The sequence below is a fragment of the Halodesulfurarchaeum sp. genome, from assembly GCF_036626455.1.
Lineage (GTDB): Archaea > Halobacteriota > Halobacteria > Halobacteriales > Halobacteriaceae > Halodesulfurarchaeum.
This window is the reverse complement of record NZ_JAZKRK010000003.1, coordinates 1-56,885: the sequence shown is the minus strand read 5'-3', so window position 1 is coordinate 56,885 and position 56,885 is coordinate 1. Positions and strand designations below refer to the sequence as shown.

At 56.7% G+C, this 56,885-nt stretch carries 54 protein-coding genes, 1 tRNA gene and 1 pseudogene (1 of these 56 running past the window's edge); 28 read left to right on the top strand and 28 right to left on the bottom strand.

Translation table 11 applies throughout. The features are described 5' to 3' along the window. From V5A26_RS01795 to V5A26_RS01765, 7 genes are all read left to right on the top strand, one after another. Positions 1-153: the end of a right-handed parallel beta-helix repeat-containing protein gene (locus tag V5A26_RS01795; RefSeq protein WP_332320333.1), read on the top strand. 2,295 nt of this gene lie to the left of the window's left edge; the window shows 153 of its 2,448 coding nt (coding positions 2,296-2,448); its start codon lies beyond the left edge, outside the window; its stop codon occupies positions 151-153. A 418-nt stretch (positions 154-571) separates the two neighbouring features. Continuing rightward, positions 572-3,517, top strand: a complete 2,946-nt coding sequence (locus V5A26_RS01790) for a molybdopterin oxidoreductase family protein (RefSeq protein ID WP_332320332.1) — start codon at positions 572-574, stop codon at positions 3,515-3,517. Next, entirely contained in the window at positions 3,517-4,071 is a 555-nt protein-coding gene (locus V5A26_RS01785) for a 4Fe-4S dicluster domain-containing protein (RefSeq protein WP_332320331.1), read from the top strand. The genes V5A26_RS01790 and V5A26_RS01785 overlap by 1 nt, the downstream gene beginning before the upstream one ends. A 14-nt stretch (positions 4,072-4,085) precedes the next feature. Continuing rightward, positions 4,086-4,370 carry a hypothetical protein gene (locus V5A26_RS01780; RefSeq protein WP_332320330.1) on the top strand — a complete coding sequence of 95 codons (285 nt, stop codon included), beginning with the start codon at positions 4,086-4,088 and terminating at the stop codon, positions 4,368-4,370. Next, on the top strand, positions 4,367-5,296 hold the full coding sequence (locus tag V5A26_RS01775; RefSeq protein ID WP_332322183.1) for a cytochrome b/b6 domain-containing protein: 930 nt from the start codon (positions 4,367-4,369) through the stop codon (positions 5,294-5,296). Before V5A26_RS01780 ends, V5A26_RS01775 begins: the two co-directional genes overlap by 4 nt. A 31-nt stretch (positions 5,297-5,327) precedes the next feature. Then, positions 5,328-5,927: a TorD/DmsD family molecular chaperone gene (locus tag V5A26_RS01770; protein WP_332320328.1), complete on the top strand. Its 600-nt coding sequence runs from the start codon at positions 5,328-5,330 to the stop codon at positions 5,925-5,927. Then, positions 5,924-7,909, top strand: a complete 1,986-nt coding sequence (locus V5A26_RS01765; RefSeq protein WP_332320327.1) for a 4Fe-4S binding protein — start codon at positions 5,924-5,926, stop codon at positions 7,907-7,909. Before V5A26_RS01770 ends, V5A26_RS01765 begins: the two co-directional genes overlap by 4 nt. A gap of 30 nt (positions 7,910-7,939) precedes the next feature. Here the strand turns inward: V5A26_RS01765 and V5A26_RS01760 are convergent, their stop codons facing one another. Further along, positions 7,940-8,137: a DUF7511 domain-containing protein gene (locus V5A26_RS01760; RefSeq protein ID WP_332320326.1), complete on the bottom strand. Its 198-nt coding sequence runs from the start codon at positions 8,135-8,137 to the stop codon at positions 7,940-7,942. A gap of 103 nt (positions 8,138-8,240) precedes the next feature. Beyond that, entirely contained in the window at positions 8,241-9,461 is a 1,221-nt protein-coding gene (locus V5A26_RS01755) for a CBS domain-containing protein (protein ID WP_332320325.1), read from the bottom strand. A gap of 156 nt (positions 9,462-9,617) precedes the next feature. On the opposite strand from V5A26_RS01755, the gene V5A26_RS01750 reads away from it, so the two are divergent. From V5A26_RS01750 to V5A26_RS01735, 4 genes are all read left to right on the top strand, one after another. Continuing rightward, complete coding sequence (locus V5A26_RS01750; RefSeq protein WP_332320324.1) at positions 9,618-10,358, top strand: hypothetical protein; 741 nt, start codon at positions 9,618-9,620, stop codon at positions 10,356-10,358. Between the two features lie 202 nt (positions 10,359-10,560). Beyond that, on the top strand, positions 10,561-10,842 hold the full coding sequence (locus V5A26_RS01745) for a hypothetical protein (protein WP_332320323.1): 282 nt from the start codon (positions 10,561-10,563) through the stop codon (positions 10,840-10,842). Beyond that, positions 10,839-11,747 (top strand): MBL fold metallo-hydrolase, encoded by a 909-nt coding sequence (locus V5A26_RS01740; protein WP_332320322.1) that lies wholly within the window; start codon positions 10,839-10,841, stop codon positions 11,745-11,747. Before V5A26_RS01745 ends, V5A26_RS01740 begins: the two co-directional genes overlap by 4 nt. A gap of 287 nt (positions 11,748-12,034) precedes the next feature. Beyond that, a complete protein-coding gene (locus V5A26_RS01735) occupies positions 12,035-12,613 on the top strand; it encodes a hypothetical protein (protein ID WP_332320321.1) in 579 nt (192 codons plus the stop codon). Between the two features lie 23 nt (positions 12,614-12,636). On the opposite strand, the gene V5A26_RS01730 is transcribed toward V5A26_RS01735, so the two are convergent. Next, positions 12,637-12,945, bottom strand: coding sequence for an ArsR/SmtB family transcription factor (locus V5A26_RS01730; RefSeq protein WP_332320320.1), 309 nt, complete (start codon positions 12,943-12,945; stop codon positions 12,637-12,639). A 153-nt stretch (positions 12,946-13,098) separates the two neighbouring features. On the opposite strand from V5A26_RS01730, the gene V5A26_RS01725 reads away from it, so the two are divergent. Continuing rightward, positions 13,099-13,929, top strand: coding sequence for a DUF1109 domain-containing protein (locus V5A26_RS01725; RefSeq protein WP_332320319.1), 831 nt, complete (start codon positions 13,099-13,101; stop codon positions 13,927-13,929). Positions 13,930-13,991: 62 nt separating this feature from the next. Here the strand turns inward: V5A26_RS01725 and V5A26_RS01720 are convergent, their stop codons facing one another. Further along, complete coding sequence (locus tag V5A26_RS01720; protein WP_332320318.1) at positions 13,992-14,699, bottom strand: hypothetical protein; 708 nt, start codon at positions 14,697-14,699, stop codon at positions 13,992-13,994. Positions 14,700-15,159: 460 nt separating this feature from the next. On the opposite strand from V5A26_RS01720, the gene V5A26_RS01715 reads away from it, so the two are divergent. Together V5A26_RS01715 and V5A26_RS01710 are read left to right on the top strand one after the other, a co-directional pair. Next, complete coding sequence (locus V5A26_RS01715) at positions 15,160-16,392, top strand: hypothetical protein (RefSeq protein WP_332322182.1); 1,233 nt, start codon at positions 15,160-15,162, stop codon at positions 16,390-16,392. Positions 16,393-16,484: 92 nt separating this feature from the next. Further along, positions 16,485-16,625 (top strand): annotated as a pseudogene (locus V5A26_RS01710) (hydroxymethylglutaryl-CoA synthase); the annotation flags it as partial. A 453-nt stretch (positions 16,626-17,078) separates the two neighbouring features. On the opposite strand, the gene nikR reads toward V5A26_RS01710, so the two are convergent. The 7 genes from nikR to hcp all read right to left on the bottom strand — a co-directional run bounded on the left by nikR (position 17,079) and on the right by hcp (position 24,158). Further along, positions 17,079-17,489 carry a nickel-responsive transcriptional regulator NikR gene (gene nikR / locus V5A26_RS01705; RefSeq protein ID WP_332320316.1) on the bottom strand — a complete coding sequence of 137 codons (411 nt, stop codon included), beginning with the start codon at positions 17,487-17,489 and terminating at the stop codon, positions 17,079-17,081. Between the two features lie 134 nt (positions 17,490-17,623). Then, a complete protein-coding gene (gene tsaA / locus V5A26_RS01700) occupies positions 17,624-18,733 on the bottom strand; it encodes a tRNA (N6-threonylcarbamoyladenosine(37)-N6)-methyltransferase TrmO (protein WP_332320315.1) in 1,110 nt (369 codons plus the stop codon). A gap of 6 nt (positions 18,734-18,739) precedes the next feature. After that, positions 18,740-19,561 (bottom strand): ABC transporter ATP-binding protein, encoded by an 822-nt coding sequence (locus V5A26_RS01695; RefSeq protein WP_332320314.1) that lies wholly within the window; start codon positions 19,559-19,561, stop codon positions 18,740-18,742. After that, on the bottom strand, positions 19,558-20,613 hold the full coding sequence (locus V5A26_RS01690; protein WP_332320313.1) for a FecCD family ABC transporter permease: 1,056 nt from the start codon (positions 20,611-20,613) through the stop codon (positions 19,558-19,560). The genes V5A26_RS01695 and V5A26_RS01690 overlap by 4 nt, the downstream gene beginning before the upstream one ends. A gap of 2 nt (positions 20,614-20,615) precedes the next feature. Then, positions 20,616-21,719, bottom strand: a complete 1,104-nt coding sequence (locus V5A26_RS01685) for an ABC transporter substrate-binding protein (RefSeq protein WP_332322181.1) — start codon at positions 21,717-21,719, stop codon at positions 20,616-20,618. A 378-nt stretch (positions 21,720-22,097) separates the two neighbouring features. Continuing rightward, positions 22,098-22,388, bottom strand: a complete 291-nt coding sequence (locus V5A26_RS01680; RefSeq protein ID WP_332322180.1) for a hypothetical protein — start codon at positions 22,386-22,388, stop codon at positions 22,098-22,100. A gap of 75 nt (positions 22,389-22,463) precedes the next feature. Then, complete coding sequence (gene hcp / locus V5A26_RS01675) at positions 22,464-24,158, bottom strand: hydroxylamine reductase (RefSeq protein ID WP_332320310.1); 1,695 nt, start codon at positions 24,156-24,158, stop codon at positions 22,464-22,466. A 390-nt stretch (positions 24,159-24,548) separates the two neighbouring features. Between hcp and V5A26_RS01670 the strand changes: the two genes are divergently transcribed. The 3 genes from V5A26_RS01670 (at position 24,549) to V5A26_RS01660 (ending at position 29,289) form a co-directional block, all read left to right on the top strand. Further along, entirely contained in the window at positions 24,549-24,776 is a 228-nt protein-coding gene (locus V5A26_RS01670; protein ID WP_332320309.1) for a hypothetical protein, read from the top strand. A 488-nt stretch (positions 24,777-25,264) separates the two neighbouring features. Beyond that, positions 25,265-26,761, top strand: a complete 1,497-nt coding sequence (locus V5A26_RS01665; RefSeq protein ID WP_332322179.1) for an NAD-binding protein — start codon at positions 25,265-25,267, stop codon at positions 26,759-26,761. A gap of 305 nt (positions 26,762-27,066) precedes the next feature. Next, positions 27,067-29,289, top strand: a complete 2,223-nt coding sequence (locus tag V5A26_RS01660) for an amino acid permease (protein ID WP_332320307.1) — start codon at positions 27,067-27,069, stop codon at positions 29,287-29,289. 213 nt (positions 29,290-29,502) lie between these two features. Here the strand turns inward: V5A26_RS01660 and V5A26_RS01655 are convergent, their stop codons facing one another. Further along, on the bottom strand, positions 29,503-29,994 hold the full coding sequence (locus V5A26_RS01655) for a hypothetical protein (protein WP_332322178.1): 492 nt from the start codon (positions 29,992-29,994) through the stop codon (positions 29,503-29,505). Positions 29,995-30,556: 562 nt separating this feature from the next. Between V5A26_RS01655 and V5A26_RS01650 the strand changes: the two genes are divergently transcribed. Beyond that, on the top strand, positions 30,557-31,753 hold the full coding sequence (locus V5A26_RS01650; RefSeq protein ID WP_332322177.1) for an NAD(P)/FAD-dependent oxidoreductase: 1,197 nt from the start codon (positions 30,557-30,559) through the stop codon (positions 31,751-31,753). 313 nt (positions 31,754-32,066) lie between these two features. On the opposite strand, the gene V5A26_RS01645 is transcribed toward V5A26_RS01650, so the two are convergent. After that, positions 32,067-32,945: an NAD-dependent epimerase/dehydratase family protein gene (locus tag V5A26_RS01645; RefSeq protein ID WP_332322193.1), complete on the bottom strand. Its 879-nt coding sequence runs from the start codon at positions 32,943-32,945 to the stop codon at positions 32,067-32,069. Between the two features lie 609 nt (positions 32,946-33,554). Here V5A26_RS01645 and V5A26_RS01640 point away from each other — a divergent pair. The 3 genes from V5A26_RS01640 to V5A26_RS11400 all read left to right on the top strand — a co-directional run bounded on the left by V5A26_RS01640 (position 33,555) and on the right by V5A26_RS11400 (position 36,878). Then, positions 33,555-33,986, top strand: coding sequence for a universal stress protein (locus tag V5A26_RS01640; protein WP_332320304.1), 432 nt, complete (start codon positions 33,555-33,557; stop codon positions 33,984-33,986). Next, positions 33,983-36,310, top strand: a complete 2,328-nt coding sequence (locus tag V5A26_RS01635) for an amino acid permease (protein ID WP_332320303.1) — start codon at positions 33,983-33,985, stop codon at positions 36,308-36,310. The genes V5A26_RS01640 and V5A26_RS01635 overlap by 4 nt, the downstream gene beginning before the upstream one ends. Positions 36,311-36,668: 358 nt before the next feature. Further along, entirely contained in the window at positions 36,669-36,878 is a 210-nt protein-coding gene (locus tag V5A26_RS11400) for a type IV pilin (RefSeq protein WP_442908730.1), read from the top strand. 578 nt (positions 36,879-37,456) lie between these two features. Here V5A26_RS11400 and V5A26_RS01630 read toward each other — a convergent pair. The 5 genes from V5A26_RS01630 to V5A26_RS01610 form a co-directional block, all read right to left on the bottom strand. Then, positions 37,457-37,528 (bottom strand) — tRNA-Ala (locus V5A26_RS01630). Positions 37,529-37,606: 78 nt separating this feature from the next. Next, positions 37,607-37,918, bottom strand: a complete 312-nt coding sequence (gene rpsJ, locus V5A26_RS01625) for a 30S ribosomal protein S10 (RefSeq protein WP_332320403.1) — start codon at positions 37,916-37,918, stop codon at positions 37,607-37,609. Further along, positions 37,915-39,183 (bottom strand): translation elongation factor EF-1 subunit alpha, encoded by a 1,269-nt coding sequence (tuf, locus tag V5A26_RS01620; RefSeq protein WP_332320302.1) that lies wholly within the window; start codon positions 39,181-39,183, stop codon positions 37,915-37,917. Before tuf ends, rpsJ begins: the two co-directional genes overlap by 4 nt. Before the next feature lie 141 nt (positions 39,184-39,324). After that, complete coding sequence (locus V5A26_RS01615) at positions 39,325-40,302, bottom strand: homoserine dehydrogenase (RefSeq protein ID WP_332320301.1); 978 nt, start codon at positions 40,300-40,302, stop codon at positions 39,325-39,327. After that, entirely contained in the window at positions 40,299-40,832 is a 534-nt protein-coding gene (locus V5A26_RS01610) for an amino acid-binding protein (protein WP_332320300.1), read from the bottom strand. The genes V5A26_RS01615 and V5A26_RS01610 overlap by 4 nt, the downstream gene beginning before the upstream one ends. 279 nt (positions 40,833-41,111) lie before the next feature. On the opposite strand from V5A26_RS01610, the gene V5A26_RS01605 reads away from it, so the two are divergent. The 5 genes from V5A26_RS01605 (at position 41,112) to V5A26_RS01585 (ending at position 46,381) form a co-directional block, all read left to right on the top strand. Beyond that, positions 41,112-41,669: a response regulator gene (locus tag V5A26_RS01605; RefSeq protein WP_332320299.1), complete on the top strand. Its 558-nt coding sequence runs from the start codon at positions 41,112-41,114 to the stop codon at positions 41,667-41,669. Positions 41,670-41,770: 101 nt separating this feature from the next. Further along, the gene (locus V5A26_RS01600; protein WP_332320298.1) at positions 41,771-42,676 is read left to right on the top strand and encodes a 2Fe-2S iron-sulfur cluster-binding protein; all 906 of its coding nucleotides are present in this window, start codon (positions 41,771-41,773) and stop codon (positions 42,674-42,676) included. Positions 42,677-43,014: 338 nt separating this feature from the next. Beyond that, positions 43,015-44,010, top strand: a complete 996-nt coding sequence (nrfD, locus tag V5A26_RS01595; RefSeq protein ID WP_332320297.1) for an NrfD/PsrC family molybdoenzyme membrane anchor subunit — start codon at positions 43,015-43,017, stop codon at positions 44,008-44,010. A gap of 6 nt (positions 44,011-44,016) precedes the next feature. Continuing rightward, a complete protein-coding gene (locus V5A26_RS01590; protein WP_332320296.1) occupies positions 44,017-45,108 on the top strand; it encodes a 4Fe-4S ferredoxin N-terminal domain-containing protein in 1,092 nt (363 codons plus the stop codon). A gap of 232 nt (positions 45,109-45,340) precedes the next feature. Continuing rightward, entirely contained in the window at positions 45,341-46,381 is a 1,041-nt protein-coding gene (locus tag V5A26_RS01585; protein ID WP_332320295.1) for a twin-arginine translocation signal domain-containing protein, read from the top strand. Positions 46,382-46,409: 28 nt separating this feature from the next. Here V5A26_RS01585 and V5A26_RS01580 read toward each other — a convergent pair whose 3' ends face one another. The 10 genes from V5A26_RS01580 to V5A26_RS01535 form a co-directional block, all read right to left on the bottom strand. Continuing rightward, a complete protein-coding gene (locus V5A26_RS01580) occupies positions 46,410-46,895 on the bottom strand; it encodes a CoxG family protein (protein ID WP_332320294.1) in 486 nt (161 codons plus the stop codon). 37 nt (positions 46,896-46,932) lie between these two features. Continuing rightward, positions 46,933-47,697, bottom strand: a complete 765-nt coding sequence (locus V5A26_RS01575; protein ID WP_332320293.1) for an ABC transporter permease — start codon at positions 47,695-47,697, stop codon at positions 46,933-46,935. Continuing rightward, the gene (locus V5A26_RS01570; protein WP_332320292.1) at positions 47,694-48,533 is read right to left on the bottom strand and encodes an ABC transporter ATP-binding protein; all 840 of its coding nucleotides are present in this window, start codon (positions 48,531-48,533) and stop codon (positions 47,694-47,696) included. The genes V5A26_RS01575 and V5A26_RS01570 overlap by 4 nt, the downstream gene beginning before the upstream one ends. Positions 48,534-48,560: 27 nt before the next feature. Beyond that, positions 48,561-49,766 carry an ABC transporter substrate-binding protein gene (locus V5A26_RS01565; protein WP_332320291.1) on the bottom strand — a complete coding sequence of 402 codons (1,206 nt, stop codon included), beginning with the start codon at positions 49,764-49,766 and terminating at the stop codon, positions 48,561-48,563. Between the two features lie 126 nt (positions 49,767-49,892). Beyond that, a complete protein-coding gene (locus V5A26_RS01560; RefSeq protein WP_332320290.1) occupies positions 49,893-50,615 on the bottom strand; it encodes an O-methyltransferase in 723 nt (240 codons plus the stop codon). 2 nt (positions 50,616-50,617) lie between these two features. Then, complete coding sequence (locus tag V5A26_RS01555; RefSeq protein ID WP_332320289.1) at positions 50,618-51,394, bottom strand: ABC transporter permease; 777 nt, start codon at positions 51,392-51,394, stop codon at positions 50,618-50,620. 22 nt (positions 51,395-51,416) lie between these two features. Continuing rightward, positions 51,417-52,850 carry a hypothetical protein gene (locus V5A26_RS01550; protein ID WP_332320288.1) on the bottom strand — a complete coding sequence of 478 codons (1,434 nt, stop codon included), beginning with the start codon at positions 52,848-52,850 and terminating at the stop codon, positions 51,417-51,419. Between the two features lie 78 nt (positions 52,851-52,928). Beyond that, positions 52,929-53,297, bottom strand: a complete 369-nt coding sequence (locus V5A26_RS01545) for a helix-turn-helix domain-containing protein (RefSeq protein WP_332320287.1) — start codon at positions 53,295-53,297, stop codon at positions 52,929-52,931. Between the two features lie 214 nt (positions 53,298-53,511). Next, positions 53,512-54,192: a helix-turn-helix domain-containing protein gene (locus V5A26_RS01540; protein WP_332320286.1), complete on the bottom strand. Its 681-nt coding sequence runs from the start codon at positions 54,190-54,192 to the stop codon at positions 53,512-53,514. 95 nt (positions 54,193-54,287) lie between these two features. Then, positions 54,288-54,959 carry a helix-turn-helix domain-containing protein gene (locus tag V5A26_RS01535; protein ID WP_332320285.1) on the bottom strand — a complete coding sequence of 224 codons (672 nt, stop codon included), beginning with the start codon at positions 54,957-54,959 and terminating at the stop codon, positions 54,288-54,290. Positions 54,960-55,921: 962 nt separating this feature from the next. On the opposite strand from V5A26_RS01535, the gene V5A26_RS01530 reads away from it, so the two are divergent. Both V5A26_RS01530 and V5A26_RS01525 read left to right on the top strand, forming a co-directional pair. Further along, on the top strand, positions 55,922-56,320 hold the full coding sequence (locus tag V5A26_RS01530) for a type IV pilin N-terminal domain-containing protein (protein ID WP_332320283.1): 399 nt from the start codon (positions 55,922-55,924) through the stop codon (positions 56,318-56,320). Between the two features lie 46 nt (positions 56,321-56,366). Then, positions 56,367-56,723 carry a type IV pilin N-terminal domain-containing protein gene (locus V5A26_RS01525; protein ID WP_332322176.1) on the top strand — a complete coding sequence of 119 codons (357 nt, stop codon included), beginning with the start codon at positions 56,367-56,369 and terminating at the stop codon, positions 56,721-56,723. The last annotated feature ends 162 nt before the right edge of the window (positions 56,724-56,885 follow it).

Genomic DNA, 56,885 nt, shown 5'->3' with positions numbered 1-56,885 from the left:
CGTCGGATCCACGCCCTTGCCGGTATCGGTGTCGCGATTTGGGCGGTCAGTACGATTTTCGGACCTCCTGTCTTCGGTCTCGTGGCGGGTATCGGGTTGGGAGCCTGGATCGGGTTGACGGGACTCGCGTATCTGCTTGTCCGGTTCAGGTGACCACTTGTCGCCATTGAGAGTCCTGTATTTTTGCTATGAGATGATGTGGGGCCTAATTGATTCGTGTCGAGGTCGGTTTGAACGTCTGCGAGTTTGGTGGACGTGTTGGCGATGCGGTTTATAAACTATCTGCTACCAGGTGCCAGTCGATAAGTCCTAGCCCTCTTGGAACGGAGCGGAAACCAGCGGGACTAGATGCTGCAGCCATCAGCCCGTACAGGAGGTACGAGCCGGTTTTGGGTTTGACTCACAATCACCACAATTTATTGGAGCCCGTTGACACGTTCGAGTCTTCTGGATACATTGAGAACCGGAACGCGGGCCATTTTATGGCTGAGTGAGTATTGCACACGACTAAAACCCCCTCGCTATATTGGGTGGGGTACTACCGGGCTTCCTCCCGATATCTTGCTTGTTAATGTCCAGCATAAGTTTCGAGCGTCGGGACTTCCTCAAAGCGGCCGGCGGCACGGCCATCGTCACCGCCGCAGGAAGTTCTCGTGTACTCGCACAGTCGACTGAGGAAGAAACAGAATCGGGTGAGAACGAGTCACCGGAGACGGTCAAGACGATTTGCACCCACTGTGCCGTCGGGTGCGGGTTGAAGCTGGAAGTCGAAAACGACGCCGTCGTCGGGCTCCAGCGCTGGGAGGACAATCCAGTCAATCAGGGTGGACTCTGCTCGAAAGGCGCCAGTCTCACTGACACGGTCAACTCCGAGACTCGGCTCAAGGAGCCGATGAAAAAGGTCGACGGCGACTGGCAGGCGATCTCCTGGGACGAGGCTCTGTCCGAGATTGCCGAGGAACTCGATCGCATCCGCGAGGAGTACACTCCGGATTCGGTCATGTGGATGGGGTCGGCGAAGGTCAATAACGAAGAGGCCTACTTGCAACGGAAGTTCGCGGCCTTCTACGGGACGAACAACGTCGACCATCAGGCCCGGATCTGTCACTCGACGACTGTTTCCGGCCTGGCGAACACCTGGGGCTTTGGTGCCCAGACCAACCCGATCAACGACTATCGCAACCAGGACGCGAACCTCATCATCGGGCATAACCCTACCGAGTCGCACCCGGTGATGATGCAATACCCGCAGAAGATGCAGGACAACGGGGGGACCATCATCGTCGCGGAGCCGCGATTCACGAAGACCTCCGCGCAGGCGGACAAGGTTGTTCGGTTCCGCCCGGGGACGGATACGGCCTTCATCAACGGACTGCTGTATCACATCGTCTTCAACCTGGAGGCCCACGACGAACAGTTCATTCAGGACCGGGTGTACGGCTGGGCGGACGTTAAGGAGAACCTCCAGGACTACGACCTCGAGACGGTTTCGGACATCACGTGGGTCGACGTGGAGGAACTCAAGGAAGTCGCTGAGATCCTGGCCAAAGCCGAGGTCTCGACGGTCGACTGGGCGATGGGTGCGACCCAACACAACAACGGAACGCAGAACATCCGATCGTTTGCGACGCTCAATCTGGCATTGGGTCACTCCGCCCAACCTGGTGGGGGCCTCAACGTCGTTCGGGGCCACGACAATGTGCAAGGGGCGACGGACCTCGGAGTCCTTTCAAACACCCTTCCGGGCTACTACGGACTCGGCGAAGGGGCGTGGCGTCACTGGGCCTCGGTCTGGGACCAGACCCCATCGACCAGCGGGTCCACGTCGTATGACGACATGTTCGACCGGTTCCACTCCAAGGATATCATGGAGAAAAACGGCTTTACGGTCTCCCGCTGGTACGAGGGCGCCCACCCGGATACTACCGCCGGGGAGGACTTCTACCAGCCCGAGCCGATCAAGGCCGTGATGATCTGGGGGCACTCCTTGAACTCCGTTTCCGAGATGAACCGGATGAAGGAGGCGATGGAGGAACTCGAACTTATCGTCGGGATCGACCCGTACCCCGCGCTGACTTCCTCGTTGCCTGACAGAGACGACGGTATTATTCTGCTCCCCGCCGCGACCCAACTGGAGACGCGTGGGAGTGTGACGAACACCCACCGCTCGATCCAGTGGCGCAACAAGGTCGTGGACCCGCGCCACAACTCGAAGTCGGACTTCGAGATCGCACAGGATCTCGCCGAGCGGCTCGGGTTCGGCGAGCACTTCGATTACGACGAGATCGAGGACGTCACCCGGGAGTGGAACCTCGGGATGCGGACGATCGGGATGATCGGCCAGACTCCCGAGCGCATGAAGGCCCACCAGGAGAACGCCGGCGTGTTCAGTCCGAAGGACCTCAAGGCCGAGGTTACAGACGACCACGATCTCGCCGGGGATTACTACGGAATGCCCTGGCCGTCCTGGCACAAGGACCATCCGGGGACTCCGATCCTCTACGATGCTGGCAAACACCCGGCTGCTGGTGGGGCGGACTTCCGGACCAGATGGGGCACCGAGGGGCCGGACGGTGAGACGCTCATCCGCAATTCCTACGAACCGGACTGGTGGGACGGCACGCTCGAGGGTGTCCCGCAGTACCCGATGTGGCACACGGCGCTTCCGGATCCCGACGACCCGGCCGCGATGACTATCCCGATCGAATACGCCGAGCGTGAGGACATGTCCGTGTACGACGCCGCAAGGGCACTTGCCGACGAGGGCTACGACGTCGATCCGGCGGAGTACACCGACTTCGATCACGCACAGCCGGACCCACCGACAGGACGGGGCCGAGCTCGTGGGTCGGCCTGGAACCAATATGACGCGGTGCCGGTTCACCGCGAACCGATCGAGACGCCCCGACCTGACCTCGCCGAGGAGTTCCCCACCTACGAGGACATGGAGGACGTGTTCCGGGTCAACCTCAACAACCAGTCGAAGCAGCTCGATCGGTCGGATCTGTCGGATTCCCATCCGATGATCATGACGACCGGTCGGCAAGTCGAACACACTGGTGGCGGGGCCGAGACCCGGAACAATCCGTACACGGCCGAACGGGCTCCCTTCATGTACGCCGAGATCAACCCGAAAGTTGCCAACGAACTCGGCGTTGACACGGGTGGGTGGATCACCGTCGGCACTAAACGGGGCACGTTGGTCGTGCAGGCCCGTGTGACCGAGCGGGTGAATCAGGAAGAGATATTCCTCCCCTTCCACTGGGGCGGGATCTTCGAGGGCGAGTCGCTGCTTGATCGGTATCCTGACGGGTTCGAACCGGTCACGATCGGCGATTCGGCGAACATCGGGACTTCGGACGGGTACGACCCACATACGATGATGCAAGAGACGAAAGCCAACCTCGCGGTGCTGGACAAAGCGGATCCGGAGGAGATCCCGGAGCTCCCCGAGAAACAACTGGCCTACCAGGAAGAGAAAGGCCTCATTCGCCGCCCGCTGGGGGGTGATGACTGATGACGAAACGCGTGATCCCTGACGTCGATCGTTGCATCGACTGTGGCGGCTGTGAGGTCGCCTGTAAGGTCGAGTGGGACATCGGCCACTCGGAGGAACGGATCGAAATCGTGACCCATAACGAGGGCCGTGACGGGACCCGGTACACCGGCGGGGAATCTCACACGCCGATGCAGTGTTATAACTGCGCGGAGGCTCCCTGTATCGACGTCTGTCCGACTGATGCACTCCATCGGGACGAACACGATCTGGTGCAGGTCGACAAAGACCTCTGTATCGGATGTTCGTACTGCTCCTGGGCGTGTCCGTTCGGGGCTCCGCAGTACCCGACCGAAGAAGAAACGGCCGGTGGCGCCGGGATCATGGACAAGTGTACGACGTGCAAACCGCGGCTCGAGGAGGGCAAAGATCCTGCCTGCGTGGAAACCTGCCCGACCGATGCGCTGATCTACGGGACCGCAAGCGAGATTTCCGACGAGATGCGTCGCCGCGGTAGCGATACGATGTTCACCGAGGGCGAAGCGGGCGTCGTCTTCGGCACGGGAAGTGACTGAGCCATAGGACAAAGATGCATACCGATCACGTCCGACATATCATCGCCGCAGTCGCCGCAGTGCTGGTCGCGGCCGGAGTCCTGGTAGCGCTGAATGCTGCCTCACCCGGGCTCACGACTGGCGTGTGGATGCGGGAGACACTCGCCCTCGTCGGTGAGGGCGTCTCCCAGTACGAGTCCATGTCTGGTAACTGGCTGATTCTGCGCGGACTCTTGGGGGTCTATCTCACCGGCCTGGTCGCAATGGTGTCTCTGCTTCTCGTGTTATCGCTCCGGACACATCCGGGGGTGAATCGATGAGTGAGTCCACCACACAGGTCGATCGGTTCTCGGCCGTGCAGGTGTATGTCCACTTCTTGATGGCCTTGGCCATTCTCGTGTTGTTCCTGACCGGCACGGCGATTACCTTCAGCGGGCACGTCGGCTGGCTCGTCGCGGTGGTCGGCTACCAGAACATCGTGCTGATCCACATCGTTGCCGGCGTCACACTGTTCATCACATTGCTTTACTTCATCTTCTACCTGCTCACCGGGCTGGCGACTGGGGACGTGCCCACAGCGTGGATGCCAACTCCCGGGACCGTTCGTGAGGCGATCACCTACGCGAAGCATATTCTTGGGCGAGGCGAGGAGCCCCGACCTGGAAAGTACACGTGGATCCAGAAATCCGAGATGTTGATCATCGCGGTAGAACTGACAGTACTCACGCTGACGGGGCTCGTACTCATGTTCCCCGGCCTGTTGCTCCGCTATCGGCCATCGTTCCTCGTGGCGAGTGACCTCCACGCTGTCTTTGCCTTTACGCTCTTGATGGGGGTCACCTTCCACCTGTATGACACTCACGTTCTGGAGTTCCCTCTCGACACCTCGGTTTTCACCGGGACAGTCTCCCTCGAACGAGCACGCGAGGAGTGGGCTGGCTGGGTCGACGACGAGGGAACCCGGACGGACGGGGGCGAGACAGGGACGGATCGCCATATTCAAATCGCAGGGGTGGTCGTGGTACTGTTCACCTTTGCCGTGATCTATTCAGGCGTCATGATCGATCGCATCTTGGCCCCGGTTCCAGGGACCCAGGTAACACTCTATCTCTTGGACGCACCTGAGACCATTCTAGAAGGGTCATTTGGACTCTTTTGGGGGCTGGGACTCAACGTGGCGATGCTCGTGATTATTGCCGGGCTTGTTGGTCTACTGTACGGAATCACGATCCGGGTCACTGATTGACTCGGGGACACTACTCACCGGACTGAGACTCATGCATTCCGAGGACACATCACCCGAGGACGCGACGCTGGCACAGCTCTATGACTTGCTTTCGGGAGTGCTTTCGGACCCGCCGGACGCGGCGACCGTCGAGGCACTTTCCACCGGTCCGCTCCCCGAACCGGACATCGCCCCGAACGACCAGTTGCGAGCGGGTCTCGAAGCCCTCGCGGAGTGGGGCGAGACCGTCACGGACCCGGAAGCGGAAGCAGATCGGCTCGCTGCGGAATTCACCCGGCTGTTCGTCGGTCCACGGCCGAAACTCCAGATCCACGAATCCTACTACGAGGACGATTTCTTGGGCGAACCCCTGGCGGCGGTCACGCAGACGTTCAAACAATTGGGAATCGCTCCAGCCCCCGATCTCAAGGAGGAGGCCGATCACGCGGCAGTCGAACTCGCCGCGTTGCGTGAACTCACTCTTGAGAACGCCGATCGGAAGCGGGTTTTCCTTAGTGAACACGGCGAGTGGTTCGTCGAGTTGGCCGCGGACATCAAGGAGACGACTGACGAGCCGTTCTACGAGGCGGTCGCAGACATTGTCGCTGGACTCATTGTGTTCGACGCTCAACGTGAGGGCGTGCGCCAATGACGATCGCAATTATTAGCGACTGTCGGGGGACGGCGAATATCGATCGGGAAGCCGTTGCCGATTCCTTGACTGTCGACGAGACGGTCGTGACAGGGTCTATTGCCGACCACCAGGAGGAAATCGTCGACCGAATCGAGGCAGCCGGCACCGATCGCGTGGTTTTCGTGGCCGGAACTGGTCCGGCGGTTGCTGAACTGCAAGCGGGCCTCCGCGAAGCGGGATATCTCACGGATCGGGTCAGTCCGTTCATCGGCGCGGCCCAAGACGATGCCACGGCGACAGCAATCGTCGCCGGCTCGGCCAACGCCGCGCTCGGTGGGATGGCCGCCCAACGCGATTTTCCCGCCGACCCAGAGCCATCCCCGGAACACGTCCTCGTTGTTGGCGATCCACTCGCCGCTCGGGACCTGGCTGGAACGACCGATGTCACACTTCTCACCAACGGGACCGACCTCCACGATACGAGCCTTCCCGAAGCGGTTATGATCAGGTCCGGCGCTGCGGTGACCCTCGAACGGAACAATGGCGGCTACGAGGTCACCGTCGAGCGCCGGGTCACCGATGACTGTACGGAGTGTGGTCGCTGCCTTCGTCGGTATCCCGAGGCGACAACTTCGGTCCCAGTGCAAGTAACTGGCGAGGCCGTTCAACCGGCTGTGTGTCCGGCGAACGCGATTCGGCCGGCGGACGACCCGGCTGTCGAGACAGTACAGGCAACCCAGGTCGTCTGGCCGGAGTATTCCGGTCCACTGCTCGAGGATCGGTGGGTCCACGGAATTCGGACTGGTGTCACCGGGGCTGTCCGGCGGGCTGCTCGAATGCGGGCCAGGCCCGAGGTGACAGTCGATCACGGAACCTGCGCGGTCGGGACGGCCGGAAACGAGGGGTGTTCGCTGTGCGAGTCCGCCTGCCCGAACGACGCCATCTCGATTTCGCTGACCCACGGCGGCGGGGTATCGGTGGAACCTGACCGCTGTGTCGCCTGTGGGACCTGCGTGTCGGTCTGTCCGACGGCGTCCATCGAGCCGACACGGGTGTACGACGCCGAAACGACGGCCACGGTCGTCGACGCAGCGATGGAGCCAATGGCTGAGGCAACTGGTGGCTCAAGGTTCCCCTGGGGCGCAGATTCGACGCCCTTCGGTGTGGCCTTTGTCAGCGAGGAAATCGCTCCAGCCTTCCGAGCAACGCTTTCCTCTCGGGCAGTCCCAGCGATACTCCCGATTGAAGTACCAAACGTACTCTCGGTCCCCGACGTGGCCACGATTTACACGATCGCTCGGGGCGCCGACGGAGTCATCCTGGCGAGCGATCCAGATCGGGCGACAGAACCGGTCGAGGACGCCGCCCGCGAGGCGAATCAAGCCCTTTCGGATCTGGGGTTGGGTGAGCGAGTTCGTGTTACGGACACCACGGACCCAGACGCGTTGGCGGCGGCCATGGACGGGGTGCTCGGTGAGTTTATTGATGTGGTCTCGACAGCGGGCATCGAAACGGACACCAGGCATGCACTCGGGCTTGGAGCGAGTGTTTCGCTGGCTGCTGGACCCGGGACGAGTTCAGAGTCGGTGGCCGTTCCCGGGAGCGGCTCAGTAACTGTGGATGAAGCCGGCTGTACGCTTTGTTCGACCTGTCACGACGTCTGTCCGACCGAGGCCCTCGAGCAGACGGATGATACGTTGTATTTCGATCCCGGTGCCTGTGTGGGCTGTGGACACTGTGAGACCGCCTGTCCGGAAGACGTGATGACCGTGAGTGGAACAGTGGCGATCGGCGATGGAACGATCCCCGACCGGCGACCGATCGTCGAAAAAGAGATGGTCGAGTGCAAGGTCTGTGGGGAGCCGTTCGCGTCGAAAGACGGGCTCGATACCATGCGCGAGCAACTTGACGAATCGGCCCTCGAAACCCTCGACTTAGAGATCTGTCCGTCCTGTCGGACCGACCGGACCGCACAGATGGAGTATATGTCCTCGGAGTAATCCACACCGATTCACCGGGCCCACTCCCAGTTACCGTACGTCCTCGAGCGAGACGAACGAGTCCTCATCGGCCGAAATCCAGACGTCAAGAAGCTCGGTCTCCGTCTTTGGAACCGGTGAAATCGTGCATGTTCGTCCCCCTTCTCGAGGGTCGATCACGTTCGCGATAAATACGACACCCTCGTCCTGGGGGACTCCCTCGTGGGTGTCGGATTCGGTTGGGGGCATGGTTCGGTGGCTCGGTGATAGCTGTCTGAAACTATGGGGGACAGTTACATATGTATCGGTTGTAATTCCAAGAAATTGGGTCACGGACCGGGTAGGACCGCCGTCAATCCCCTTCGAGTAACCAGCCAAACCGGCGCTCCCAGAATTCTTCGTCGGGTGGCTTCTTGCTTTGTCCGTAGGTCTTCTGCTTCCGGATCTGGCGTTCTACGGTGTCTCTCGCGTTATTGATCGCGTGACTCGCACCGTAGCCTTCCCCGGATGCGATGAATAGGCCCGAATCGGTATGGAGCCGGATCCGAGCCAGGAGCAGCGGAGTCCCCCGGAGGCGTTCGGTGTGTTCCTGAAGGTGGACCTTCGCATCCAAGACGTTCATTCGGTGATCGCGGTCGTCGAAATTCTCGATCATCCCGACGATGTCCTCGTAGGTCAGATCGTCGATCAAGTCGGTTCCATAGACCTGTACCGGTCGGTTCCCACCGGCGTCCCAGGTGAGGGCATCCAGGATGTCGGTTTTCGTCAGGATTCCGTTCGTGTCCTCGTCTCGTGTCACAATCAACGATGAAGCGTCGATTTCGGACATTGTTGCGACGGCGGTGTCGAGTGTCGCCTCGGGGCTGATTGTTCGGACTGGTTCCGTCATGACGTCCCGGATCGGAAGATCGAGCAACCGCGTGTTGTCCCCTTCCCGTGCGCCGAATCCCCCCCGGCCCGCACGGCCGGAGCTTGCGGACATCGGTCCGCCAACTGATTTTCTGCCGCCCGGATCTCCGCCCTGACTCTTCGCGACGGACCGAACTGTGAGATCGGTCACGTCAGAGAGACTAACGATGCCGACCGCTTGATCCCCCGTCACAACTGGAAGGTGAGCGATCTGCTGTTCGCGGAAGGTATGCAACGCGTCCCCGAAGGTAGCTGTTGGATCGAGGGTCACTAGGTCGGTCGTCGCCGCATCTTCGACGGTTGCGACATCGAGGTACGACTGGACCCGTTTCAGCAGGTCGTCTGCGGTGACCACCCCGATCAGCGACTCCCCTTCGAAGACCGGAAGCAATTGCGCGTGGGCGTCGATCATCAACTGTGCCACCGTTCGAACGTCTTCTTCGGGGTCGAGGTGTGGGACTTGCCAGACCAAGGAGCGTAGCGTTTCGTTGGGCTGGTGATGAGACCCGGTGAGTTGCCGTCGGGTCACGATTCCTTTGTACTGATCCCCATATACGACGACGCCGACGAGAGTGGGGTCCTCGAACTTCCCGGCGAGCGCCGACACGGTGGCGTCGGGGGGTAACTGGACGAAGTCGGTCGAAAGGATGTCAGCGATGTCCATGGGTTTCAGGTGTCGATCCGCTGTCAGCGGTTTTACGACGATACCGACGTGCCAACATGGAACATACGTAGAACAACTCTTTGGACCTCCCGCTCATTCTCATAGATTGATAACTGGGACGGTTGCTAAAGCCAGCTGCATGTGGACACGTAGCATATGGACCCGACAGTTGGGGCTGGCTTACTGCTCTCTGCCGGGGTGCTTGGAGTCACTCATGGCATCGAACCCGATCACGTCGCCGGGATCACGGCCCTGACCCACGATGCAGGCGATCCGAAACTATCAGCGCTCGTCGGGAGCTGTTTCGCGGTTGGACACGCCTTGCTCGTCGTGCTCTGGATCGTGCTTGCCTCCGTTCTTTTCGGGGTGACATCCTTCCCGCCACTGCTCGAACAGGCCGGTCTGCTGGTTGTGGGTGTCGTGTTGGCCCTGCTGAGCCTGTACCTCGGAGTAAGTGGCACGAGGCGGCTCCTGCATCGGCATGAACACGATCACGGATCGGGCGAACATGACCACGTCCACGTTCACCTCCCGATCTCGGCCCACGACCATTCACAACACAATGCCCACACCCACGAGCACGGCGTGTTCGAGTACCTCAAAATTGGGACGATCGGCGCGCTCTTTACGCTCTCGCCACCGGTTTCGATGATCGCCTTCATTTCAGTGGTCATGAGCAAACAGGGTGGTGGACTTGTGGCGCTCGCTGTCGCCGCCTATACGGTCTCCATTGTTGCGACGATGGCTGTTATTGGTGGTGGTGCCGGTTCGATGTTCCAGGTCACGAAACAGCGTGGCGAGCACTATCACGCGATCTTTCAAATCGTTGCAGCTGTCCTGGTGCTGGGAGTTGCAATGCATCTGCTCATTGGTGTCGTCCCGAATCTGCTTGCTTGAGCAATCCAGGGTTTGCTCTAAAAACAATGCCCGCCGGAACTTTCGAGACCCCAGGGCAACTGCGGTACGGTCGGAGCACGTTTCATATGTAGTAATGATGGGTTTGCTGTTTGTGCTGCTTCTTGTGGGGATGGCCGCTGTCGGCATGTTCGCTGGGGGTTTGTCCCCTCGCGCTGAACCAGCGTCTCGGCCTCGCCCGGAAATGACTGAAGCTGAGGCGATCGAGGGGCTCAAAGCCCAGTACGTGAACGGCGATATCGACCTGGCCGAATTCGAGACCCGAGCGGAACGGATCTATGCTGATGGGACTGGAGAGAGGGCCAGTCCCGAATCGCTCGCCGAGGAGCCACGGCCTTCCCGGTCGACCGAACAAAATACCCGATCCACGAAATCCGAACCCCCCTCTCCAGCGGTCAAAACGTCGCGTTCCGGGGTGCAACCGGTAGTTGGATTTTTTGTCCCGGGGTCCGATAGAGTGGTATGACTGAACCCAGGGTTCGGACCCCATCCGTCCTCGAGGAGACGGACCTCCACTACGTGTGGACCAGGGACTTCGAACCGGCTAAATACTGCTCTCCGTATATTTTGGCTACAGAAAAGCCGGCCGTGATCGACACCGGAACGGGCGCAAACTGGGAGACCATTCTCGATGCATTGACCGAGTTGGGAATCGAACCGGAGATGCTCTCGGCGATCATCTTGACACACGTCCATCTAGATCATGCAGGTGGGGCGGGATATCTTGCGGACGCCTGTCCCAATGCTGATATTTTTGTGCATCATCGCGGAGCGACCCATTTGGTCGATCCCGAACGGCTCTGGGAGGGCACGACTGCAGCGGTTGGGGAGCAAATACAGAATTACGCGACGCCCCACCCGATTCCAACGGACCGGATCGTCGAACTCGATGCTGGTGACCGGATCGACCTTGGTGATCGGGAATTACTTGTGCACCCAGCTCCCGGACATGCGTTCCATCAGGTCGTGTACGAGGACCTATCAGGTGGTGGTGTTTTCACTGGCGATGCAGCAGGGATCAAGACACCGGGGGTGGATCGGGTTCAGCCGTCAAGTCCCCCACCGGACTTCGACCTCGAGGCCTCACTTGAAGACATCGAGATGATCGAATCGCTTTCCGCCAGTGTGCTGTATCTCGGCCATTTTGGTCCACAGGGACCAGAAAAGGTTCTCGAGGAGTACAGAACCGTGCTGAGTGACTGGGTCGAAGCCGTGGCTGAGAAGCGGGATGCGGTAGGCGCGGATGAGGCTGTCGCATATTTCGCCGAACAGACCGAAACTGGTGGGGCCTGGGGCGCGTTGAAGGCCCGAGAAGAAGCCCGCATGAACGTCCGGGGCGTGTTGACTTTCCTTGGGGAATCACAGTCCTGACCGCGGGTATTAGATTCGTGAGACATTTCCCCGATTCGGGGATAATCTGTCCGTAGCGGTACTCCGGAGCTCGTGGGGTGGGTCCACTTGGAACAGTGTTGTCCAAATCTGTCTCCCAAACGCCGCCATTGGATTTTGGGCCATGTTGGCACTTTTCACACCTGTAAATTTATTATATTTAATTAAATGCCATGAGGCAGACCAACCACCCCAAATACACTCGCTTATTATAAATATGCTTATATTTATATATCCGGATGTCGTATTAGTAATTGGAGGTGAGGATCATGCCACCACCCGAACCACCGGCCGAAGATCTCCCCGGGAAAGTACAGTTCCGAGCCTCGACGGTGAGCAGTGACACGGTCGCGGAGCCGGATACTGAGGTCATCGTGACGGATGAAGTTGTTGCCGTTCGTCCGATGGCTGAGGCGGACCCCGACTCCCCGTTGGAGTACACGGTTCCCCTCGATGAGGTAACACGGATGGAGTGTGAAGGCTTCATGTGTCGAACTGTCACGATAGAGACCCCGACGGAGACCTACGGGATCCCGACTGCAGGACTCAAAGAGGGGCATCTGCGCCAGGCAATCGTCGATAACACCACGCTCACTAACCCCTGCATCCGCTTGGATATCGATCGATTGGGGACCTGTCCCTGTGCAATGGGCACCTATGCCGGGTGCCTGCTAACCGTGCTGGGCTTTGGGTTGGTGCTCTCGGTGGTGGGCGCGTTGCTGGGTGCAGTGGTCATGGGTGTGGGTATCGGCCTGACGGTGTTGGCCTATGGGCTCCGGAAAGTCGGAAAGTGGCGCGGTGCAAACGTCTGGGAAGGAAATGCTGAGGAGGCTGACGCCGCGGCCTGAGACATGGTCGCCCGCGCTCTCTCTTATTCTTCAATTTGCTCTTCGACGACCTGCCGGATGGTGAGCATGCCTTCCACGATGCGCTCGTCCTTGATCCGGTAGTAGTTGTTTACGCCCTCTTTTGTTCGAGAAACCATTCCGCGGTCCCGCATGAGTTTCAGATGTTGGGAGAGGGTGGATTGGGTAATCCCAGTCGTTGCAGTGAGTTCGGAAACGGTGTAGGACTCTCCAGATTTGAGAACGTCGAGGACTTTCAGACGGTTTGCGTTCCCACAGATACTACAGAAGTCCGCGTGGGCCTCGTAGTAGTCATCGGATTTGAGATCGGGCATGCAAAGTCTGTATAGTTCGATAAGTATAGTTGTTCGTTTGTTAGCATGCGAATCGGCTGCAGTTTGGAATTGGAACGGGCCGGACTGTGGGCGTTCGGCTGATGGGCCAGCAGTAATCCAAACGCTAATTGGGACATTGGCCGAATTCCATCCATGGATTTCGACATCGATGGCGGGACGTTGCTGTATATTCTGGGTATCGGATTCGCCTTTGGGGCATTGACGTATTTCGTGCGGGACGTCGTCTTTTCGCTCTCGATACCGGTCAAAGCTGCAATTCTCTTTCTGGCGTTTCTTTCCTTTCTCGTTGGTGGTGTAACCATGGACCGGGACGTTCTCGATCACATTTCACTGATTCTCTCAGGCGCAGCCTATGTGGTCTTTCTCGTGTACGTGGTTGTCCGCTATGACCTGGCTGCAACCGGCATCTTCTTCGTTCTGTTTGGGTCCGCAGTCCTTTTCGTTTTCCTCGGATATACGCTGCGCACGAAGCGACCAACGATTTCACCCCGAACGGCGACAATTATTGTGACTGTGTTTCTTGTCGTCACAGTCCTGTTGGTCGGGGCTGATATCACGAGTGCTGGAATGAGTACGAACGTCGACGTAAACGAGACGATCACTGTTTCAGCCCCTGCAGATGCTCCGCCGGATGAGGAGATGGTCCCAGCCGAAGCCACAGTTGGAACACTAACAGTGACGAATGATGGGCCGTTCACCAGGCCGCTCTCGGTTCCGGAATTATCGGCCTGTCTCGCTGGCCAGAATCTGGTTGCCGGAGGGGATGTGTATCTCGACTATCACCCGCGAAGCTACGACAGACCTGACACGATCGCGGGTGGGGCATCGCATACGGCCCAGATCACTGCCAGACTTCCGATTCCCAACGGGACCGATGAAATGACGTATTCGATTGAACAGCGGGCAGAATGCGAGGTGGCGGGCCATGAGCCCACGCTGGTTATTCACCCACCCGAGACGTGAATTCCCGTCTCTTGGTGAATTGGGACAGTGACCGAGGGACTTACAGGCGATTGGGGTCCCGGTTAGTATGTTTGACAGTCCATGCTCGGCTCCGAGATGGGATCGACCTCACCCCACGAGTGGAAGTCGGCCTGCCCCCATTCTCCTTCGGCCCGGCGCAAATACCCGGTCGATGCACTGACATAGAGGGTTAGGACACCCTCAATATCCTCACCAGACACCTCGAAAATGTAAACCGTTTCGCCGTCGAGTTCTGTCGTCCCATCCGGCTCCAGATTCACGTCGGGCTTGCTCCCGTGTGCGTCTGCGTCTGACTCTGACTTTACGTCCGAGTCGGGCTCCAATTCCTGGCTCGGATTTTTATAGCACATCTCCTCGTTGAGGACCCAGTAATCGTCCCCATCGATATGATACAGTTCGTAGACATCATCACTATCATCGGGTTCCATTCGCATGTAGTAATTATCGCCGTTGTATCTGGCCGAACCCGTCCCTGAATCTCCAGTGTCTGGGTCGGAATATTCGACGTCTACGGCATAATCCGAGTCGAAGGTATACAAATCGCCGTACACGATTGTATCCTCCGCAGATTCTTCGGTCGTCGTTTCCTCATTCTCGGGTTCGTCGGTGACTGTTGTCTGTGTCCCCTCGGACTCCTCGGTCGTTGTTGTCGCTTCCGACTCCCCCTCACCATTCCCATCTCCGCCACATCCCGCAATCGATCCCATGAGAAGCGTTCCCCCCACGATCAGCAGTTTTCTCCGTCTCATACATAATTATTTTATATTATGTTAATAAATTCCAACCATTATTCCCGAAAATCGGGAAATTCGAATACGACGGTATAATAATGGGCTATCAGTCCGGGACCATGTACAGACAATAGCCGAAACAAGGATTTCATGGAGAAACCACCCAGCGAGTGGCAGCGTCTACCCTTTCGCATTCATTCCCATCTGATACTTCCCACCCGCCTCACAGGGACCAGTATCAACCTGCCGACACTGAAAAGGACTCCGTAACCGGTCCGTTCTCAGTGGGGTAGGGAGGAAACACGCCCTGGTTTTGAATCAGGCGTACAGTGTCGTTCGGTTCTGAAGTCTACGATTCTTAACTAAATGTTGAAGAGTATACAGCGCAAAATTATGCCTATCCATTATGCCGTTCAAAAGCCTGGACCTCTCTTTTACAGATGATTCACGGGGTGTATCCGGCGTCGTTGGGTTTGTTATGATATTCGCGATTTTGATGATTCTGCTTTCGATTAACCAGGCCCAGGTGGTTCCAGCGGAGAACTCGAAGGTCGAATTCCAGCACTTTCAGGACGTTCGGAACGATCTGGTGGACGTCCGCAGCGCGACTTTGACCGCGGGCCAGAACGACGTCTCGCAATTTCCATCCGTGAACCTGGGGACGGATTATCCGCCACGGATCTTGGCAGCAAATCCACCACCGGCCTCGGGTACGTTGCAGACGAGTGATGCCTATGATATCATCATCACGGACGAGACGGATACTACCGAGCGGATTGAGACGAGATTTCTGGAGTATCGGCCGGGATATCACGAACTCGACGTAGGCTCGACGTGGTACGAGAACTCGATGCTGTACCTCGACGAGCGTGAACAGAGCGGCCTAGTCGTCATCGAGGAGCAGGACCTCGTCCCGGAGAGTGGGACCGACCTTCGAATTACCGCACTCCAGAACGAGTACCAGGAGAGCAGCAGCGGACGTGTAACCTTAGAGTTATACCCGTCTGAGACCGACGACATCGCGAATTTGACCGGCGAACTCAACGTTACGCTTCCAACCCGGTTGACGGCAGACGAGTATTGGACCGCCGCCTTTGAGGACGAACCGGCCTTTGATCCGACCGTTGAGAATGGCCCGTATCCAGTGGGAGTCCAAGCTCTGAATCTGACAGTTAAGAAGGAGAATGTGACGATCAACACGGTTGGGGTTCAGTCGATGCCGGAGGGGAAAACTGCGAAGGAGAATATCGGATCTACCCCACCACCTCCCGCTAGCGAGCAAACAAGCCTCGAGAATACTGGAGAAACGACGAATGGTGATGGACAAGATACGATTGAATTTAGTCTGAAAAACGAGGGGGATTCTCCTGTCACCATCAATCGAATCGCTGTCAACAACACTACTGCTGACGCCAATACCATTAAAAACGGTGACCAAGGTGAGTTCGAGGGCGGTGGTGGGTATTTAAACACGACCAATAGCATTGAAATTGAAGGACCGGCATATCCGCTAAATGAATCTGCGACCATTGCAGGTGGTACTACTGAGACATTCACACTTGGAGAATTTCAGACAACAGGAAACATGAAGGATGAAAACGTTACAATGACCTTGTATTTCGATGATGATAGCAGCCAACAATTTACTGTGGCTGTTCCGGAGGACGGAGGTGGTGGAAATGATGGACCGCCAGCTGGCACCGGTCCTTGACAAGGGTAAGAGAGAATCGATTTCAACACAACAATCGTCGAACTCCCTATTGACAGTACCATAAACCACCCTGCAGTACCAGTTTTTAACTCATGACTGCAGTCGGCATTGACGGCATCGAGATCTGGTCGGGAAAACTCAGTCTGGACCTCCCCAAAGAGTTCGCGTCCGTCATGGACGACGACCCTGAAAAGGACACGAAGGACCTTGGGCTCTTCAAGACCTCCTTCCCCCTCCGGCCCCATTACAGGCGTTGATGGGCTGGTGTGATCTGGCCACCGCTCAGAAGAAAAATCGCATTTCGGGAACTGTGACTGCCGACGCACTCCGGCAAGTTCACGATAAGTAGCCGTTTTCCTTGAGTGCTGTCAGTTACCTAATGCTGAATGAGATCTTCCATTCAGCATAGATGGACTACCATCCGACTTTTTCATCATCCTGATTTGGACTGAATCGAAAAAGATCTCCGGAAAATATAACGCAATTGCACAATCCTTACGCGGAGTTGATTGAAAAGCCTCACTTTTTTGGTCAGTTGAGAATTTTCGGTCCGATCTCCAGTTACCTGGCCCATTTGGTAATAAAAAATCGATCTGATCCCCTCATCTGTAATAAATCAAAAGTTTGACTTTCCCAACTTTCTTTCACTTCTGACTGCGTTCGACGGTATTGATTTTAGCGCCATTTCAACTACCGACCACAACCACCTTGACCTGGCTCACCCCGTCTATTGAACGGAGCTCGTTGGCCAGTTCGCTGATTTCTTTCCTCGGTCCGTTGACCGTAATCGTCTCCAAGCACTGATCGTGAGAAATATGGATGTGTTGGGTCGCCGTTATGATCCCCGTTCGGTCGTGTTGGACCGACTGCAAATGATCCGCAATGTCGTTTTCGTGGTGATCATGGGCCAGTGTAATGGTCCCGTGGTGGACGCCGCCTTCCTCCGTTTCCCAATCGTAGGCGGCAAAGAGATCCCGAAGGGCGTCCCTGACAGCCTCTGATCGACTCGAGTAATCCCAGTCCTCGATGATCCGGTCCAGATGGTCGACCATTTCGGGTGGGAGCGTCAAACTGATCCGGTCAAGTTCCTGTGACATACGAAACCGTTAGTCCCCGGAGGTCCTAAAGGTTCAAAATTCACTGTGATTCTATTGGGATTTCCCGTTAGCGTGCAGGCAGGACGTCGGGCCGCTTGAGGGAGTCGGGGTCAAGGCCAATTCTCTCGGAGCAATTACGCTCCGTCTTGCCAGTTGAGTCCGTGGCCGTCTAATTGTCCGAACGGGGCGCCGGCGCAGGCCCGACACAGCTTCTTTCCGTCCTGCTCAACTGCTTTGGAAGCCATCACCTGCTCCCCGCAGGCCGCACAGGTCGTATTCTCGAAGATGGGGGCGAGCTCGGGCAACCCGTCCGCGACGGCCGTCTCCACATCGAACAGGTCCGGGACGGGCCGCTCGAGCAGGTCGAACGCGACCGTCGCCCAGGCCTCGCTGAACCGCTCGCGTTCTTCGGCTGTGGCATTTTGTTGGGCCACGACGCGCTCGAAGAGTTCGTGAGCCTCGGGGTAGTCCTTCTCGAGGATCCCCTTCCGCTCCTTCACGTGGAGTCGGACGCCTTCCTCTGGGTTCTCCCGGGAGACGAGCGTGACTGCGGTCTTGCCATAGTCCCGGTAAATCAGACCGTTGTTGCCAAACGTACAGCCCGTCGTGACCTGAACGCCGTCAGCGAAACAGCTGTTGGTCTCGACGACCGCGACGACGTCTTCCATGCCCGTCGAAGCGACACCGAGTTTCCGAATCGCGTGCGCACCGGCCATCACGCCGAGGGCGAGGTATGGACAGAAATGACCGTGAACCTCACCCGCTTCGAGCAATAGCGCTTCGGGGGCCCGGTGTCGGACGTATCCCTCGATACGGCTGCGAGGGTCTTTACGACGGTCGTCACCCCCCGAGTGGGGCGGCCGATCGAGCGAGGCTGCATACGGTTTTATGTCGAGCACTGGGGTTCCGTCTATCGCATCTAATCCTGTGACTCGAAGTTCGTGCCCGTCCCGTTCGACCAACCCGACAGTCGTCGAGCCAATGGGGCTGGGTCGATGGGGGGACCGGCAGGCGAAGGTCCCGCGGTCGATGCCGTCCCGTCGAGGGGCGACGAGGTCGTATCCTGTCGATTTATGGAGGTAAAACAGGATTGTCAGGCTGTCGTTATCATTGATTCCGGTGAGCCCGTCGGCGAATTTCGGGTCGAGGATGATTTGACTCTCGTGTTTGCGCATCGTCGCCGGATCGGTCGGCCGATCAAACTCGCTTCGGACCGTTCCGATTTGTGTGAGGTCGAACGTCATGGTGTCTCAGTCGTCGTCAGCCGTTACTCGAAAAGCCAGTTCGGCCTCGGGCGCCCGCTGGCCATCGACTGCGGTCTCCGGCACGACCAGTCGACGGTCGCCGAGATGTCGAACGGTCGCTTCGACACCGTAGACCGTTCGGATCGTCTCGGGGTTTAGCACGTCCGGGCCTCCCACGTCGTATATTTCCCCTTCGAATAGCAGTGCGATCCGGTCGCAGTAGCGCGCGGCGAGGTTGAGATCGTGGATGGCGATCAACCCAGCGACGTCCCGCTTGCGAACGTGCTCGACTATCAGGTCCATCACGTCCAGTTGGTGTTTCAAATCGAGCGCGCTTGTCGGTTCGTCCAGTAATAGGGCCGATGGTTCACCGACGAGCGCGCGTCCGAGTCGAACTTTCTGACGTTGTCCGCCGCTGAGCTCGCTTACTCGCCGGTTCGTGAACGCTTCGAGGTCGAGACGATCGATCATCGCCGTTGCTGCCTGTCGGTCCCGCTCACTCGGCGACCAGCCCCCTTGGGGACGGCGACCCTGTAAGATGGTCTCGAAAACCGTGGCCGGGAACGCGCTCTGTTCTTCTTGGGGGACGTAGCCAACCCGCCTGGCGATCTCGTTGCGACTCGACTCTGAAACGAGGTCACCATCGATTCGAACCGTCCCTCTATCGGGGTCCAGTATCCGGTTGATTGCCTGTAGCAGCGTGCTCTTTCCGGAGCCGTTCGGCCCAAGAAACCCGAGGAGTTGGCCTGACTCGGCGGTCAGGTCAATTCCTTCGAGTACCGACTCGTCCTCGTAGGCAAACGCCAGATCATGGATTTCGAGTGTCACCAGTATCCCCTCCCGTGGATGACGAGGTAGATGAAAAGCGGTGCACCGAGGAAGGACGTGAGTATCCCAACCGGCAGGACGACCGGGGCGACCACCGTCCGGGCCAGTGTATCGGCTGCGACCAGCAACGCACCACCGGCCAGTGCAGAGGTCGGCAGGAGGTAGCGTTCGTTACCACCGACGAGCATTCGGACGATGTGCGGGGCGACAAGGCCGACAAACCCGATAATTCCCACGAAGGATATCACGATCGCCGTCACGAACGAGGCGACAGCCATCCCTCGGATCCTGAGGGATTCGACATCGACGCCGAGGCTCTTTGCGGTGGTGGTCCCGGCGTCCATGACGTCGTAATTCCAGGCGTTGGCGACGAAGTAGCCCAATGCGAGCAGAACGACACCCGTCATCAAAAGCGCGTGGCCCCAGGTCGCCCGGCCGACGTCGCCGAAGGTCCAGTAGACGATAGCCGCAACTTCAGTGTCGCTGGCGAAATACTGCAGGAGGGTCATCCCGGCGGTGAACAGCGATCCGATTGCCACGCCGGTCAGGATCAACGTTTCGGGTGTTGCCTGCTGGTAAGTCACCAGGAGCAAAATCACGCCCGTCGAAACCATCGCCGCTAGGAAGGCCGTAACTGTCGTAACATACGGGCCGAGGGCCCCGAAGTTGGCCATACCGGCGTTACCGACGCCGAAGACGACGATGGCGATGGCCGCGCCAAACGCCGCCGCCTGTGATATCCCGAGTGTGTAGGGCGCACCCAACGGATTGCGGAGAACGGTCTGCATTGCTGCGCCAGCGACCGCCAATCCTGCACCGGCGACGGCCGCGCCAAGTACCCGTGGGAGTCGAAGGTTCCAAACGATTGCCCGTTGGGTCTGGCTGGCCCCTCCTACTAGCGCTGCGAGGACATCTGAGACTGGGACCGTGACCGATCCAATACCCACAGCGATTACGGAGACAGCCACAAGCAAGAGAAGCCATCCGGTCGCGATCGCATAGGTCCGCCGGGTCGTTTGCTCGCGCTGTTGCAGGACCGTCTCGGTAGCCATTTTTAAACCTCAAGTTTTCGGTATGGGTCGTACGCCTGAATCAGTTCGTCGTACAGCGGTGCGCCGAGCATCCGTTCGAAGATCGAGTTCACTTTCGATTCGAGATCGACATCGTCGAATCGGTCGGGGTATAGTGTCGACCCGACGAAGTAGGCATTGGCCAGGATAGATCCGTAGTTGTGGTGGTAACTCGCGTGCGGGAGCAGTGTGTAGACCGCGCCGTTTTCGACGGCTGTGAGGCGGTCTAACGCTTCGTTGTTCGACAGGTCTTCGTGGGCCCGATCGAGATTGTTCGAATCGACGAAGATCGCGCGGGGATCCCAGGTGAGTAGTTTCTCTTCGCTGATTTGGACCGACGCCGCGTCGGTTTCCAGCACACTCGCGACGTTCTCGACGTTTGTAAACGCGAATGGCGGGAACTGCCGCCGGGTTGTGGCGATCCCATGGGCACCTTTGTAGCTAATCGCGCCAGCGTAGGCAGTGGCTCGTTCAGCTTCGGGCAGATCGGCGGTTCGATCGCCCAAATCCTCGATCGTCTCCTCCACGAAGATCTCCAGTTCCGCCGCCCGGTTCTCCATGCCGAGGATTCCACCGACTAACCGCCAGGTTTCGTAGAGTTGCTGCCGTTTTTCCGCGCCACCAAAATCCGTAATTCCCAGGACCACGACTGGCGTCTCCGTTTGCTTTTGGAGCGCCTCGGCCCGGGACGGATCGCCGTAGAAAAAGATCACGTCCGGATCGACTGATAGTATCTCCTCGCCGTTGCCGCCGGCGTTTGGTCCTGCCGAGCCAATCACTGGCTTTTCGCGAAGTCCGGGGGTGGCCTGATTGTACGGTACCTTCTGCAGCCACTCACTTTCACCGTCCTCGATCCCGACGATGCGGCCGGTCGCACCAAGATAGGCAACCTGCCGGAGCGCACCTGGCCCAACCGCGACGGCGCGCTCGACTGCTCCTGGTAGCGAGATTTCGCGACCAGCCTCGTCGGTGACAGTTCGCGGTCCGTCATTCATCGCGGTCCCCTGCAATCCGACCGCCGAACAGCCCGTAACTCCGGTTATTGCCCCCGCTCCGATTGCCCGCAGTACCATTCGCCGATAGTACATTCCGTATGTATCCGTGATTGGGATAAAATAACACTTTTTCGGCTTTTCGTAATACTTTGGAACCGAGTAGTCCTGGGTACCGGAACTGCGCTCCGATTCCTTGGGCCAAGAATCAACCGCCGGTTCCGTCGATAACAGTGTCAGTACATATTTTTATCGAGTCAAGCAGCCAGATGAACAGTCCCACCTACTCGGTCACACCGTGGTGGTTCTTTGTAGTTCTCTTGCAAATAGTCGGCCCTGTTTGTTGATTCCCTGGATGATTGGCAAATTCGACCTCGTTCAAGGCCGCATAACTCAGTAACTCTGCCATGGCCCGCCAAAATGATTTTGTAATTTTCGACTTTGGAACGGAGATCTCGATGGGAAATCCTACGGCTATTTGAGTTCTGTCATACCTATCAAACTCTGAACCATCTCCGCAACCTCTCCTGATTCGTCAGCAATCGGTTCCGCAACCATCGAGAAGTGTTTCGTTTCGCCGTTTGGAAGTTCCCCAGTAACTTCTTTGATTATAACTTCACCATCTTCGTATCGGAGTTCGGTCTTCTCTGTTTCTTTCTGCAGTTGGTTCAGTGGACATTCGCCGGTTTGACAGTCAGAACATGCAAGGTGTTCATGGCACTTACCGTCGCTAATATCTGTATCGACACCGGTTGATTTCTTCATATCGGTGTTTTGATTTTTACATTACAATCACAATCAATAACTCTCATTGGAGAGAACGTATTACCGCCCCTTATTCTAGTCGGACATTGCCGTCGGAGTCGTCTTCCTGCCTATCGATGTGAGAAGGTCCTGTATGTCGGATTCGACAGTGTCGATCGGGTTGATACCGAACTCCTCGACCAGGAGGTCGGTCACACCCTCCGAGAGGAAGGTAGGCAGCGTGGGACCGAGTCGAATGTCCTCGACACCCTGGCTTAACAGTGCCAACAGCACAGTAACTGCCTTCTGCTCGTACCAGGCGATGTCGAAGGCGATCGGTAGGTCGTTGATATCTTCGACGTCCAACGCGTCCTGTAACGCGCTCGCGATTCGGATGAGCGAGTACGAGTCGTTGCACTGGCCGGCGTCGAGCACTCGCGGGATGCCGTTGATGGAGCCCATATCCAGTTTGTTGTACCGGTACTTGGCACATCCGGCGGTGAGGATGAGCACGTCCTCGGGGAGTTCCGTAGCCAGGTCGGTGTAATACTCGCGCTCCGCCTGACGACCGTCACAGCCGCCCATAACCACAAAGCCACGGATGTCCCCGGCCTGGATGCCCTCGATAATCTCGTCGGCCCGGTCGAGGACTGACTTGTGCGCGAAGCCGCCCGGAATCGTCCCGGATTCGAGTTGCTGGGGCGGCTCGGTGTCTTGCGCGGCCTCGATAAGTGGTGAGAAATCCTTCGGTTTCCCGTCTTCTCGACCGTCGATGTGGGGAACCTCCGGGAACCCGACGACGCCCGTAGTGTACACGCGCTCGGCATAGGAGTCCGTCGGTGGCATGAGACAATTCGTCGTCAGAAGGACCGGGCCGTTGAACGCCTCGAACTCGCGGTGTTGTTCCCACCAGGCATTACCGTAATTGCCCACGAAGTGATCGTACTCCTTAAACGCCGGATAGGAGTTTGCCGGGAGCATCTCCCCGTGCGTGTACACGTCCACACCCTCACCCTCAGTCTGCTCCAGAAGCTCCTCCATGTCTTTCATGTCGTGGCCGCTGATCAGGATACCCGGCCGATCACCCACGCCGATGTCCACCTCCGTCGGTTCGGGGTGGCCGTAGGTGTCGGTGTGGGCCGTATCGAGAATCTGCATGACCTCCACGCCGACCTCGCCCGCCTCCAGGACCAGCTCGGTCAGCTCCTCGACTCCGTACCGATCGTCCACAGTCGCGGCCAGGCCACGCTGGACGAACGCGAAGACCTCGTCTTTCTTCTCGCCTAAGACGTAGGCATGATCGGCGTAGGAAGCAATCCCCTTCAGGCCGTAGGTGAGAAGTTCCCTGAGTGAGCGAAGGTCCTCGTTCTCTGTGCGCACCACGCCGATTTCAGACGGATCGGCCTTTTCGTGAAACTCCTCAGGACTATTCCCGGTCCAGATCGCCGCGTCGGGGAGTTCAGTATCGTCCAGACCACCGACTTCGGCCTCGTAGGTCACCCGCAACTCTTCACGCCGACGTTGTGTCTCAGCGATCCGGTTCTCGAACCATTGAGGATCGAAATTGACGTTGGTGATCGTTGAGAAGAGACTCTCGGCGATGAACACGTCGAGGTCCTCGTCGGTGAGTCCGCCCTCTCGTGCCCGTCCGGCGATTGTGGAAAGGCCCTTGAGCTCCCAGACCAAGAGATCTTGCAGGTTGCTCGTCTCGGCATCCTTTCCACAGACTCCTACGTCGGTACAGCCCTCGTTGGCGGCCGTCTCCTGGCACTGGTTGCAGAACATGCTCATACCGACCACCGCCTCGGAGAAATTTCACAGATTATTTGACACTTCGCAGTCGCTCCCGATCGAGACGTCGTTGGATGCATTTGCACCTGAAACTTTCCACGGACCGGTGAAGGATTTATGACGAACATGTTCGTCTGCCCGGTCGCGTTTTTCCTCAGTACTCCCTCGCCTTTTTCATCAGAGGTTTTTTCCAGACTCCGAACGTCATCCGCCTCCTATTCGTATTCCATCGGGACGAAAGATCGCCTTGATTTACTAAATACATGGTAGCGTTTGGATACGTAACTAACAAGTCTTTGAGTTTGCAATGGCACTTTCATACGAGGGAATTGATACGGAGAACCGTTCTTTGGTCCACATCTGGAAAGTTCCGCATGACTGTCATCTGGTATGCAAACACTGCCTGGCCGATTGTCGGTTGGGACTGGACGGAAAACTGATGACGGTATTTTGCAGGTGCCCGTGGTGGTTGGCCTCGACACTGGTGACTCCTTGGAGCCAGTTGTCGAGCAGCAGGCCAAGCGTCTCGAGGAGTTGAATCAAAAACGACGCCCTGAGGATCAGTGGGCAAAACTGGTGGAGTCAATTGCTTGGGTCTCGCCGGTGTCGTATATTTAGCTGGTAATCGATTCAAGACACGCCAAGTACGCGTCTTGTGGTTTTGGTTTCGCGAACAGACGGTTGTGAAATCTGCCAGTCCATCCTTTGCCTCATTCGAGTGTTTCCACGATTTGAGGCATTTTACAGAGAATATCCATCACTCGTCGATACGGCTTATCGAAATACTCGCGGAGCCCGTGGAGAACGATAATAACCAGTTTCGCCACCGAGACACTATTCAATAGAATTCGGGTCCCTTTGTGATATTCTCAATCGCCGAAACTATTTTCTTTTGTCAGCTAAATTGAAGGCTTATAGAAATGATTTCGCTCCCGTGGCCGGGCTCGGATTTCGGTCTTTCCCGGCGCGATCGACTTATCGTCTACTACATATTCGGCATTACAATAACCGTGATCTCGTACACGTTATTTTATAATTATGGGATGTCGGTATTAGAGGGCGAGTCTTACTCGATATTTCGGTCGTTTCAAACTGTAGTCGAAACGATGACCACGACCGGATACGGTGCCGATTCACCATGGGAGACACCGATAATGAACGGGTTTATGGTTTTTATGCAGGTGAGTGGCATCGCGATCGGTTTTTTCACTCTTCGGCTTATTGTCATTCCATTATTTACCGGAGCAGAGGTCAATCTTGACAACCGCCTCACACCAAAACGGGATCATGTCATAATTTGTGAATACCGTCGTGACTCCGCTGTGCTCCTTGAAGAACTCGAAGAACTCGGCATCGATTACGTCTTGATTTCCTCTTCACGGAAAAACGCCGAGGACCTTTCTAATGACGAGTACTCCGTTATTCACGGGTCTCCACAGGATGAATCTGCATTTGAGCGGGCCAGCATAGAGACAGCAAAAGCAGTCATCACGGATGCTGGTGATGCAAATGTCAATACCATCCTGACAGTGCGGTCGGTCGACCAGGAAATCGAAATCATCACACTCACTGATGATAGCGATATGCAAGAGATCCTTTTGGATACCGGAGCAGATACTGTTTTGTCCCCCCATGGCGTTCTCGGTCATCGGCTTGCGGAAAAAGCGATTTCATCGTTCAGTTCAGATCTGACTGATACCATTGATCTGGGCGGCGAACTCGAGGTCACAGAAATTCCGGTCCAACCGGGAAACCAGTTGATAGGCAGGCGAATACAAAATTCGAACGTCAGGGAAGAGACGGGCGCAAATATCATCGGTGCGTGGATCGATGGCGAACTCCAATTGCCACCAGATCCAACTGCCATTATCCGCTCGAATACGGTTTTGCTCGTTTCCGGTGCCCACCAGGACTTGGAAGCATTCAGTGACTATATACGACCGGCCAGAACCTCCAGAAGACCCGAGTGTATTATTATTGCCGGACAGGGAGAGGTGGGACAAGCCGCACTCGATGTCGTGAGAGCGGAGGGGATCGAAGCCGTGACGATAGACGTTACTGACACTGATACCGTGGATATTGTGGGTGATGCGGGTTCCAAGGACGTTTTGGATGAGGCTGGAATCGAAACTGCTGGTGCAATCATCGTGGGCCTTCCGAACGACTCGGACTCGCTACTAACAACGGTGTTAGCTCGCTCGTTCACATCCGATATCGAAATTCTGGCGCGGGTGAGTGAGACTGATGCGACCCGAAAAGCATTGAGTGCCGGTGCAAACTACGTTTTGTCGGTGTCACGGGTGAGCGCCCGGATGATCGCCAAGGAACTCCGCGGAGAAGAGGTGCTCGCGCCAGCGAGTCAGGTTCGGCTGCTCCGTGTCTCCGCTCAACCGCTTGCGGGCTCAACTCTCGCGGAATCTGGTATCTATGAAAAAACGGGGTGTCGTGTCATTGCTATCGAAGAGGAGGCAGGTTTCTCAAGCACGGTTGATCCACAACATCGGTTTTCCGGAGCGGAACAAATCGTCCTGGTCGGTTCCGATGAGGCGGTACAGGCGTTCGAAAAATACTATGATGTTGCACCGGTTGAACGGCCCAATTGATTTCACAGTTTCAAATTGTGAACAACCCCACTACGCTCAGTTTAACGACCCTCAACCGGTGCTACTGATGGGGTTTTTGACCAGATTAGTCACTGGTCACCGACCGATAGTATCCTCTCCTAGCTCGACTGCTCAGTATTGGTCCTAAAAAAGAAACAAAGCGGGGCTTTTTTGAGCGTCTGTTTAGCATTCGCTAATACCCCTCGAGATATGTATACTTCAACTGACTCCAGATTCCTTCCTTTGTTTCAACTAGGTCACAAGAAAAAGAATATGGGATGCCCAACTAAACTTAATGGGATAGAATGAGCGCAGACGATGAACTTGCAAAAGACCTTGGCCCGCTTGCAGCTCTGACGATCGGCGTTGGGACGATGATTGGAGCTGGCATTTTCGTTTTACCAGGTCCGTCAGTTGCACGGCTGGGGCCATTGGCTTCGCTCGCTTTCGTTATTGGCGGAATCCTGGCGCTCTTAACGGCCCTCTCCGCATCGGAACTCGGGACCGCAATGCCTGTGTCTGGCGGTGCATATTATTACATCAATCAAGGTCTGGGCCCAGTTTTCGGATCGGTCGCAGGGTGGGGGAACTGGCTTGGCTTGGCCTTTGCCTCCGCATTTTATATGTATGGATTTGGAGCGTACGTGAATTCCTTTGTTACAATATCAGGGATAACGCTTGGCCAACTGCACCTCGAACCTGCCCAGATTATCGGCCTATTTGGAGCCATATTTTTTATCGTCGTTAATTACGTTGGAGCAAAGGAAACGGGCAGGTTACAAAATATCATCGTTATCACCCTTATCGGGATACTAAGTGTATTCACTCTATTCGGTCTGTTCAATGCAGATATTGAGACTTTGCGCCCGATTGCCCCGTTTGGCTGGTCTCCTTTACTACCGGTAACAGGTATCGTATTCGTTTCATACCTTGGCTTCGTCCAGATCACGTCCGTTGCCGAGGAAATTCAACAACCGGGAAAAAACCTTCCACGTGCCGTGATCGGGAGTGTGGTCATCGTCACAGTAATGTACGCATTTATTTTGCTTGCCGTGTTGGCCGCAGTGGAAACTGAGGTTGTTGCAGGAAACGAAACTGCGGTCGTAGACGTTGCACGGTTGTTGATCGGGCCGATAGGGGCTGTCGGTTTACTCATCGGCGGGTTACTGGCCACCGCATCGTCGGCGAATGCCTCGATCCTTGCGTCCTCGAGAATCAACTTCGCAATGGGGCGAGACAAACTGCTCACGCCAAAGATCAACGAAATCCATCCGAGATTTGCAACGCCGTACAGAGCGATAGCAATTACGGGAGGACTCATCCTCGTATTTCTCATATTTGGCAACCTGGAACTGTTGGCGACCGCGGGGAGTGTCCTTCACCTCATCGTATATGGCTTGTTAAATATCGCATTAATCGTCTTCAGGGAGGCAAATCCAGAGAAGTACGAACCCGATTTTGAAGTCCCACTGTACCCACTTGTGCCCGTTCTTGGGGCCGTATTTTCGTTCGCGCTGATTGTATTTATCGAACCGTTCGTATTACTTCTTACCGGGCTTCTCGTTGGGTTTTCCATTGTTTGGTACCTCGTATACTCGCGATCGCGAGTCGAACAAGAAGGAGTTCTTACTCGGTATGTACTGAGAAATGCGACTGAGTTGCCCGATGCAGCGGTCTCGGCGACCACAGCAGTCCAACCCGACAAAAGTGATTATCGGGTGATGGTTCCCCTCGCTAATCCGGCTCACGAAACCGATCTCATTTCGATCGGTGCGTCGATTGCGGAAGAAAAAGAAGGGACAGTTGTGGCCGTTAACATCGCCCAAGTTCCCGATCAGACGTCTCTCGAAGCGGCGAGGGGCCAATATGAACATGATGCGGCCCATCATTTGGTCGAACAGGCACAAACGGATGCTGATACCTATGGTGTTCCCGTCGAAACGCATGTTATTCTCTCCCACCAACCGTTCGAAGAGATCTTCAATGCAGCATCTCGGTATGGTATCGACCTGACCGTAATGGGAAGGGGGCCTGACGCCCACGGCTTACCGGGACGTGCCGAATCCGTGGTTGATGAACTGGCTCATTCGCTGCCGAGCGATTTACTGGTTTTCAAGGATCGAGGGTTTGATCCCTCCCGAATTCTGGTGCCGACCGCTGGGGGCCCACACTCCGGACTTGCAGCAACTATCGCTAAAACATTTGCAGAGCAATTCGAATCGACGGTAACGCTTTTTCATGTCGCCGAGGATCAGGATGAAGGTGAGAAGTTCCTCGAATCATGGGCAGAGAGGCATGATCTCGGTACTGCGAATCTCCAAGTCGTAACTGGGGGGGTCGAAGAACAAATCAAAGCCGCTGCGAAAGATGCCACACTCATTGTGATCGGGTCAACCAAGCGAGGCGTTCTTTCACGACTGGTTCGTGAATCGTTCATCGGTGGCATCCTCGAAGGAGTGGAGTCCTCGGTATTGCTTGCTGAGAAACGGGAGGAGCGGACGATAAAGGAACGTCTGTTAGGCAAATAGACTGAGGCCACTTCACCATCTGATGGATCACTTGATTCCACTTCGAATCCCAATCGCCCATTACCGAACGAACAAGATGAGAGCTAACTGATTGGCCGTAAACTCGGAAGTGAGGCGGTAAGACGCCTTATTTATTCCAAAGATACCCTGTTGCATCTTCAAATTAATTCGTCGGACGACCATAATTCAACTGTAAAAAAACTCTGTGAGCCCTCAGACACCTGTTCGAATCGTGAGTTGCGTTTTCTCTGTCTCCTCAGCAAGCCTTGCTTGAACAGAACCAAAGATTTGCTCCCGAATTTTTGGCTTGCTCTCACCAAGTACAACAAAGTCGAAGCCAGGAACCCGTGATAGAATCATATCAAGCCGCTCACCTTCGATCGATTGCTCCCACTCGATTGGGTCTGAATCGATGCCAAGTTCGTTGAGTTGACCCGTAATCCCGTCGAACATATATCTTGTTGAATCGAATAGGTGTTCGTTTTCATTATTCGCGGCGTGAAAGAGAGATAGTTCTACATCGCTTTCGGCGAACAATGCTCCAAGGGTTGTGACGATCCGCTCAAGATCAGCATCCGGCTTCACGAGAACAATCCCGCGTGTCGTCCCCGACGAAGATTTTTCAGTCCCCGGAATTACCACTGACTGACACCCATATTTGTTCGCGGCTTTATTCATCAGTTCTCCCCTATCTTTTGTAAACATCACTTTTTTCTGGAAATCAATTCCTTCAGCGGTAAACTGCTCTCCAATAGCTTGCAGCCGTTTTTCTGCCTCCGTACCGAACTGATCGCGATGCTGATCAGCCGTGGATTGGTCCGGAATCGATCAGTAGCCGAGAAGGAAAACTTCCGAAGATTGGACCATCTCAATGACCGTCTCTTGGAGAGAAACCAAGCCGGAAACATCAACCGGAAGGAGGATTCGATCGAGTGACTCCGAAGTACTATTCCCTGATCGGGACTCCGGCATACTATTGATTTGGAGAAACTCTATCGTATATTTGCGTTCTCCCTTTCAACATGACTTGCCGTACACGACGATACCAATACCCGCATTGAATATGTGTAGTGCTGCATTTGCGCCTTCTATTCAGCAGGTATCGCTGGCCTGTATATTCATCATTTCAGTAATGATTTACAAGAAATCGAGGATATCTCGCACGATCGTCGAGGGAAAAGCATTCTGTCTCGGTGAAGCTCGGAACGATTTTTGGTTGTTGGAATATCCATAATTATAAGAAATTGCATTTCGACGCCTCAGACAGATGGCAGCTAAGGGGATCCAGGTAGCGATCCTAGGGGGATCCGTGTCCGGACTTGCAGCCGCCCAAGGACTTGCTGATGTTGATAGGATATCTGATATTCGTGTGTTCGAACGACAGGAGTATGATGACAAACGCGTCGACTGCGGTGAAGCGATCAACGACGGAACGCTCGTACCGCTTAGGAAATCCCCAGAAAACGGGTTTTTGAACGACGTGTCTGGGTTCCAACTCCGCGTCTATTCGGAGACTGATCGAAATCCTCACGAATCTCCACTTGGGACCTCCCAACTCCGATGTGAGCCAGGGTATATCTGTGACCGCGACACGGTCGAACAGCAGTGGGCTGATTCATTGTCCGATTTGGGAGTCACCTTTGAGACTGGACACTCGGTCTCGGCCAGGGATTACCGCCAAGTCGTCAGTGAGTACGATTACATCATCGACGCAACCGGGCAACCATCCCTGACACACAAAGTCAACAATATTGTCGAGGAGTATACTGGAGATATGGTTGCGTTGAACGCTACTGTCGAAGGCAAGTTTGAAGAGTACGTCGAGTACCCGCGCATCTTTTTCGAAGGATACGTCGGGTATTCGTGGTCGTTTCCCAAATCCGAACAGTTCGCAAACGTCGGGATAGGGTGGGCCGGAGATCAACGGCCGAATGATTACATGGCGGCACTAGAAGCCGCCGCGAAGCGAAATGAATTTCCCGTTCCCGATCGGGAAGACGTCAACATCTACACCATTCCCCGTGGACCGAGCCTCGATCCCAAACACACCCACCTTCCGGAGGATAACGTCTTTTTGGTAGGCGATGCGGCCGGGATCGCAAATCGATACCAGGGTGAGGGCATCACTCAAGGGATCCGTTCATCGTACCTCCTCGCCGATCTGATTGCAGAAGGACGGTCGTCCGAGTATCCAATCGAACTGTACGAAGTGATGAAACCGGAGTACAGACTTGCTCACCTGATGCGGGGCGCATGGGTCGAACATAAAGACTCCAAGTTGCTTGCGGGGATCGCCGAGGCCTTGAATGGCCTCTCGATCGAAGATATTACGAGACGGCCGCACCGAGTCATTAGTCGGATCGTTCGGAATCCAACTATTGCAGCGAGGCTAGTAGCTAACACAGGGATGCTAAAACGTATTGTCGAAGGCTACACAGACTCGTGGGAGTACACGACCACATAACAGATGGTGACCTATGACTGAAACGTTCAATTACGACACGTACTGGGGGTTAATTTGAATTGGACTCGCCGGGATTCCCGCGAGTGAGCGGTAGCGATCGAGGTGGAAGACGGCGAGGGAATGAGCCGAGCGAAGCGAGACGAATGGACTCGCCGGGATTCCCGCAATGACAGGACCTGAGTTTGGGGGATAAGCGAGGTAACGAGCCGAGAGAAGCGAGGGCGGACCCACCATATCATCGAGGAACTGCGGGCCTCGTCAGTTGGGGTGAACGAAGTGTTTGTGACCCTCATTTGTTATGGCCGTCGGAAATTCACCCCTGGATACCTTCGGTGAGGGCAAGGGCGCCATTCCCGACCTCGATCACCGCCGTATGTTCGGGATGTGAATCGATTTGACACGCGAGGTGGAAGTTGTCCTCACGGAGGCGACTGATCCGGCCGAAATCGAACGAGCGGTTTGCCGGCGACTCGTCTCGAATGGACCGTTCGAGGTTGCCTGGATCGGTCGCGTCCCTATCGGTGTCGACCAGTTGCGACCGGAACAGCTCGAAGGAGCGAGCGAGGATGTACTCCTCACCTGGGTTACCCTCATCCATTGCCCGATATAGATTCGCGGCCGTGTCCTTAACGTAGTCCCAGGGAAGCACGAATTCATCCGGGATCATCGGAAGTTCCTGTGTGAGGTGGCCTTGGAAGGCCGTCCGAGGGGTGCCGCCGTAGGCTTTGTTTCCAGGACCGTAAATTGCGCCGAGGGTAGTGATTACGAGCGGCAGCCCCTCGTCAACCATCGGCTCAGCGACCTCATAATGGGCTCGCCACTTCGTCTCCTGATAGATCGACGGAAAGTCGGTCGGTGAGCGGTGGGACTCGTCGACATATTCACTGGCAGTATTCCCGTATACTCCAACGGTGCTCGCATAGACGCCTTTTGGAACGTCGAGTTCGTCCATCACCTCAAGAACGTTACGGGTCCCCTCGACGTTGATGTGCTCAGCTTTGTCCTCGTTCCACGGCCCCGGTCCAATTTGGAACCACGCCGCGAGATGGAAGACAGCGTCCACACCGGCCATCTCATCTCGAAAATTCGACTTGTCGGTAATATCCCCTTCGACGACCTCGATAGCATTTGGGAGATCCGTAGCATTCGACCGGGACCGGGTCAAAACGATCACGTCGTGGCCGTCCCCCAGCAGTTCATCGACCTAATGCGATCCAATGAACCCCGTTCCTCCTGTGACGAAGTACTCCAAATTTCCGAACGGGCATCAATACCAATAAAATTAAGGGCCTTTGTCATTTCCGGCAGATCCCGTCACACTCCATCTGCTGAATTTGCGCGATGTATTCAACACGGGCTCTGGGATCTACCTGAAATCTGTCAAAATTGGCGTGCAAGACTTAGAGGGTCTATTCAGCACTTGGACGTCGCTAAATTACCACCGTTGTCGGATTCGATTACGAATCGCAGGTGAGCAACCAATGACCTCCTCGGGAATCTCTGGTGTCGACTGTGAGGGGTACCTTCAGTCAGCGTGTATTTGTCCCCCGTCGATAGAATCGATTATGCCAGCGCAACTCAAACCAAAATCGAATCATGCGAATCAACAGGTGGAAATTTTGCATCCCGACAGCGGTCAACAATACCGCAGTGGTATTTGCATTTCTGGCCCACAAATTTGTTCGAAACCCGATGGAGAGAGTATCCTTTCTTCGGATTGAACGATTGCAAAAATTTCTGTCCCCGGACAATCGACCAAAACCTGTACAATTTATACTCCCGCCCAGAGAACCCCTTGGCCATGTCCGGCACCGATCCTCAAACATTACTGTCTCACGTACTCCTTCCAGTCGCTAACAAGGAGGATGCAGCGAAGACGGCCACGGCACTCAAACCGTATACGCCAAGGCGGGTGACCGCCCTCCACGTCATCGAGAAGGGGGAAGGCGTTCCGGACAAAACACCTGTCGAGCAATCGGAAGCACTTGCAGAGCAATCGTTTGCGGTTGTTCGCAGTGAGTTCCCTGATGCGGACGAATACACTGCATACGGGCGAGATATCGTGGCGGCTATTTTTGACGCAGCCGAGGAGGTTGGTGCAACCGCTATCGCGTACCGCTCCCGCGGTGGAAACCGTCTCATGCAGTTTCTCTCGGGCGATCTTTCGCTCCGACTCGTAACGGAGGCAGAACGGCCGGTCATCGCCCTTCCCGAGGAGACTACCGACCCATGACCACCGATGGCGAAGATTTGTCGAAGGATCTCGGACTCCTCTCTGCATTAACTATCGGTATCGGTGTCATGATCGGCGCCGGTATTTTCGTCCTTCCCGCAGCAGCGGCTGAATCTGCCGGTCCTGCTGCCGCGGCCGCGTTCGTCGTCGGAGGAATTATCGCCGCTTTCACTGCGCTCTCGATCAGCGAACTCGGCACGGCGATGCCGAAAGCGGGCGGGGGATATTACTACATCAACGACGCGCTCGGGCCACTGTTTGGCAGTATCGCTGGCTGGGGCAACTGGTTGGGACTCGCCGCAGCCGTCGCCTTTTATTTGATTGGGCTCGGGAGTTACGCGACCATCTTCGTCTCTGTCCCTTCGGTCGAACTCGGGGTACTGACTCTCACCCCCTCACAGGTCGTCGCGTTGCTTGCCGGACTGTTTTTCCTTACCGTCAACTACATTGGCACGAAAGAAACCGGCTCAATTCAGATCATCATCGTGCTCGTTCTTTTGGGGATCATCGGCGTGTTCACAGTCGTCGGAACCACCCGGGTTGATCCATCGAATCTTCGCCCCTTTGCGCCAGCAGCGACTGGCGGGTGGTCCGCCGTGTTTCCCGCTACAGCGCTCGTTTTCGTCACGTATCTCGGCTTTGCCGAGATCAACACGGCTGCCGAGGAGATCAAAAATCCCGGCCGTAACCTTCCACTCGCTGTCATCGGTAGCCTGGTCTCGGTGACCATCCTGTACGCCCTCGTAATGGTCGTCGTAATGGGCGTGGTCCCGTATACGGACGTCATCGACTTCGGTGACGTTGCTGTCGCCAGAGTGTCCGAACTGATGCTGGGACCGATCGGATTGGCCGCGCTCACGTTCGCGGGACTGCTGGCGACGGCTTCGAGTGCAAACGCTTCTATTCTCGCCTCCTCGCGAATCAACTTCGCCATGGGGAGGGACGGCATCATCACGACCAAACTCAACGCCGTTCATCCCCGCTTCGCGACCCCATATCGGTCCATCGCACTCACAGGGGGGCTCATTTTCATCTTCATCTTCATCGGGGATATCAAAGTACTGGCAAAAGCCGGAAGCGTGCTTCACCTCATCGTGTACGGGCTCTTGAATCTCGCATTGATAGTCTACAGAGAATCGGATACCAAAGCGTACGACCCCGATTTCACGACACCTGGCTATCCCTTCGTCCCGCTCTTGGGTGCGGTCTTTTCGTTTGGACTGATCGCCTTTATGGCGACGATAGAAATCCTCCTCAGCCTGGCGTTCGTCGTCTTCGGAATCATCTGGTATTTCGGCTACGCGCGTAACACGGCCAAGAAGAAAGGAGTCCTGAGCCAGCACATCGAGGACCGGAAAGCGGAACTGCCGAAAACCGTCGTTTCGACGGCGTCTGCACTCAACCCGAATGAAAGTAACCGCCAGGTCTTCGTGCCCCTGGCAAATCCTGCCAAACAGGAAGCCCTGCTTGATCTCGGCTGTACGATCGCAAAACGGCGCGAGGCGACGCTCGTCGCCGCTCACATCGTTCAAATTCCGGACCAGGTACCGATGGCCGCGGGCGAGGACGCTGCCGAGATGATCGATCAGGATTCGGAGGAGCTATTCGCCCGTGCACGCGAACAGGCCGAGTCCTACGGAGTGGATATCGAAACCACCACCGTCGTGTCACGCGGCTCGTTCGACAAGATATTTGACCTCGCCCGGGAGTACGATGTCGATCTCGCCGTGATCGGATGGGGGGCCGAGAACCGCTTTTCGAGTGGACGGTCCCAGCGGGGGCTGCGTCAACTCTGGGACGAACTTCCCTGTGACGTGTTGGTGTTTCGGGCCGACACGTTTGATCCCGCCCAAATCCTCCTCCCGACAGCAGGTGGACCGGATTCGGAGGTCGGAGCCGAGATTGCCTGGTACCTCCGCGAGCAGCACGATGCCGAGATTCGACTGTTGCACATTCCGGAGGACGGGACCCAAGAGGAAGGCGAGCAGTTCCTCACTAGTTGGGCCGCCGAACATGGCTTAGCAGAGACAGAACAACTCGTCGAGAGCGGCAATCCCGAGGAGATCATCAAACGGGAAAGTCGGCAGTCCACGATGACGATTTTGGGGGCCACCGGTAAGGGGATCCTTTCGAGGGCGCTGAGTGGATCGATCGTCTGGAAAATCGCTTCAGATGTCGATACGTCGATCGTCTTGGTCGAACGCCCTCGGGATCGATCGCTGGTCGAACGCTTGCTCGGATGGGGTTCGAATGATTCCGCCAAAGACGATAGAGGCGACACAACAGGGGCGCCCGGAGATGAGAGTCCGGACGATACCGATTGAATGAGTCGTCTTGTAGCCGAAATAGTTGGACCGATTTCTGACGCTTTTCCTGTTCAGTAATGAGCAATGTGGACTCCACGGATGAAATGCAAGATACGCGCGTTCTATTCAGCACGATCACTGGGAACTGCCAGTTTACTATTTAAAATGGCGTGCAAGACTTAGAGCGTCTATTCAGCAAATTGCTTGGAAAGATGAAGTGACGGGAGTTATCAGGGTCTCAGAAGGTTATGATCGCTGGAAAGAGCGGAAAACGGTCGTTCACCTATCGGACTCCAACAGGAACATTAACCTTTAGCGTGTTCCAGTTTCTATTAATTGCCCAAGATATATCCGCTAAGAAATTTGATTCACCACTATGCTTCGGAAATTCGCCAAAACATGGATAAGTTTCCGTTTGGACAATAGGGGGGTAAACAGTGTTATAGGAGTGATCCTATTGGTGGCCATTGTTACTATTTTGGCGGCAACTGTGGGGTCTGCAGTCTTTAGTATAGATCCGGGTTCGTGGGTAGACACGGCACAAACCATCCTTGATATGGATGATTCAATACCCTATCCTAACTAGAACACAGGTCGTGTAAATCACGATTATTGATTGTTTCACTGCTGCATATGCGCTCTATCTCTTGCACAGCACGTCCTAACAGAATCCTGCGAAGTCAATTTCGCACTTCGGTAAGAGTTGTTCCGGACACGACGGGCTACACGAAACGATTGTGGAGGTGGGACAGGACGACGCGGAATCGACAACTGGTGATGACAGGATGGGACAATCGTCCGCGTCGGAATCGAAACCCAGCAGACGGCTGATTTTTGGTGGCCTGACCTACGGCCACCATTTGAGTAAGAAGCCGCCTACCAGATGTGTTTTACCGCGCGGTTGCGCGTTTCTGTATCCGAGTGTAGGTATCTTTAGGAATAGGAGGGCCAACCCCCTCATCGCGCCGCTGATTCTGTTGTCTCATCTGCGCTGCTTTCCTCACATTCGATAATCGCTGTAGGGCTAACGGGCCGCTCAAAGAAATCATGAAAACACAATCGGCGATTTACCCCCAAATACGGTTCGAATACGCTATTTGACGGTGGTGAGTTTTTATAAAGAAGCCGTGCCTTGTTGCGATTACCGAACGCGAAAAATTCGCATGGACTCGCCGGGATTTGAACCCGGGGCCTCTTCCTTGCGAAGGAAGCGATCTGCCACTGATCTACGAGCCCGCAATCAGTCGTATTGGTCGGGTGACCTTGAGGATTCTGCTTTGGCCGAACCGGCAGCCAGCGCAGAGCGCGAATACCTTAGTCTTCGAGGACGATCTCGATGGAGACGTCGTTCGGGACCTGGATTCGCATAAGCTGGCGCAGTGCGCGCTCGTCGGCGTCGATGTCGATCAGCCGCTTGTGAACCCGCATCTCCCAGTGCTCCCAGGTGGCGGTCCCCTCACCGTCAGGCGACTTCCGGGACGGGACTTCCAGGGTTTTGGTGGGGAGCGGAACCGGACCGCTCATACTGACGCCGGTCTTCTCGGCGATTTCCTCGACATCGGTTGCGATGCTGTTCAATGCATCCGGACTAACGCCGGCGAGACGGACGCGTGCTTGCTGCATTATTCGGACTCGGTGACGTCAAGGACCTTTCCGGCGGCGATGGTCTGGCCCATGTCACGCACAGCGAAGGAGCCCAGCTCCGGAATCTCGCTGGATGGCTCGATGCTGAACGGTTTCTGGGGCCGTACCGTGACGACCGCCGCGTCGCCTGACTGGATGAAGTCGGGGTTTTCCTCTTCGACCTGGCCGGACGACGGGTCAATTTTCTTGTTGATCTCTTCGATCGTACACGCAACCTGTGCGGTGTGAGCGTGGAAGACTGGGGTGTACCCAGCTGTGATGACACTCGGGTGCTGCATCACGACTATCTGGGCCGTGAAGGTCTCGGCGACCGTAGGCTTGTTGTCCGCCGGACCGAGCACGTCACCGCGGCGGATGTCGTCCTTGCCGATGCCGCGGACGTTGAATCCGACGTTGTCACCTGGGCCGGCTTTGTCGACTTCCTCGTGGTGCATTTCGATGGTCTTGACCTCGCCACCCACGTCCGATGGCTGGAAGGAGACCATATCGCCCGGATTCATCACACCTGTTTCGACGCGGCCGACCGGGACCGTGCCGATGCCGGAGATAGTGTAGACGTCCTGGATCGGCAGGCGAAGCGGGGCGTCCGTCGGCGGCGAGGGCTCGGGCAGCGTGTTGAGTGCCTCGAGGATGGTTTCGCCGTCGTACCAGGGTGTGTTCTCGGAGTCTTCCGAGACATTGTCGCCCTCGAAGGCGGAGATCGGGATGAAACTCGCGTTGTCCGAATCGAACTGGACCTGCTTCAGGAGGTCCTTGACTTCTTCGATGACCTCCATGTACCTGGTTTCCTCGTAGTCGACGAGGTCCATCTTGTTGACCGCGACGATGAGTTCCTCGATACCGAGGGTGCGTGCCAGGAAGACGTGCTCCTGGGTCTGCGGTTGGACGCCGTCGTCCGCGGCGACGACCAGGACCGCATTGTCGGCCTGGGAGGCTCCCGTGATCATGTTCTTCACGAAGTCACGGTGACCCGGCGTGTCGACGATGGTGTAGTAGAATTTGTCCGTCTCAAATTCCTGGTGGGCGATGTCGATGGTGACACCTCGCTCCCGCTCCTCTGCAAGGTTGTCCATGACGTAGGCGAATTCGAATCCACCCTTGCCCTTCTCTTCGGCTTCTTCTCGATGCTGTTCGATGACGTGCTCGGGTACGCTCCCCGTTTCGAAGAGGAGTCGGCCCACGAGCGTGCTTTTCCCGTGGTCCACGTGGCCGATGATGGCCAAGTTCTGATGTGGTTTGTCGCTCATGATCGTATTCGCGCTTTATACGCGCTCTGTGGAATCCTTTCGACAGTTCGGATTAAAACCATTTCGAAAGCGTCTGACACCCAACCCGGTGCAGTCTTCCGATTAGTGTTTTCCGGCCTGAAGATGCTGTCCCGCGCCTTCTTACTCTGCTTGCGAGGACCCCTTCGAACCGGGCTCACAGCCCAGTCGATCCACGTCTGCAAGGACCGCGGAGGCCGTTTCAGGACCGCCCGCACCCCGACCGCTGATGTTGAGTTGTCCCGCGTATTCGGTGTCGAACTGGAGGATATTCATCGTTCCAGTCACTGCAAGTGTGTCGTTTTTCGGAACGAGGCGGGGGCCTACACGGACGCGGTCCGCGGTGACCTCCACGATCAATCGGATCGTCATGCCGTCTTCCCCGGCGACATCGAGTGCGTTGGCTGGGAAGTCTTCGATCCCGTCGATATGTGCGTCACCGATGGTGTGACCGCCCCCATCGAGTACGTTTGCCAGAATGACGCCCTTCAGACCGGCGTCGGTGCCGTTCACGTCGAAGCTCGGGTCGGCCTCGGCGACCCCGAGATCCTGGGCCTCGGCAAGAACGTGTTCGTAGGCGAGTCCCTCGGTTTGCATTCGCGTGAGGATGAAATTCGCCGTTCCGTTGAGCACCCCGCGTGCGGCCGAGATGTGTTCGGCGCCGAGTCCCTCGGCGGTTGCGATGGCCGGGATCGCTCCACCGACCGTGGCTTCGAACCGGACCGATCCGGCGCTGCCCGCGGCCGCCGCCATCACCTCGTCGTAGCGCTCCGCCATCGGCCCCTTGTTCGCGAGGACGACGTGACGGTCCCGCGAAAGCGCCCGAGTGACGTGCCCGAATCCCGGTTCGGCGTCGCCGAGGGTTGTCGGTGTCGCCTCGACGAGGACGTCGTAGTCAGCTTCGAGCAGATCGATGTTGGACTCCGAATGCACCGATCCCTTCTTTCGCTTGCGCGCGAGTGCGGCATTCACGTCGATCCCCTCGGGATCCCAGACGGCGCCTCCTCGATCGGAGATGCCGGCGATCGTGTGTCCGTATTCGCCGGCGAGCTGGGCCACGGATTGGCCCACCGCCCCCGCACCCATGACCGCGAGCTTCATCGCGATCCCTCCACGAGGGGCTCGACGAACCGCAGGTCCATTTTCTCGGCGACCGCACGAACCGCATCGAGCGTTTCGGCGGCCCGTCCCGATTCGATCGCCAGTCGGAACCGTCCACTCGAGACCCGTTCCCTGTCAGTGGCCCCAGAGAGCGAGAGGTCGATCACTGAGCCCGGTGTTTCGGTTTCGATTCGCTCGATCGTATCAGAGAGATCTTCTTCCAGCTGCGGACCTGCAAGCAGGACTGAAACTTCCTCGCCGTAGGTTTCGGTGCCCGCTCGAATGACGTTGATCCCATTGTCGCGCAACGCGCTCGTGATCTGTTCCAGCCGACTGGGTGGACACTCGAGGTCGATCTCGACCGGAATCCGACCGCGCGGTGTGACCGAGCCCCGTTCGTGAAAAATACTGAGCAGGTTGCCGCCCTGCTCGGCGATCGGCTTGAGGGCACGCAGGAGTTCGCCCGGCTCGTCGACGAGTTCGAGTCGAACCGTGTGGGCACGGGCGCTGCCCCCGTGGTCGTCGTTCATAGATGCTGTGGACGGCCCTGTCGGTATAAGGCTTGGCGATATCGGTCCTCTCTTCGCTGGTCCAGAGCCCCATGCTCCCGAATGTTCGACAGATACCCGGTGGCTTTTTTATACCCGTGCACAAAGAACAGATAACCAGATGGCAATGACCTGCTTGGGCAACTCCCCCTATCGCTGGACAGCGGCAGCGAGGATCCCATCACTGGCACGGCTAGAACCCGGAGCGGTAGAGCCGGGCCGAGGAGAACCGCTTGTCAAGCGGGTCGTGGAGGGATTACAATGACTGAAAATACTCCGACTGTCCTCATTGTCGACGACGAAGTGAACATCACCGAACTGTTCGGTGTCTGGTTGGCTGAGGACTACGATGTACGGATGGCGAACAGTGGCGAGGAAGCACTGGAAGAACTCGATGACGAGGTCGAGGTGGTTCTGCTTGACAGGCGAATGCCGGGGCTTTCCGGGGACGAAGTCCTCGAAGCGATCCGCGAAGGGGAATACGAATGCCGAGTCGCGATGGTCACCGCCGTCGATCCGGATTTCGACGTTATCGAGATGGGCTTTGACGATTACCTGACCAAACCTATCGATCGGGAGGGGCTCGAATCGGCCATCGACTCGCTTCTCGACCGGGAGGAGTACGACGCGGCCATGCAGGAGTACTATGCACTCACGTCGAAGAAGGCCGCTCTGGAATCTTCGAAACCCGCCTCCGAACTCGAAGCGAGTGAGGAGTATGACAAACTCGTCTCGGACATCGAGGGACTCGAGTCGGAGGTTGAAGGCGCGCTGGAAACCGAGGAGGACTTCGAGTCGGCGTTCCGGGATCTGGAGTAATTTTTTCGCGATTGCGGGTGTGGGACACAGCCCCGAAGTCGGCTTAATAGCCTACATATTAAATCCGAACCAGGATGCAGGACCGCCTCATTGATTCATTCATGGCGGAGCAACTGCGTTCAGAAGATGACACACGGTCGCGGGCGGATGGAGCAGACGCCGAATCATCCAATCGGTCTGAAAAACACGTCAACAGGCGAAATCTGCTGGCGGCACTGGGCAGCGCGGGTCTCATTTCGACTGCCGGGTGTCTCGGTCTGCTCGGTGACCATGACGAGACAGGACCACGAGCCGACGATCCCACCCCGGTCCCGACGACCGAAGGTGGCGAAGAACAAACGACGAGTGTCGACGCGGAGATTTTTGACATCGAATGGACCGTTCAGGGCGTGACAACTGAGGTCTCGAGCAACGAGTACCTGCTTGACGTGGCCCTCGACGAAGGGGTTGACGTTCCCAATCAGTGCCAGCAAGGCTTTTGTGGAGTCTGCACCTCGGAAGTTCCGGGTGACGGGACCGAGTACGTCGAGCACTCAGGGGCCGATTATTTGAGCGACGAGCAGATCGCGGGCGGCTTCGTGCTTCCGTGTGTCGCTGAACCGAAACAGAATTTCGCCATCGAGACGGGCAAGCAAGACGCCGCGGATTCCTACTCGGCCGGCGGCGAGGAGGAAACCACCGAGGAGCCCACCACCGAAGCGGACGTCGAGACCTACGCCGTCGACTGGACCGTCCAGGGCGCGACGACTGACGTCGCGAGCAACGAGGCACTTCTCGATGCGGCCCTCGACGAGGATTTGGACGTCCCCTGGGAGTGTGGGCATGGGGTCTGTGGCCAGTGTAGCTCCGAGGTTCCAGGTCCGGGGACTGAATACGTCGAACATGACGGTAACCAGTATCTCAGCGATGAACAGGTCGAGGCGGGCTACGTCTTGACCTGTGTGGGATATCCGAAACAGGACTTCGAGATCACGACCGGTGTGAAGGACGAGGCTGACTCGGTCTAATCGACGGTCGAGCGCGATTGGGCACCCCTTCTCGGGCTGTTGGCAAATCTGCAGAACGAACTTTTTGCCCTGGCCACAGATTGTCGATAGCGGACGAGAAATCAGCTCGCGCCATTCCTCCTCTACGGCGAAGCGAGTACCGAATTGTAAATAGCGGCCCACGCCTGCGACCGCGTGGGCGTGTCAACAGTTCCCTTCCGTATAAAAAGATCTGCAAAATTAACGACCACCCCTATGGCCACCAGTACAGTATCCGTTCATATGGATCCGACCGTATCGTCAACGCACTCGGGGATCGGTTGTTCCGGGTGGCTGCCGACAGGCGTGGAGGGATGTCGATGGTGAATCCGCTGTTGCCCGCCGAGTTCTGGGGAACCTCAATCGGGATCTATCTCTTCCTCGGCGGGTTGGCTGGTGGTGCATATATTGCTGGTGCCGTTGCCGACCTGCTGACTACGAGGCAGCCCGACCGGAAAGAATCGTATTTCGCCACCGCACGGTGGAGTATGGTGATAGCGGTGGCCGCCATCTCTATCGGTGGTCTTCTGTTGGTCTTCCACCTGGGCGAACCGCTCAACGTTCTCAAATTCTGGCTGTTCACGAACAGCCAGTCCTGGATGACCATCGGCATTTGGGTTATCATATTGTTCACGGCGCTTGCAGCGTTGCAAGCACTCTGGCTGGGATTCGGCCGGGAGCACGGCTTCCCGGTTGACATCGGCCCGATCGACAGTCTCGCACAGGTGACCCGGCCAAGTGAATCTATTCGGCGGGCCATCACGACGTTTGGTATCGTGATCGGCGTCCTCTTGGCTGTTTACACGGCACTGTTGATCAGTGCTGCAGGCGACATCGTCCCGCTGTGGGACCAGACGTGGCTTCCGCTTCTGTTCCTGACCAGTAGCCTCTCCATCGGGATCGCCGCGGTATTCGGCCTCACGGTCCTTACCCAGGGCTTCCTGGACACCGGCGTTCAGGAGTTCAGCGTGGCAGACGACGTTATCATCCTCGCCGAGTTGGGCGTCCTCGGAGTGCTCATGTGGACGCTCAAAAACGGCGGGCCGACAGCTGTCGAGACCTTCCAGTACATCATGAACGATGGCTGGTTGCTGTTCTGGGGTGGCGTGGTCGGCGTCGGATTGGTCGGCCCGCTGGTCCTCTCCGGCCTGCTGCTGGGTATTGAAGGCCGCTGTGACCTGCACAAGAACACGATCATGTGCCGGCGTGCGACGAGCATCTGTGCCGTGAAATTCGGCATGGTCGTCGTCGGCGGCCTGATGCTTCGGCTGCTGATTATCCTCGGCGCACTAAACGTCCCGATTATCGGAGCGTGATTCAGAATGAGTGACACTATCGACACAGACGACATCGACGACAAAGCGGATGACATTCTCGGGGATGTCGACGTGGACAACGAACTGGGCAAGGAGATGGCCAAGGATGCTCGGCGAGTCTCCAAGGGGACCTTGTCCCGTGAGGAGTTCGAGGAGCGCTACGCCGAGGACGTTGCCCAGGAGTTCAATACCGATCTCACTGGCGGCAACGGCGACCCGATGCCGGGCACGCCGTCAGTCATGGACTCGACGTCACGGCGCTCGGTGCTGAAAGCCGCCGGGGCTGCTGCCGCCGGTGCAGCAGCAGTCAGTGCTGGGGTAACATCCTCTTCAGCCGCTGCCCAGTCGGAGGACGACGGGGAGTCAGTCCAGCGCGGGATGGTGCTTGACACGGAGACCTGCATCAAATGTCTCTCCTGTGTGGACGCTTGCAAGGAAGAGAACCACACGCCGGATGGACACTTCTGGATGGAAGTCCACCGGTACCAGCGGGATGACGAGGAGTACGACGGACCAACGGACTGTGAGTCGCTTCAGCGCCCGTGCCAGCACTGTGACGATGCGCCATGTATCGAGGTCTGTCCCAACAACTCCAGGTTCAAGACAGAGAACGGCCGGACAGTCTGTGATTATGACACCTGTCTCGGGTGCAAGTACTGTGAGGTCGCGTGTCCCTATCACGTCAACTCCTTTGTCGGGACCGACGTGCCGGAGTATCTTGACGGTCCCTTCGACGGCCAGCGTCGCGACGACGAGGACCGCTGGCTTGCGGGAACGCCGCCGGAGGGGTCCTGCAGCAAGTGTACCTTCTGTATCCACCGCGAGTGGGACGAGGAACAGCGTGGAACGACGGCTTGTGAGGACATCTGCCCGGTCAATGCGATTCATTTCGGCGATCTCAACGATCCCGAGAGCGCGCCGAACCAGTATCTGGAGGACTACGACGAGTCGGACACGTTCAAGGCCCGCTCGGACGTCTCCGATCCGAACGTGATTTACATCGGCGACGACCCCACGGACGCCGAAGTCGAACCGGTCCCGGGTCCCACGACCCACGAAGACCTAGACCTCGAAGAAGCCGAACCGACCGGGCACTAAAACCGACGCCCATACTGTTTCCGTCCGCATCGAACGTACCACAAATCTAACAGCAAATTATTGTCTTGTGAAACACTCACATTCATGCTGTGCTATGGCATAATTACATGATGGGGGGCGCTACCAAACCCCTCATTTGCCGTTTCTGCGGCCGGATTTCGACACCCCTATTTAAACGCCTAAATTCTGCTTATGAACTCCTTTTGAAGTGGGGTCATTAGGAACAGTTGCAATGGAACCTGACAGTTCAGAGGTCACCGGTTCTGACCTCTCACGCCGCAAGTTTGTCGCAGGAAGTGCCGCTGGCTTTGCGACGGTCGCTCTCGCTGGCTGTTCTGGCGAGGAAGAGCCGGAACCAACAACGACAGCAGAGCCGGAGCCAGAGGACTTCGTCGTCACTGACGACGTCATCGTGAGTTCTGCATTTGTACCGACCAACCAGGGCTTCGCACAGGCCTGTTCGCCCTCCCGGATGTTCGCCCCGAAAATGCATCCGGTCTTCAAGATCGGTGTGTATGACCCGGAAACAGGCGAGCACCTGACCAACGACGACCTCGAATCCGTGGTCGTCAACATCGACGGCTACGATTCCGTCGAACTCGCGTGGGCCGGTGACGACGAAGAGCACCCCGCCCAGGAGTGGGGTGCCAGCTGGACGATTCCCGAGGACGCTGAGACGGGTGCACTCTCTTACACCGTCGAAGTGACCGATGGCGATGCAAACTTCACGAATGTCGGCATTCTCGAGAGCCAGATCACGATTATCGAGTACAGCGACCCGCTCGACTTCGTGATTACGGACGATCTGTACACCGGGTCGGACGGAATCGGCGACCAGGAAGGCAATGCCTTTGTCTCCTCATGTCAGCCTGACCGCCAGTTCGCCCCGAACATGATGGTCGGCTTTGACATCGGGATTTTCGACGCCGATACCGGCATGCCGATTAGCCCGCCTGACTTCGAATGGGAGGAATCGATGCAGGGCCCGATCGATTCAGTTGAAATCGTTATCGATAGCCCTGACGAAGAAGCGTTCCACACGGTTGAAGCACCATGGGCCGGAGAAGCCGGCGACCACTCCGAGAAGGGTGACTCGCTGCTCTACAACGGTGTCTGGCACATGGCAGACTTCGATGTCAGCCCAGGGACGTACGAGTACACTGTCAATGTGAACCTCACCGACGAGGCCAGCGAACAATACGACGGCAAGTCGATTGGTTCGGATAACGTTGGTGGCCACGCGTACAACCAGTTCACCGTCGTGGACGCCTAAGCCAGTCGAAATCTCCGGTTTCCGGGACTCAGTCCGCTTCGACTCGCTCTTTGACGTTTTCGAAGTACCGATTAACGTCGGATTCGATGAACTTCTTCAACAGTCGTGCACCGAGACTGGCAACGCCGCCGGTGTAGAAGAGTTGGGCCGAATAGGAGAGATCGACGGCTCCATCTTCAGTCTCCGCCATTTCCATCGCCGCGAGCACGTCGAAGGTGCTGCCAGTCGTGGAATCGAAGGCCTCACCTTCCGCGATGATCCAGTCTGGTTCGTCCATCTCCACGAGTTCGAACTCTCCGTCCAGGGAGACCGAGACGTGACCGATGCCCCGCTCGATTTCCAGTGAATAGCGTCGTTCGGTATGTTTGGTGACCGATTGGGCCCCTGGCACGACCTCCGCCAGATTCTCGGCATCCGAAATGAATTCCCAGAGGGTGTCTTTGTCCGTTTCGATGCTGACGGTGTCGACGAATTCGAGCTTGGACCGGTCGTCCTCGTTTTCTGTGTCTGACATTGGTGGTTGAACCGATGTGGTTTGGAAAGCGGTACGCTTAGCCGTGTTGCCATGGAGTGAGCCATTCGCCGATTTCCTCGGGGCCGTGAACGAACACCACGCCGAGGACGTTGATCGTGAACAGGGCCACGTAGAGCTGGGGAATTTTGAACTGCTGCCAGGAGGTCCAGATGACATAGCCCAGTCCTGCATCCGCGGCGACCATTTCGATGATGACCAGTAGAACCACCGCGACCCCGAACCCGAGGCTCAATCCGCTGGCGATCTGTGGCAGGGTTCCGGGGAGAATGACCTCTCGATACAGGTCGATTCGACCGGCCCCGTTGTCCATCGCTGCTTCGATGTGGCTGTCCTCGATTTGCTGGACCGCGCCCATGGTATTGATCGATACCAGAAGCAGCACGGCCAGGGCCATCGTGAGGATCCGGGCCATCTCCGTGACACCGAACAGCGAAAACATGATCGGGAGGAGTGCGATCTTTGGGAGCGGGTAGAGGATGCTCAAATGCGGGTCAGTGACAGCTTTGACTCGCGGCGATCGACCCATGAGCGTTCCCAACGCAATACCGCCCGTCCCACCAAGCAGGCCCGCGAACGTGATACGTCGGAGACTTGCGAGCAGGTGTGTGAGGAAGTCGCCATGCAGGTACAGGTCCATGGCGAGGCTGAGCACCGTCGAGGGGGGTGGGAAGAAATTCGGGTCGATGAGTTCGAATCGAGCCGTTCCTTCCCACAGGATCGCCACCGAGACAAACGGGCCTAATAGCAACGCCCACCGGGTTCGGCGGGCAACCCTGCTCATTCGTGTGGACTCTGTGTGACGCCTTCGAGGATCGACCACACCCGGTTCTGTAACGCTTCCATGCGAGAGAGGTCCAGGTTGTCCCTGGTTCGTGGCCGAGCGAGATCAATGTCGACCAGTTCTGCGATCCGGCCCGGCCGATCCGTCATGACGCCCAAGCGGTCACCGAGTCGCACTGCCTCCTCGATGTCGTGGGTCACATAGATGACCGTCTTCGGGCGTTCCTGCCAGAGAGTCACGAGTTCTTCTTGCAACTGTCGTTTCGTCTGCGCGTCGAGGTCGCCGAATGGTTCGTCCATCAGGAGGACTTCCGGGTCGTTCGCGAAGGCCCGGGCAATGTCCACTCGCTGTTTCATCCCACCGGACAATTGGTGAGGATAGGCGTCCTCGAACCCCTCCAGGTTCACCTTCTCGATGTACCGCTGGGCGACCTCACGGCGCCGGGCCACGGGGACGTCCCGCATTTTCAACCCGAACGCGACGTTTTCGATGACCGTTTTCCATGGGAAGATCCCTTTCTCCTGGAACACCATACTCGACGTCGGGCGATTGGCTTCGGGTTCTTCCACCGCAATTCGGCCAGCGTCCTTCTCCAGTAGGCCACTGAGGACCCGGAGAAACGTCGATTTGCCACAGCCTGAGGGGCCGAGCAGACAGAAAAACTCCCGATCCCGAACGGTCAGATCGAGGCCACCAAGGGCGCGAACGTCTTCCTCACCCGCCCGATAGGTTTTCTCCAGTCCTTGAACGTTGACCCGAACCGGACGCTCCTTGGCCGGCGCTCGCTCTGTTACCGTCTTCACGTCCTCGCTCGTGGCACCTTCAGGTGGGATCATCGATTTGGGAACTTTCGAACCGCGTTCTTAACACATCGAATCCGTGGGGAAACCCTCGGGGGTCCGTATCTCACCGATTGGCGGGTACGGGGCGATAGCGTTTTCGCTCCATTCTTCGATCGTCGAAACTGACGGCTTCGCCGCTTCGGAATCCAGTCGGCCGACCGTGTCGAGCGCTCCTTCGAGGTAGGACTCGTCGACCACTTCTGATACGTCCACTGTTTCGTCGACCGTGCCCTGACAGGCGTGATATGCTTGCTGGTTTTGGATGCTTTCGGCGTTGAGATGGCCGTTTTTATGTGGGAGCGACGGAATTGACGCTTTGATCGCCGCCTTTGGCAAGTCGAATTCGTTGCTCACGATGGTCGCGACCTCGTCGCTGGGGAACCCACCCAGTTCGTAGTACTCCCGAACGCCCTCGAGATAGGCTTCGAGCCATCGGGTTGCAGTGTCCGGGTTCTTTTCGGTGAAGGGACCACCAAACATGTACGCACCGATTTGCATCCGGGGGGCCACCATCGACGCTTGTCCGATTTGGGACGCGTCGGCTTGGTCGAGGACCTGCAGGCCCAGCGGATCCGGTATCGCGCAGATGTCGATCTCTCCCTCGGCCATAAGCGTCGGCATTTGCGTGTACAGGGTTTCCGTCCTGTCCATGTCCGCCCAGGTCATATCGTTCAACGAGAGTATCCGGCCCATGACGTAGGAGTCGACGTTCCCCGCCCCGTGGAGCGCGACTGTAAGGTCCTCGGGCAAGTCGTAGATCGAATCCGTGTCGGGGACTGCCTCGGACCTGGCCAGTATTCGGTTCGAGGAGGGTTGGCCCCGCCAGTATTGGGTCTGATCGGCAACAACCTGAATGTCGATGTCCTGTGCGACCGAATTGAAGAGGCTCGCACCGATTGACCCGGTCGCGACGTCCAAATCGCCACTGGCCAGTTGTGGGGTGGCCTTCGGGGCACTCTGGATGCGTTTGATTTCGAGTTCGATGTTCCGGTCCTCGAAGTAACCCCGGTCCTTGGCAATCAGCACCTCCGAAACGGCTGGAATGGTCAGCGTACCGAACGAGACCGTCTCCGGGCCGTCTTGCACGGCCCCGAGACACCCACCGATCGCGGTTACCGTGGCTGCACCCGTGCCGGCCAAAAACTGGCGACGTGAGACTGTGGTCCGAGATGATGATTTATTTGCTTCGACGGTATTCGACTGCCGCGACGTTTCAACCTCATCCATACGATATGGTCACCGTTCTACACTCGAAAGGGTGCACCTGCATTTTCAAGGCTTTTTATTGACCCGTACTTCAAAAACTTCGATTTACTCAGGTTGGTTTATATACTATCGTCAATCGGGTGGTCTCTACTTCTCCGTCGCCCCTGATTCTAGACGGCTCACTGCCAGCCCACCGCCGATCGGCACCAACCGCGTGGCAAACCGCTGGTCCGAACGAACTGTCTGGAGATACTCGTAGACTCCTTGCGTGTGTACGTTGGCCTCGTCTGAGAGTTCCCCGTCCTGCAGTCCGGCCAGGAGCGTTTCCGTTTCGATGATTGCTGCGGTCATAACGTTATCCGCGACGAGCAGGCCACCGTCCGACAGGCGGTCGGCCACGGCGTCGAAGGCTGCCGGATACTCGTCGTTTTTGTGATCGAGCATGACCAGGTCGTAGTCCCCCGTCGACTGTTCGAATATCGACTGTGCATCCCCGTGCTCGAATTGAATCGTTGCCTGGAACTCGCCACGCTCCATGAATTCTCGCGCGAGACCCAGCTCGTCTCGATCACGCTCGGTTAACACGATTTCGCCGTCCGCGGTGAGGGCTCGAGCCAGCCAGTAGGCCGAATAGCCAAAGCCGGACCCAAACTCGAAGACCCGGTCGATTCCGCTCTGCCTGGCCTGTTGATAGAGCCACCCGCCGACGGTTTGGCCGACGGTTGGGAACGATCCTTCTCCGGGGAATCGATCCCCTCGTGCGTCGGCGACAGTGGTCATTTCTTCTTGGACCGGATCTGGCTTGGGGGCGAACGTTTGGACGAACTGTTCACTGTGGTCAGGGAGAATCTGGATACGTGGTGCGGGCATTATTATGGGCCGATAACCGTGCGTTCCCCACTATCGTCCCAGGGGATGAGTCGATTCCGCAGCAGTGCAAGACCGTCTGTGACTGTTATGCCGATAGCCCCGATGACGACGAGGGTGGCGTAGAGATCAGGGAGGACAGCGGCCTGCCAGGAGATCCAAAGCACGTACCCCAGCCCGTCGTTCCCGGCAACGAATTCTACACCTGTGACGATCAGCAGTGACATACTCAATCCGAGGCGCAGTCCCACGAACACGAGCGGGAGCGAGCCTGGGAGCCATACCTCTCGTAACAGATCCCACCGCGAAATTGCACCGTTGTTTCGAGCCACTTCGACGTATGCCGGATCGATCGCTTTTGCCCCGTTTCGTGCGTTCCACACGACCAGAATGAACGCCCCGATAGCGGCTGTGAACACGAGTGCGGCTTCTGTGCTCCCGAGCACGAGGATTAAAAGCGGAAACAGTGCGATGATCGGAAGCGCAAAAATCGCCGAAATCACGGGCGAGAGGAGGTTTCTGAGCTGTCGATTTGCCGCCATACCAAATCCGATTGGGACCCCGGTCATTGACGCAAATCCTGCGGCCATTGCTGTCCGTCGGAGGGTCACGAGCATGTGATCGATGAATCCAGGTTCACTAAGCACTGTGAGCGTCCGTTCGCCGATGAGGAGGGGCGGTGGGAGAACGGTCGGACTGATAACCCCGCTACTCACGGCCCCTTGCCACAGGAGAATCGGGGCGAGAAGCGTCAGCACACGGGTTCGTTTCGATCCGACCATTGTCAGGGGAGCCCGAGTTCTGTTACTCCGTGATCTCGATGGTCATATGTAGACCCGGAAGCGGTCGAATCGGGTGGTTGTCGATATAGGAGAGGTGGGGTTTCAACTCGAAGTCGGGCTCGTCGTCCTGCACGTCGAAGAAACTCGGATAGACATCGATGAAGTGATACCCGGGCTCTCCGGCGGCTTCGATCTCGGTGATGGCAGTTCGGGCTTCCAGGCCGCAGACGTATCCCAGCGGCTTGTTGTCGTACAGGAAGTAGTAGGCGTTCTCGTAGGTCGGCCAGCCGATCCCGCCCAGTTCGATATCGATCGTCTCGCCCGGGTCAGGCTGTTGTGGTGTGACCTCGAGGATATCCGCCTGCATCATGAAGCCAGTCGTGGCAACCGACTTGTCGTCGATTTTGGCGGCGATCGGGCGAGTCGAACCCTTATCTTGCGGGATAGTCACCTCCTCCTGGAAGGAGCCGTCTTCGTCAGTGGTGACTGTCGGGAAAACCTCTGGAAGCGGCTCTGGCCGGATCGGGATGTCCTTCACACGATGGCCGGTGTGTGAGTGCCAGACCAGATCTACCTCGGTGTCGGCCGGGAACCCTTCACCAGTCATGACCGCATCCGTTTCAGGCTGCCCGGACTGGGGGGTGATATCGATCGACGCATCGCTCTCGACCTCCGGATCGGAAACGTGGACCGGGAGGGGGGCTTCGTCGAAGAGTTTCTCGACCCACATGGCGCGGGGCTCGCTTTCGGGTTCCGTGACCTCGACGTCCCAGGCGTACTGTCGACCGCCCGCCACCTCGCCGAAGGGCGACTGGGTGTTGTTCTGCATGAACGGGACCCCACGGTAGTTTCGCCAGATTTGGATCTTGTGATGGCCGGTCGGTCCGGTGGCTCGAACTCTCGCGGTTGCGGTCCCGTGATTTTTCACGCCAGTCATGAAGCCGACCATTCCGTTATCCCAGGTGACCTGATAGTTGTTCTCGACGACGTTTGGGCCGATCCCGTAGCCTTTGATCGTGAAGAAATCCCCTAGCTGTGCCTCTGTCTCCTCGACTTCGAACCACGGTTGAATGGCGACTGAGGACTTCGCCAGGGTGGTCTCATCCCCATCTCGGACTTCGATGTTGTGATCGCCGCCGTAATCTTCCGGGATAGTCCATTCCTCGGAGAACTTGCCCTGCGCGTCGGTCTGGACGGTGAGCGCTTGGAGGGTTCGCGGCCGATACTGGACCCCGTTCACTTCGTTACCCTGGAGGACGCCCCATTTCCCTTCGACGGTTTTCCAGAATACGTCCAGTTCGGCGTTTTCCGGCAGGTTGAGGCCACGAATCGTGATACTGTCGTCAACGTAGGCCTCGTCCTCGCTGACTATCAGCGTCCCCGATGACGCAGTTTGTTGCTTTCGACGGTCAGTGAGCCGATCTTGTACGTCCTCGGAGAGCGGTTCGTCTCCCATACATAGAACGAATGGGACTCCACCGTTATCAATTCGTCTGAAATATACAGGACTTTAGTCGTGCACCGGATCTCAAAATCAGGATTTTGAGGTTTGGGCTTGTGTCGTCCCGAGAATCGCTGGAATGATCTTCGACTCGGCCGCTCGAAGTCGTTGGGAGACCGCGGACTTCGAGATGTCCAGTTCTTCGGCGATTTCGTCGAGGTGGCCGCCCCGAGGCGACGAGTAATGGCCTTTTTTGTGGGCGACGCGGAGGGCTTCCCACTGCTTGTCGGTCAGATGCCCGATCTCTATGGAGAGCGGTTCGGAGCGGTCGTTCTCAGGATCGATGATCGTGATAGTCTGGACGGATGGTCCCATCGAGGAGTATTTCTCGATGACCTTCCGAAGCGTCGAGCGATCGGCGATTTGAAAGGTGACGTATAGGGGCGGGTCCTTATTCGACATTGAACAGCCCTCCGGGTCCGGCCTGAGTCCCGACGTTCTGGTTCACAGCGGACAAACAGCCTGCAGGACCAGCACGACCCCTGCATCGGGACCTGCTATGACCCGGGCAAACCGAGGCGGACCGACACGAATCACTCATACCAACCGGTAGGCGTTTGAGAAGGGTGTAGTTTAACCTGTATTTTGCTCCGGTTTTAACCCGGGGGGATGGCGATTAGCCGGACCACTGCGTAACGAGTTTCTGGGCCATTCGCGATTCGACTGCCTTCAACCGCTGGGAGACCGCCGACTTCGAAACCTCGAGCTGTTCGGCCAAAAACTCCAGATCGGCCTCTCGTGGGGAATCGTAATAGCCCGATTCGACTGCCGCTTCGAGGGCCTCGAGTTGCTTGTCCGTGACTTCAGAGACATCCAGTTGGATCGTGCCCTCCTGACCGGCTGTCGATTGGGTGATGTTTCTCACGCTCACATCAGCGTTGGTTGCACGCAGGCGACTCACCAGATTCCGGAGGGTTTCCCGGTCTGGAATCTGTACGGTGACGATGACAGCGTTCCGATTGGTCCGTTCGAAGGTCGGAATGCACTCGACCTGGTGGAACTGCAAACAGAAACAGCCGGGAGTGATCGCCGAGCGAAGATACTGATCGGTTTCCTCGCCGTCCTCCTGTGCGATCGCGGTGTTGCAGGTTCCCTTGTTAGCAGTGCTTTCTCCCGCAACTTCGGTGTCCTCATTCTCAAAGCTGAGGTTCTGCTCGACGGTGTCGACGTCGTCGTGCCCTTCGAACAGGGGACAGCCCATTTTTTGCTCCGGTTCAATCGCAAGTGTGGCCACCAGAGGTGGCTTCTCAGTAGCCGTGTCGGCGTGGACCGACGCTTGGGTGTGTTTGGAGGACATAATTTAAAGAGTGGGTGCAGAGCCAGTCTCTAACCATGCTACAGTATGCAGATATTTAAAGGAAATTCCGTTTTTTACCAACGTAGAATTGTCTGTCATTGATTAATTGACGCTCTGGAAAAGGCGGAAGTCACCAGCTTGGATTCTGCAGCTTTCAGTCGCTGGGAAAGCGCGGATTTCGAGATACCGATTCGCTCGGCGAGGTCCCCGAGGGACACTTCTCGCGGTGTTTCGTAGTAGCCGGCCGCAACTGCGGCGGTGATCGCCTGACGTTGTTTGTCAGTCAGTTCGTAAAGGTCCAGCGTGACGAATTTCTCCCGGTTGGACTCGTCTCTCGTGTCAACCCGTTTGAGCCGCCGAACCGAGACGCTCTCGACTGCGGCTTTCAGGTCGCCAATGAGGTCGGTCAATAGCTCGCGATCCGAAAGATAGGATTTGATGATCACCGTCGAATCGTCGCTCTCAGTGACCTGGGGAACACAGCCATGTTTCACGAAAACTGGGCAGGCACAGTCCGGTTCGACCTGGGTTTCGATGTGCTCGACCGTGGTGCATTCGTGTGGACACTCACAATACGAGTCTGTCATCTGCGCGTCGAGATGGCAAATCTGCTGCCCCAACTGGTGGCGGACGTCGACGATCGATTCGTCCAGACTGCAGAGTGGGCAGGGGTTTGACTCGGCCAACTCGACGTCGAGTTCGACGAAGAGCTTTCGGGTACTCGTCTTCCCCGTCGCCCGAGTCGCGCCTACCACGTCTTGTGCCATTATACTCCCTTCATTTTCCGTGTCTTAATGTTCGATGGCTTTTCCCAGGAATTTGGAACACCTGCACAAACGCTTTCTATCTTCGAGTTTTTCCAAACTCCGTACGGAGGGGTCTTCAGGTATTTGGTCTATATTGTGGGTAGGACTCACAAACGCAAGGGCGTGGTGGAACCCGGACGGCAACTTCTTGAGCAGTAATTCAATGCTCGGTCACGGGCGCTCCTGGGACCAGATCCTGGCCAATCATTCATTTTCACGGAGACGGAGACCGGTCCGGAGGGTGATATCTGGTCCCAGGCGGACATCCCGTTGTCGAACATGTTTGACCCCTCGATCGACCTCGACACCTACTTTATCACCGACCACCTTTCACCGTCCCAGGAGTGGCTTCCCGGCGAGTACGAGATTCGGCTGGTCGTCACAGGGTGATATACGGACGAGTCGGTGACTGAGACCTACAGGTTCACCGTCGTCGAGTGAGCAATCAGTTTCCGTAGGGACTCAGATCGAGGTCTACAAACCTGCTGTATCTGGGCTTGAGGAAGTTGGCGGAGAATACCGGAGGACTGATCCAACGCGAAAATGCAGGGATCCGAGAAGAACCGTCTGGGAAGCCCCGGAGCGAAGTCACACAGCCAGGCGGCAGGAATCTGCAGATCAATGACAGTCTTTGTTGGCTTTGAGATTTTCCCTCTCATTCGATTCTGCCTGAACATCGCGACCAATTCTTGGGGGGAGTCCGGATATCTTGACTACCGAAACTACATACCGATAAGACGGTCCCACCCGTTTGGACGGCAAGCTTGTTGTCATCAATTGTCATACATACGTGACACTTTCGTCTGACTCCCGACATTCTGCACATCGAAATCGTCCGTTTGCGGGCGTCTTTGCCCGAAAATCACCACCCTTGCGATTACTTGGGAAAGACCTAAAGGGTGATACTACATATAACACACGTGATGCTACAAGACGTGCGAACGCAGTTGAACGACCGAGGCGTCTCCCCAGTCATCGGAGTCATCCTCATGGTGGCTATTACTGTCATATTAGCGGCTGTGATTGGCTCCTTTGTGCTTGGAATTGGAGGCGACATAGAACAAGCTCCTCAGGCGAGTTTAGAGGTTGATTTCAATTCTGACGAAATTATACATAATGGTGGTGATACCATTAATTTGACAAATATTGAGGTAAAAAATAATGGTGACACTTTCTCTTACTCAAGTGATTTCAACACGTCGGACAGCGATGCTGAATTTGGGCCAGGTGAAAAACTTACTTTTGGCACTCATGATCTAAATACCACTGTGTCAGTTGTAGATAACTCCACTGGGAGCGTGATATTGTCTGTAGAAGAATAAGATCAGCGAATTGAAGTAAATAATCATCAATCAGAAAGGTCAACTCATGAAAACACCAGAATTTATGACAAGTGAACGGGGCGTATCGCCAGTCATTGGAGTCATCCTCATGGTCGCTATTACCGTCATATTAGCGGCCGTGATCGGGTCCTTTGTGCTGGGGATTGGAGGCGACATAGAACAAGCTCCCCAGGCGAGTCTATCAATTGATGATGGGAATCTTGTGCACCAAGGCGGCGATACGATAAACGCGACAGTACTGAATAGTGATGGGGGTGAAGAAGACGGTGTAGCGGAGTTTTCGCCGGGAGACTCTGAAAATCTCTCCGGCTTTAGTGATGGAGATACAGTTAAAGTTCTGGATAACTCTTCAGATCAGATAATTTGGGAAGGAGAATACTAGTCCTCAAACCATCTGGAGCAGTTTTCGCAGTTCCAAACTCAAAGGATCGATTATTTCATCCTCAGGTTTAACTGTCGAGTCCGAGCGCGGATATGATGGCTCGGACCGTCTCTCGGGTGAGGTAGCTGGCAACCTTTTAGTTTACCTTCCTTAGTCCGGCGA

What these genes read in the sequence shown, in the direction of transcription:
- V5A26_RS01790 (WP_332320332.1), top strand. Translation starts at nt 572, where the DNA reads ATGTCCAGCATAAGTTTCGAGCGTCGGGACTTCCTCAAAGCGGCCGGC.
- V5A26_RS01785 (WP_332320331.1), top strand. Translation starts at nt 3,517, where the DNA reads ATGACGAAACGCGTGATCCCTGACGTCGATCGTTGCATCGACTGTGGC.
- V5A26_RS01780 (WP_332320330.1), top strand. Translation starts at nt 4,086, where the DNA reads ATGCATACCGATCACGTCCGACATATCATCGCCGCAGTCGCCGCAGTG.
- V5A26_RS01775 (WP_332322183.1), top strand. Translation starts at nt 4,367, where the DNA reads ATGAGTGAGTCCACCACACAGGTCGATCGGTTCTCGGCCGTGCAGGTG.
- V5A26_RS01770 (WP_332320328.1), top strand. Translation starts at nt 5,328, where the DNA reads ATGCATTCCGAGGACACATCACCCGAGGACGCGACGCTGGCACAGCTC.
- V5A26_RS01765 (WP_332320327.1), top strand. Translation starts at nt 5,924, where the DNA reads ATGACGATCGCAATTATTAGCGACTGTCGGGGGACGGCGAATATCGAT.
- V5A26_RS01760 (WP_332320326.1), bottom strand. Translation starts at nt 8,137, where the DNA reads ATGCCCCCAACCGAATCCGACACCCACGAGGGAGTCCCCCAGGACGAG.
- V5A26_RS01755 (WP_332320325.1), bottom strand. Translation starts at nt 9,461, where the DNA reads ATGGACATCGCTGACATCCTTTCGACCGACTTCGTCCAGTTACCCCCC.
- V5A26_RS01750 (WP_332320324.1), top strand. Translation starts at nt 9,618, where the DNA reads ATGGACCCGACAGTTGGGGCTGGCTTACTGCTCTCTGCCGGGGTGCTT.
- V5A26_RS01745 (WP_332320323.1), top strand. Translation starts at nt 10,561, where the DNA reads ATGACTGAAGCTGAGGCGATCGAGGGGCTCAAAGCCCAGTACGTGAAC.
- V5A26_RS01740 (WP_332320322.1), top strand. Translation starts at nt 10,839, where the DNA reads ATGACTGAACCCAGGGTTCGGACCCCATCCGTCCTCGAGGAGACGGAC.
- V5A26_RS01735 (WP_332320321.1), top strand. Translation starts at nt 12,035, where the DNA reads ATGCCACCACCCGAACCACCGGCCGAAGATCTCCCCGGGAAAGTACAG.
- V5A26_RS01730 (WP_332320320.1), bottom strand. Translation starts at nt 12,945, where the DNA reads ATGCCCGATCTCAAATCCGATGACTACTACGAGGCCCACGCGGACTTC.
- V5A26_RS01725 (WP_332320319.1), top strand. Translation starts at nt 13,099, where the DNA reads ATGGATTTCGACATCGATGGCGGGACGTTGCTGTATATTCTGGGTATC.
- V5A26_RS01720 (WP_332320318.1), bottom strand. Translation starts at nt 14,699, where the DNA reads ATGAGACGGAGAAAACTGCTGATCGTGGGGGGAACGCTTCTCATGGGA.
- V5A26_RS01715 (WP_332322182.1), top strand. Translation starts at nt 15,160, where the DNA reads ATGATATTCGCGATTTTGATGATTCTGCTTTCGATTAACCAGGCCCAG.
- nikR (WP_332320316.1), bottom strand. Translation starts at nt 17,489, where the DNA reads ATGTCACAGGAACTTGACCGGATCAGTTTGACGCTCCCACCCGAAATG.
- tsaA (WP_332320315.1), bottom strand. Translation starts at nt 18,733, where the DNA reads ATGACGTTCGACCTCACACAAATCGGAACGGTCCGAAGCGAGTTTGAT.
- V5A26_RS01690 (WP_332320313.1), bottom strand. Translation starts at nt 20,613, where the DNA reads ATGGCTACCGAGACGGTCCTGCAACAGCGCGAGCAAACGACCCGGCGG.
- V5A26_RS01685 (WP_332322181.1), bottom strand. Translation starts at nt 21,719, where the DNA reads ATGTACTATCGGCGAATGGTACTGCGGGCAATCGGAGCGGGGGCAATA.
- V5A26_RS01680 (WP_332322180.1), bottom strand. Translation starts at nt 22,388, where the DNA reads ATGAAGAAATCAACCGGTGTCGATACAGATATTAGCGACGGTAAGTGC.
- hcp (WP_332320310.1), bottom strand. Translation starts at nt 24,158, where the DNA reads ATGAGCATGTTCTGCAACCAGTGCCAGGAGACGGCCGCCAACGAGGGC.
- V5A26_RS01670 (WP_332320309.1), top strand. Translation starts at nt 24,549, where the DNA reads ATGCAAACACTGCCTGGCCGATTGTCGGTTGGGACTGGACGGAAAACT.
- V5A26_RS01665 (WP_332322179.1), top strand. Translation starts at nt 25,265, where the DNA reads ATGACCACGACCGGATACGGTGCCGATTCACCATGGGAGACACCGATA.
- V5A26_RS01660 (WP_332320307.1), top strand. Translation starts at nt 27,067, where the DNA reads ATGAGCGCAGACGATGAACTTGCAAAAGACCTTGGCCCGCTTGCAGCT.
- V5A26_RS01655 (WP_332322178.1), bottom strand. Translation starts at nt 29,994, where the DNA reads ATGTTTACAAAAGATAGGGGAGAACTGATGAATAAAGCCGCGAACAAA.
- V5A26_RS01650 (WP_332322177.1), top strand. Translation starts at nt 30,557, where the DNA reads ATGGCAGCTAAGGGGATCCAGGTAGCGATCCTAGGGGGATCCGTGTCC.
- V5A26_RS01640 (WP_332320304.1), top strand. Translation starts at nt 33,555, where the DNA reads ATGTCCGGCACCGATCCTCAAACATTACTGTCTCACGTACTCCTTCCA.
- V5A26_RS01635 (WP_332320303.1), top strand. Translation starts at nt 33,983, where the DNA reads ATGACCACCGATGGCGAAGATTTGTCGAAGGATCTCGGACTCCTCTCT.
- V5A26_RS11400 (WP_442908730.1), top strand. Translation starts at nt 36,669, where the DNA reads ATGCTTCGGAAATTCGCCAAAACATGGATAAGTTTCCGTTTGGACAAT.
- tuf (WP_332320302.1), bottom strand. Translation starts at nt 39,183, where the DNA reads ATGAGCGACAAACCACATCAGAACTTGGCCATCATCGGCCACGTGGAC.
- V5A26_RS01615 (WP_332320301.1), bottom strand. Translation starts at nt 40,302, where the DNA reads ATGAAGCTCGCGGTCATGGGTGCGGGGGCGGTGGGCCAATCCGTGGCC.
- V5A26_RS01610 (WP_332320300.1), bottom strand. Translation starts at nt 40,832, where the DNA reads ATGAACGACGACCACGGGGGCAGCGCCCGTGCCCACACGGTTCGACTC.
- V5A26_RS01605 (WP_332320299.1), top strand. Translation starts at nt 41,112, where the DNA reads ATGACTGAAAATACTCCGACTGTCCTCATTGTCGACGACGAAGTGAAC.
- V5A26_RS01600 (WP_332320298.1), top strand. Translation starts at nt 41,771, where the DNA reads ATGGCGGAGCAACTGCGTTCAGAAGATGACACACGGTCGCGGGCGGAT.
- nrfD (WP_332320297.1), top strand. Translation starts at nt 43,015, where the DNA reads ATGGTGAATCCGCTGTTGCCCGCCGAGTTCTGGGGAACCTCAATCGGG.
- V5A26_RS01590 (WP_332320296.1), top strand. Translation starts at nt 44,017, where the DNA reads ATGAGTGACACTATCGACACAGACGACATCGACGACAAAGCGGATGAC.
- V5A26_RS01585 (WP_332320295.1), top strand. Translation starts at nt 45,341, where the DNA reads ATGGAACCTGACAGTTCAGAGGTCACCGGTTCTGACCTCTCACGCCGC.
- V5A26_RS01580 (WP_332320294.1), bottom strand. Translation starts at nt 46,895, where the DNA reads ATGTCAGACACAGAAAACGAGGACGACCGGTCCAAGCTCGAATTCGTC.
- V5A26_RS01575 (WP_332320293.1), bottom strand. Translation starts at nt 47,697, where the DNA reads ATGAGCAGGGTTGCCCGCCGAACCCGGTGGGCGTTGCTATTAGGCCCG.
- V5A26_RS01570 (WP_332320292.1), bottom strand. Translation starts at nt 48,533, where the DNA reads ATGATCCCACCTGAAGGTGCCACGAGCGAGGACGTGAAGACGGTAACA.
- V5A26_RS01565 (WP_332320291.1), bottom strand. Translation starts at nt 49,766, where the DNA reads ATGGATGAGGTTGAAACGTCGCGGCAGTCGAATACCGTCGAAGCAAAT.
- V5A26_RS01560 (WP_332320290.1), bottom strand. Translation starts at nt 50,615, where the DNA reads ATGCCCGCACCACGTATCCAGATTCTCCCTGACCACAGTGAACAGTTC.
- V5A26_RS01555 (WP_332320289.1), bottom strand. Translation starts at nt 51,394, where the DNA reads ATGGTCGGATCGAAACGAACCCGTGTGCTGACGCTTCTCGCCCCGATT.
- V5A26_RS01550 (WP_332320288.1), bottom strand. Translation starts at nt 52,850, where the DNA reads ATGGGAGACGAACCGCTCTCCGAGGACGTACAAGATCGGCTCACTGAC.
- V5A26_RS01545 (WP_332320287.1), bottom strand. Translation starts at nt 53,297, where the DNA reads ATGTCGAATAAGGACCCGCCCCTATACGTCACCTTTCAAATCGCCGAT.
- V5A26_RS01540 (WP_332320286.1), bottom strand. Translation starts at nt 54,192, where the DNA reads ATGTCCTCCAAACACACCCAAGCGTCGGTCCACGCCGACACGGCTACT.
- V5A26_RS01535 (WP_332320285.1), bottom strand. Translation starts at nt 54,959, where the DNA reads ATGGCACAAGACGTGGTAGGCGCGACTCGGGCGACGGGGAAGACGAGT.
- V5A26_RS01530 (WP_332320283.1), top strand. Translation starts at nt 55,922, where the DNA reads ATGCTACAAGACGTGCGAACGCAGTTGAACGACCGAGGCGTCTCCCCA.
- V5A26_RS01525 (WP_332322176.1), top strand. Translation starts at nt 56,367, where the DNA reads ATGAAAACACCAGAATTTATGACAAGTGAACGGGGCGTATCGCCAGTC.